The sequence below is a fragment of the Actinomadura sp. NPDC023710 genome (genome assembly GCF_040639875.1).
Lineage (GTDB): Bacteria > Actinomycetota > Actinomycetes > Streptosporangiales > Streptosporangiaceae > Spirillospora > Spirillospora citrea.
The window spans coordinates 1-55,923 of record NZ_JBFAGB010000004.1 but is presented as its reverse complement, the minus strand read 5'-3'; the positions used below and the strand labels follow the sequence as shown (position 1 = coordinate 55,923).

At 69.3% G+C, this 55,923-nt stretch carries 54 protein-coding genes, 2 tRNA genes and 1 pseudogene (1 of these 57 only partly in view); 33 read left to right on the top strand and 24 right to left on the bottom strand.

Features of this window, described 5'->3' with window-relative positions; translation table 11 throughout:
- The 3 genes from AB0H37_RS05910 to AB0H37_RS05900 all read right to left on the bottom strand — a co-directional run.
- A protein-coding gene (locus AB0H37_RS05910) for an MFS transporter (protein ID WP_360611691.1) crosses the window boundary here: on the bottom strand, positions 1 to 765 show its 5' portion. It extends 618 nt beyond the left edge of the window; 765 of the gene's 1,383 nt are visible here — the first part of the coding sequence; it begins with the start codon at positions 763 to 765; its stop codon lies off the left edge, out of view.
- A 27-nt stretch (positions 766 to 792) separates the two neighbouring features.
- Positions 793 to 1,221, bottom strand: coding sequence for a hypothetical protein (locus tag AB0H37_RS05905; protein WP_179831983.1), 429 nt, complete (start codon positions 1,219 to 1,221; stop codon positions 793 to 795).
- A gap of 147 nt (positions 1,222 to 1,368) precedes the next feature.
- Positions 1,369 to 2,463, bottom strand: a complete 1,095-nt coding sequence (locus AB0H37_RS05900) for a phospholipase D-like domain-containing protein (RefSeq protein ID WP_329096366.1) — start codon at positions 2,461 to 2,463, stop codon at positions 1,369 to 1,371.
- A 142-nt stretch (positions 2,464 to 2,605) separates the two neighbouring features.
- On the opposite strand from AB0H37_RS05900, the gene AB0H37_RS05895 reads away from it, so the two are divergent.
- Positions 2,606 to 3,181: a metalloregulator ArsR/SmtB family transcription factor gene (locus tag AB0H37_RS05895; protein WP_179831985.1), complete on the top strand. Its 576-nt coding sequence runs from the start codon at positions 2,606 to 2,608 to the stop codon at positions 3,179 to 3,181.
- 19 nt (positions 3,182 to 3,200) lie between these two features.
- On the top strand, positions 3,201 to 4,451 hold the full coding sequence (locus AB0H37_RS05890) for an MFS transporter (protein WP_360611690.1): 1,251 nt from the start codon (positions 3,201 to 3,203) through the stop codon (positions 4,449 to 4,451).
- 9 nt (positions 4,452 to 4,460) lie between these two features.
- Here AB0H37_RS05890 and AB0H37_RS05885 read toward each other — a convergent pair whose 3' ends face one another.
- From AB0H37_RS05885 to AB0H37_RS05875, 3 genes are all read right to left on the bottom strand, one after another.
- Positions 4,461 to 5,150, bottom strand: a complete 690-nt coding sequence (locus tag AB0H37_RS05885) for a class I SAM-dependent methyltransferase (RefSeq protein ID WP_329096360.1) — start codon at positions 5,148 to 5,150, stop codon at positions 4,461 to 4,463.
- A 201-nt stretch (positions 5,151 to 5,351) separates the two neighbouring features.
- Positions 5,352 to 5,975 (bottom strand): sugar transferase, encoded by a 624-nt coding sequence (locus AB0H37_RS05880; RefSeq protein WP_360611689.1) that lies wholly within the window; start codon positions 5,973 to 5,975, stop codon positions 5,352 to 5,354.
- A 237-nt stretch (positions 5,976 to 6,212) separates the two neighbouring features.
- Positions 6,213 to 7,715 (bottom strand): alpha/beta fold hydrolase, encoded by a 1,503-nt coding sequence (locus AB0H37_RS05875; protein ID WP_360611688.1) that lies wholly within the window; start codon positions 7,713 to 7,715, stop codon positions 6,213 to 6,215.
- Between the two features lie 259 nt (positions 7,716 to 7,974).
- Between AB0H37_RS05875 and AB0H37_RS05870 the strand changes: the two genes are divergently transcribed.
- Positions 7,975 to 9,243: a lipase gene (locus AB0H37_RS05870; protein ID WP_360611687.1), complete on the top strand. Its 1,269-nt coding sequence runs from the start codon at positions 7,975 to 7,977 to the stop codon at positions 9,241 to 9,243.
- Positions 9,244 to 9,323: 80 nt separating this feature from the next.
- Here AB0H37_RS05870 and AB0H37_RS05865 read toward each other — a convergent pair whose 3' ends face one another.
- Complete coding sequence (locus AB0H37_RS05865) at positions 9,324 to 10,067, bottom strand: class I SAM-dependent methyltransferase (protein WP_360611686.1); 744 nt, start codon at positions 10,065 to 10,067, stop codon at positions 9,324 to 9,326.
- Between the two features lie 118 nt (positions 10,068 to 10,185).
- On the opposite strand from AB0H37_RS05865, the gene AB0H37_RS05860 reads away from it, so the two are divergent.
- Entirely contained in the window at positions 10,186 to 11,121 is a 936-nt protein-coding gene (locus AB0H37_RS05860) for a helix-turn-helix domain-containing protein (protein ID WP_329096350.1), read from the top strand.
- A 15-nt stretch (positions 11,122 to 11,136) separates the two neighbouring features.
- On the opposite strand, the gene AB0H37_RS05855 is transcribed toward AB0H37_RS05860, so the two are convergent.
- Positions 11,137 to 11,877, bottom strand: a complete 741-nt coding sequence (locus AB0H37_RS05855; RefSeq protein WP_360611685.1) for an SDR family oxidoreductase — start codon at positions 11,875 to 11,877, stop codon at positions 11,137 to 11,139.
- Positions 11,878 to 11,904: 27 nt separating this feature from the next.
- Here AB0H37_RS05855 and AB0H37_RS05850 point away from each other — a divergent pair, with 27 nt between their 5' ends.
- The 4 genes from AB0H37_RS05850 (at position 11,905) to AB0H37_RS05835 (ending at position 15,208) form a co-directional block, all read left to right on the top strand.
- Positions 11,905 to 12,507 (top strand): TetR/AcrR family transcriptional regulator, encoded by a 603-nt coding sequence (locus AB0H37_RS05850; RefSeq protein WP_360611684.1) that lies wholly within the window; start codon positions 11,905 to 11,907, stop codon positions 12,505 to 12,507.
- Positions 12,508 to 12,618: 111 nt separating this feature from the next.
- Positions 12,619 to 13,152, top strand: coding sequence for a hypothetical protein (locus AB0H37_RS05845; protein ID WP_329096345.1), 534 nt, complete (start codon positions 12,619 to 12,621; stop codon positions 13,150 to 13,152).
- 148 nt (positions 13,153 to 13,300) lie between these two features.
- The gene (locus tag AB0H37_RS05840; protein WP_360611683.1) at positions 13,301 to 14,017 is read left to right on the top strand and encodes an AraC family transcriptional regulator; all 717 of its coding nucleotides are present in this window, start codon (positions 13,301 to 13,303) and stop codon (positions 14,015 to 14,017) included.
- Positions 14,018 to 14,029: 12 nt separating this feature from the next.
- A complete protein-coding gene (locus AB0H37_RS05835; RefSeq protein WP_360611682.1) occupies positions 14,030 to 15,208 on the top strand; it encodes a cytochrome P450 in 1,179 nt (392 codons plus the stop codon).
- Between the two features lie 42 nt (positions 15,209 to 15,250).
- Here AB0H37_RS05835 and AB0H37_RS05830 read toward each other — a convergent pair whose 3' ends face one another.
- A complete protein-coding gene (locus AB0H37_RS05830; protein WP_329096339.1) occupies positions 15,251 to 15,679 on the bottom strand; it encodes a hypothetical protein in 429 nt (142 codons plus the stop codon).
- Between the two features lie 235 nt (positions 15,680 to 15,914).
- Positions 15,915 to 16,505, bottom strand: coding sequence for a TetR/AcrR family transcriptional regulator (locus AB0H37_RS05825; protein ID WP_360611681.1), 591 nt, complete (start codon positions 16,503 to 16,505; stop codon positions 15,915 to 15,917).
- Between the two features lie 86 nt (positions 16,506 to 16,591).
- On the opposite strand from AB0H37_RS05825, the gene AB0H37_RS05820 reads away from it, so the two are divergent.
- The gene (locus AB0H37_RS05820) at positions 16,592 to 17,587 is read left to right on the top strand and encodes a hypothetical protein (protein WP_360611680.1); all 996 of its coding nucleotides are present in this window, start codon (positions 16,592 to 16,594) and stop codon (positions 17,585 to 17,587) included.
- Positions 17,588 to 18,630: 1,043 nt separating this feature from the next.
- On the opposite strand, the gene AB0H37_RS05815 is transcribed toward AB0H37_RS05820, so the two are convergent.
- From AB0H37_RS05815 to AB0H37_RS05805, 3 genes are all read right to left on the bottom strand, one after another.
- On the bottom strand, positions 18,631 to 19,839 hold the full coding sequence (locus AB0H37_RS05815) for a DUF4365 domain-containing protein (protein WP_360611679.1): 1,209 nt from the start codon (positions 19,837 to 19,839) through the stop codon (positions 18,631 to 18,633).
- A 1,972-nt stretch (positions 19,840 to 21,811) separates the two neighbouring features.
- Positions 21,812 to 22,141, bottom strand: a complete 330-nt coding sequence (locus AB0H37_RS05810) for an XRE family transcriptional regulator (protein ID WP_360611678.1) — start codon at positions 22,139 to 22,141, stop codon at positions 21,812 to 21,814.
- Complete coding sequence (locus AB0H37_RS05805; protein ID WP_360611830.1) at positions 22,138 to 22,461, bottom strand: type II toxin-antitoxin system RelE/ParE family toxin; 324 nt, start codon at positions 22,459 to 22,461, stop codon at positions 22,138 to 22,140. The genes AB0H37_RS05810 and AB0H37_RS05805 overlap by 4 nt, the downstream gene beginning before the upstream one ends.
- Positions 22,462 to 23,741: 1,280 nt before the next feature.
- Between AB0H37_RS05805 and AB0H37_RS05800 the strand changes: the two genes are divergently transcribed.
- Positions 23,742 to 24,695 carry a hypothetical protein gene (locus AB0H37_RS05800; RefSeq protein ID WP_360611677.1) on the top strand — a complete coding sequence of 318 codons (954 nt, stop codon included), beginning with the start codon at positions 23,742 to 23,744 and terminating at the stop codon, positions 24,693 to 24,695.
- A gap of 145 nt (positions 24,696 to 24,840) precedes the next feature.
- Here AB0H37_RS05800 and AB0H37_RS05795 read toward each other — a convergent pair whose 3' ends face one another.
- The 3 genes from AB0H37_RS05795 to AB0H37_RS05785 form a co-directional block, all read right to left on the bottom strand.
- Entirely contained in the window at positions 24,841 to 25,749 is a 909-nt protein-coding gene (locus tag AB0H37_RS05795) for a hypothetical protein (protein WP_360611676.1), read from the bottom strand.
- Between the two features lie 223 nt (positions 25,750 to 25,972).
- Entirely contained in the window at positions 25,973 to 27,133 is a 1,161-nt protein-coding gene (locus tag AB0H37_RS05790; protein WP_360611675.1) for a type III PLP-dependent enzyme, read from the bottom strand.
- A gap of 19 nt (positions 27,134 to 27,152) precedes the next feature.
- The gene (locus AB0H37_RS05785; RefSeq protein WP_360611674.1) at positions 27,153 to 27,920 is read right to left on the bottom strand and encodes a GntR family transcriptional regulator; all 768 of its coding nucleotides are present in this window, start codon (positions 27,918 to 27,920) and stop codon (positions 27,153 to 27,155) included.
- A 169-nt stretch (positions 27,921 to 28,089) separates the two neighbouring features.
- Between AB0H37_RS05785 and AB0H37_RS05780 the strand changes: the two genes are divergently transcribed.
- From AB0H37_RS05780 to AB0H37_RS05710, 15 genes and pseudogenes are all read left to right on the top strand, one after another.
- On the top strand, positions 28,090 to 28,236 hold the full coding sequence (locus AB0H37_RS05780; RefSeq protein WP_179279241.1) for a hypothetical protein: 147 nt from the start codon (positions 28,090 to 28,092) through the stop codon (positions 28,234 to 28,236).
- A 6-nt stretch (positions 28,237 to 28,242) separates the two neighbouring features.
- The gene (locus AB0H37_RS05775; RefSeq protein WP_360611673.1) at positions 28,243 to 28,680 is read left to right on the top strand and encodes a WhiB family transcriptional regulator; all 438 of its coding nucleotides are present in this window, start codon (positions 28,243 to 28,245) and stop codon (positions 28,678 to 28,680) included.
- 2 nt (positions 28,681 to 28,682) lie between these two features.
- Positions 28,683 to 29,648, top strand: coding sequence for a DUF4097 family beta strand repeat-containing protein (locus tag AB0H37_RS05770; RefSeq protein WP_360611672.1), 966 nt, complete (start codon positions 28,683 to 28,685; stop codon positions 29,646 to 29,648).
- Positions 29,648 to 29,911, top strand: coding sequence for a hypothetical protein (locus AB0H37_RS05765; protein WP_360611671.1), 264 nt, complete (start codon positions 29,648 to 29,650; stop codon positions 29,909 to 29,911). The genes AB0H37_RS05770 and AB0H37_RS05765 overlap by 1 nt, the downstream gene beginning before the upstream one ends.
- The gene (locus tag AB0H37_RS05760) at positions 29,908 to 30,330 is read left to right on the top strand and encodes an RRQRL motif-containing zinc-binding protein (RefSeq protein ID WP_360611670.1); all 423 of its coding nucleotides are present in this window, start codon (positions 29,908 to 29,910) and stop codon (positions 30,328 to 30,330) included. Before AB0H37_RS05765 ends, AB0H37_RS05760 begins: the two co-directional genes overlap by 4 nt.
- On the top strand, positions 30,327 to 31,595 hold the full coding sequence (locus tag AB0H37_RS05755; RefSeq protein ID WP_360611669.1) for a DUF2637 domain-containing protein: 1,269 nt from the start codon (positions 30,327 to 30,329) through the stop codon (positions 31,593 to 31,595). Before AB0H37_RS05760 ends, AB0H37_RS05755 begins: the two co-directional genes overlap by 4 nt.
- Complete coding sequence (locus tag AB0H37_RS05750) at positions 31,592 to 33,871, top strand: cell division protein FtsK (protein ID WP_360611667.1); 2,280 nt, start codon at positions 31,592 to 31,594, stop codon at positions 33,869 to 33,871. Before AB0H37_RS05755 ends, AB0H37_RS05750 begins: the two co-directional genes overlap by 4 nt.
- 157 nt (positions 33,872 to 34,028) lie before the next feature.
- Entirely contained in the window at positions 34,029 to 34,298 is a 270-nt protein-coding gene (locus tag AB0H37_RS05745; RefSeq protein WP_360611665.1) for a hypothetical protein, read from the top strand.
- A gap of 128 nt (positions 34,299 to 34,426) precedes the next feature.
- A pseudogene (locus AB0H37_RS05740) lies at positions 34,427 to 34,636 on the top strand (bifunctional DNA primase/polymerase); the annotation flags it as partial.
- 101 nt (positions 34,637 to 34,737) lie between these two features.
- Entirely contained in the window at positions 34,738 to 35,361 is a 624-nt protein-coding gene (locus AB0H37_RS05735) for a bifunctional DNA primase/polymerase (protein ID WP_360611664.1), read from the top strand.
- Positions 35,358 to 36,917, top strand: a complete 1,560-nt coding sequence (locus AB0H37_RS05730; RefSeq protein WP_360611662.1) for a YfjI family protein — start codon at positions 35,358 to 35,360, stop codon at positions 36,915 to 36,917. The genes AB0H37_RS05735 and AB0H37_RS05730 overlap by 4 nt, the downstream gene beginning before the upstream one ends.
- Before the next feature lie 66 nt (positions 36,918 to 36,983).
- Complete coding sequence (locus AB0H37_RS05725; protein WP_245920308.1) at positions 36,984 to 37,181, top strand: helix-turn-helix domain-containing protein; 198 nt, start codon at positions 36,984 to 36,986, stop codon at positions 37,179 to 37,181.
- Between the two features lies 1 nt (position 37,182).
- Positions 37,183 to 38,055 (top strand): hypothetical protein, encoded by an 873-nt coding sequence (locus tag AB0H37_RS05720; RefSeq protein ID WP_360611659.1) that lies wholly within the window; start codon positions 37,183 to 37,185, stop codon positions 38,053 to 38,055.
- Complete coding sequence (locus AB0H37_RS05715) at positions 38,022 to 38,582, top strand: tyrosine-type recombinase/integrase (RefSeq protein WP_360611657.1); 561 nt, start codon at positions 38,022 to 38,024, stop codon at positions 38,580 to 38,582. Before AB0H37_RS05720 ends, AB0H37_RS05715 begins: the two co-directional genes overlap by 34 nt.
- Before the next feature lie 164 nt (positions 38,583 to 38,746).
- Positions 38,747 to 39,499 carry a phage Gp37/Gp68 family protein gene (locus AB0H37_RS05710; protein WP_360611655.1) on the top strand — a complete coding sequence of 251 codons (753 nt, stop codon included), beginning with the start codon at positions 38,747 to 38,749 and terminating at the stop codon, positions 39,497 to 39,499.
- Here the strand turns inward: AB0H37_RS05710 and AB0H37_RS05705 are convergent.
- The 3 genes from AB0H37_RS05705 to AB0H37_RS05695 form a co-directional block, all read right to left on the bottom strand.
- On the bottom strand, positions 39,480 to 40,601 hold the full coding sequence (locus AB0H37_RS05705; protein WP_360611653.1) for a three-Cys-motif partner protein TcmP: 1,122 nt from the start codon (positions 40,599 to 40,601) through the stop codon (positions 39,480 to 39,482). The genes AB0H37_RS05710 and AB0H37_RS05705 overlap by 20 nt on opposite strands.
- Before the next feature lie 234 nt (positions 40,602 to 40,835).
- A tRNA-Phe gene (locus AB0H37_RS05700) sits at positions 40,836 to 40,909 on the bottom strand.
- Between the two features lie 20 nt (positions 40,910 to 40,929).
- Positions 40,930 to 41,007 (bottom strand) — tRNA-Asp (locus tag AB0H37_RS05695).
- A 271-nt stretch (positions 41,008 to 41,278) separates the two neighbouring features.
- On the opposite strand from AB0H37_RS05695, the gene AB0H37_RS05690 reads away from it, so the two are divergent.
- The 4 genes from AB0H37_RS05690 (at position 41,279) to AB0H37_RS05675 (ending at position 45,542) form a co-directional block, all read left to right on the top strand.
- Positions 41,279 to 42,700: an amino acid permease gene (locus AB0H37_RS05690; RefSeq protein WP_360611651.1), complete on the top strand. Its 1,422-nt coding sequence runs from the start codon at positions 41,279 to 41,281 to the stop codon at positions 42,698 to 42,700.
- A 78-nt stretch (positions 42,701 to 42,778) separates the two neighbouring features.
- On the top strand, positions 42,779 to 44,083 hold the full coding sequence (locus tag AB0H37_RS05685; protein WP_360611649.1) for an adenylate/guanylate cyclase domain-containing protein: 1,305 nt from the start codon (positions 42,779 to 42,781) through the stop codon (positions 44,081 to 44,083).
- Entirely contained in the window at positions 44,020 to 44,475 is a 456-nt protein-coding gene (locus AB0H37_RS05680; RefSeq protein ID WP_360611647.1) for an adenylate/guanylate cyclase domain-containing protein, read from the top strand. The genes AB0H37_RS05685 and AB0H37_RS05680 overlap by 64 nt, the downstream gene beginning before the upstream one ends.
- Positions 44,476 to 44,591: 116 nt before the next feature.
- Positions 44,592 to 45,542 (top strand): glycerophosphodiester phosphodiesterase family protein, encoded by a 951-nt coding sequence (locus AB0H37_RS05675; protein WP_360611645.1) that lies wholly within the window; start codon positions 44,592 to 44,594, stop codon positions 45,540 to 45,542.
- Here AB0H37_RS05675 and AB0H37_RS05670 read toward each other — a convergent pair whose 3' ends face one another.
- Positions 45,543 to 46,424 (bottom strand): LysR family transcriptional regulator, encoded by an 882-nt coding sequence (locus AB0H37_RS05670; protein WP_360611643.1) that lies wholly within the window; start codon positions 46,422 to 46,424, stop codon positions 45,543 to 45,545.
- A 237-nt stretch (positions 46,425 to 46,661) separates the two neighbouring features.
- Between AB0H37_RS05670 and AB0H37_RS05665 the strand changes: the two genes are divergently transcribed.
- Positions 46,662 to 47,942 (top strand): HAMP domain-containing sensor histidine kinase, encoded by a 1,281-nt coding sequence (locus tag AB0H37_RS05665; RefSeq protein ID WP_360611641.1) that lies wholly within the window; start codon positions 46,662 to 46,664, stop codon positions 47,940 to 47,942.
- 100 nt (positions 47,943 to 48,042) lie between these two features.
- Here AB0H37_RS05665 and AB0H37_RS05660 read toward each other — a convergent pair whose 3' ends face one another.
- Positions 48,043 to 49,524, bottom strand: a complete 1,482-nt coding sequence (locus tag AB0H37_RS05660; RefSeq protein ID WP_360611639.1) for a cyclic nucleotide-binding domain-containing protein — start codon at positions 49,522 to 49,524, stop codon at positions 48,043 to 48,045.
- An 862-nt stretch (positions 49,525 to 50,386) separates the two neighbouring features.
- Between AB0H37_RS05660 and AB0H37_RS05655 the strand changes: the two genes are divergently transcribed.
- The 3 genes from AB0H37_RS05655 to AB0H37_RS05645 all read left to right on the top strand — a co-directional run bounded on the left by AB0H37_RS05655 (position 50,387) and on the right by AB0H37_RS05645 (position 53,507).
- Positions 50,387 to 51,271 carry a helix-turn-helix transcriptional regulator gene (locus tag AB0H37_RS05655; protein ID WP_229810212.1) on the top strand — a complete coding sequence of 295 codons (885 nt, stop codon included), beginning with the start codon at positions 50,387 to 50,389 and terminating at the stop codon, positions 51,269 to 51,271.
- A 285-nt stretch (positions 51,272 to 51,556) separates the two neighbouring features.
- Entirely contained in the window at positions 51,557 to 51,739 is a 183-nt protein-coding gene (locus tag AB0H37_RS05650) for a DUF397 domain-containing protein (protein WP_329096319.1), read from the top strand.
- Positions 51,740 to 52,016: 277 nt separating this feature from the next.
- Positions 52,017 to 53,507, top strand: coding sequence for an alpha/beta hydrolase (locus AB0H37_RS05645; protein WP_360611636.1), 1,491 nt, complete (start codon positions 52,017 to 52,019; stop codon positions 53,505 to 53,507).
- A gap of 3 nt (positions 53,508 to 53,510) precedes the next feature.
- Here AB0H37_RS05645 and AB0H37_RS05640 read toward each other — a convergent pair whose 3' ends face one another.
- The 3 genes from AB0H37_RS05640 to AB0H37_RS05630 are packed head-to-tail and all read right to left on the bottom strand — an operon-like array spanning position 53,511 to position 55,696.
- On the bottom strand, positions 53,511 to 54,194 hold the full coding sequence (locus AB0H37_RS05640; protein WP_360611634.1) for a maleylpyruvate isomerase family mycothiol-dependent enzyme: 684 nt from the start codon (positions 54,192 to 54,194) through the stop codon (positions 53,511 to 53,513).
- Positions 54,191 to 55,009 carry an NAD(P)H-binding protein gene (locus AB0H37_RS05635; protein WP_360611632.1) on the bottom strand — a complete coding sequence of 273 codons (819 nt, stop codon included), beginning with the start codon at positions 55,007 to 55,009 and terminating at the stop codon, positions 54,191 to 54,193. Before AB0H37_RS05635 ends, AB0H37_RS05640 begins: the two co-directional genes overlap by 4 nt.
- Positions 55,010 to 55,030: 21 nt before the next feature.
- A complete protein-coding gene (locus AB0H37_RS05630; protein ID WP_360611630.1) occupies positions 55,031 to 55,696 on the bottom strand; it encodes an SDR family NAD(P)-dependent oxidoreductase in 666 nt (221 codons plus the stop codon).
- Positions 55,697 to 55,923 lie beyond the last annotated feature (227 nt).

The window sequence follows — 55,923 nt, the reverse complement described above, 5'->3', positions numbered from 1 at the left end:
CAGGATGATGATCACGTTCGTGCGGATGGCGAGCACGTACCGGGCGGCCTGCGGCAGCGTCATCCGCTCGGGGTCCTCGGTCAGGACGTTGCGCGGGTCCGGCCGCACGCCCGCCTCGCCCACCTGCCGCTGCGCGAGCTCCTCCCCGCCCCGTCCGCCGGAGGTCGCCCGCGCGCCGCGCGCCGGCTCGGGCAGCATCCTCCACAACAGCACGGCCAGCACGAACCCCAGCAGCGCGACGAACCAGAACGAGACCCGCCAGCTCGCGAAGGCGGCGATGTTGCCGCCCGCCAGCAGCCCGAACCCGACCCCGACCAGCTCCCCGGCGAGGATGCGCCCGTACGTCGCGGCCCGCTCCTCGGGCGGGAACAGGTCCCCGATCAGGGACGCCACCGTGGGCCCCGCCGTCGCCGTCACCGCGCCCAGCGCCACCCGGGAGGCCAGCAGCCATTCGTAGGACTCCGCCAGCCCCCCGACGGCCATCGCGACGCTCCACAGCACCACGCTGCCCGCGAGCAGCGGCACCCGCCGCACCCGGTCGGTGAGCTGCCCCACCGGCACCGTCGCGACCGCGCCGACCGCCGCCGGCGCGGCCGTCAGCACCCCGACCTGCGTGTTGCCGATGTGCAGTGAGCTGCGCAGCTCGTGGACGATCGCGCCGATGACCCCGGTGTCCGCCGCGTTCAGCGCGAGGACGCAGCCCATCAGCACCACGACGCGCGCCTGGCGCCTCACACCCAGCCGGTCCGCCGGTGCGGCGCCCACCCGCTGTCCGCGTCCCGCGCCCGGGCGTCAGTCTCCGCGTGCGCCCGGGGGCGGGGCGATGAGCGCGTACATCAGCAGGATGCACAGCGCGATGGTGAGCACCGACCAGAGGGGGAACGCGGCCAGGAACGCGAGGTGCCCGATGGCGGCGAGGAACGCGAACAACACGCCGACCACCCGCGCCCACATCTTCCCGGTGAGGATTCCGACACCGACGACGATCTGCAGGGCGCCGAGGACGAGCCAGTACCAGCCCCAGGCGGTGAAGTCGAAGACCAGGATCTGGTTGGAGTTCGCGACGTAGTAGCTGTCCTTGAACAGGGCCACCACCCCGTCGATGACGTTGAAAGCACCCACCACGATGGAGAGCACCCCCGCGAAGGTGAGCCATCCGGAGATTCGGTAGCCCTGGCTTGTCGAGGCCGATCGGCCCCCGTAGGACATCCTCGTCGTCATGAGACCTCCCGATCGAACTGCATGTTCATGTCGATAAGTCCCCTTTGACGCGTATTGGGCAAACCATGCCGCCTATGCATTTGACGTCCCGTTGAGGCAAATGTGGCAGCGCTGTGCCCGTGGCCGTCCGCCCTGCCGCCCACCCGCCTACGCGGGCTCCGCCAGTTCGGTGATGACGCGCTCGATCTCCTTGAGCGCGTAGGCGGCGATGGCCCGCTGGCCGGTCTCGGCGTCCTCGCGGGTCTCCTCCAGGTCGCCCAGCACGATGATGTTCTCGTCGTTCAGCGTCGTCGCGGGCGCGGTGTAGTTGAAGCTGCCGGCGATCACCAGCCGCTCGTCCACGACCATCAGCTTGTGGTGCACCTTCCGTACCCCGGTGCCCCGCCTGTTCGCGAACAGCTCCACCCCGGCGGCCTTCAGCGGCTCGGTCGCGGCCCAGGCCTGGACGCCCTGCCCGTGGTCCAGCACGCCGCGGATCCGCATCGACGGCGCGAGCCGGATCATGGTGTCGTCGATGCCGGACGAGCGGGCGAAGGTGAACATCGCGAAGTCCACGCTCGCCGACGCCTTCAGCATCTGCTTCATGATCTCCATCTCGGGCCCGTGCCGGGGCGCGAACAGCGGCTTCACCCGGACCCGGCCCAGCCGGAACTCCGCGGGACGCGCCTCGACCCGCTCGTGCAGCGCCCCGAACGTCCCCGACCGCATCCGCAGGAACTCCTCCAGGTAGAGGGACGCGGCCCGCTGGCCCCGCAGCACCACCACGTGGTTGAGGTTGTTGCCCGCCTTCTGCGTCCCCGCCGGGTTCTTGCCAGTGTCGGTGAGCGTGAAGTTCGCCGAGCCGGTCAGAACCGCCGCCGTCGACTCGCCGTCGTCCCGCACGACGAACTTCTGGTGGAAGATCGCCGGGTTCAGGTCGGTGATGAGATCCACCCCCGCGCGCAGCAGCGCCGCGTAGATGAGCCGGTTCTCCTCGTTGGACCCGGCCGCCGCCCACGGGTCCGCGGCGGGCCGCTCCTCCCGCAGGTAGTCCCCCTCCAGGATGATCTGCACCCGCACACCCGCCGCCCGCGCGGCGAGGATCGCGTCCGTGACCGCCCGGGAGTCCAGCTCCTGGACCGCGATCCGCAGCGTGTGCCGCGCCCCGCCGATGAACTCCCGGATCACCGCGTCCAGATCGTCGGGCCCGCCCAGCGCCGTCGGACCCGCGTGCAACTCGATTCCGCCCACCCGTACCGGCATGACGCCCCCCAACCCGCGACCGCCCTCGCTGCCAGCATTCCCCGGCCGCCCGGCTTCGACCAGCCCCGACATGGCCACCATCGGCTGGCGCACTATACAAGAGCTATTGCGCAATGGTTCTTGTGCATGTGACGATGGCCGCATGACCGACCCGAACGGCGCGCCCAAGGTGACCGACTCCCGAGTGCTGGCTGCGATGTCGCACCCGCTCCGCCGGCGCCTCCTGGACGTCCTCAAGGTCTACGGCCCGTCCACCGCGAGCGCCCTCGCCGACCGGACCGACCAGGCCGTGGCCAACATCAGCCACCACCTGAAGGTGCTCGCCGCCGCGGGTCTGATCACGGAGGCGCCGGAACTCGCCAGAGACCGCCGCGAACGCTGGTGGCGGCTCGCGGCACCGGAGCTGCGCTGGGTCACCGGCGACTTCGACGACGACCCGTCCCGCCAGGCGGTGGCCGGCGCGGCCGTCTCGCTCGGCCTCGATCGGCAGATCGGCCTGGTCCGCGCCTGGCATGCCGTCCGGGAGCAGCGGGAGGAATGGAACGGGGCGGCCTTCTCCGTCGACAGGTGGCTGCACCTGACGCCCGCCGAACTCGGCGAGCTGGAGCAGGAGATCCTCGCGCTGCTCGAACGGTGGGAGCGGCGGGACGTCCCGGACGACGGGCAGGCCCGCGAGCCCGTCTTCCTGTTCGCCCACGGCGTCCCGGCCGAACCGTGACCACCGCCCCGGCCGGACCGTGACCGTCACCGCCCCGGCGCGCGGCGGCCTGCGCCGGCACCGCGACTTCCGCCTGCTCTGGATCGGCCAGGCCACCGGCAGGCTGGGCAGCAGCGTCACCAGCGTGGCCCTCCCGCTGGTCGCGGTCTCCACCCTCGACGCGAGCACCCTCCAGGTGGCGCTGCTCTCGGCCGCGGCCTGGGCGCCCTGGCTGCTCGTCGGCCTTCCGGCGGGCGCCTGGGTGGACCGCCTGCCGCGCCGGCCGGTGATGCTCGCCTGCGACCTGCTGGCCCTGCTGCTCTTCCTCAGCGTCCCGGCCGCCGCCTGGCTCGACCGGCTGACCCTCGCCCACCTGGCGGCCGTCGCGCTGGGCGCCGGCGGCGCGAGCGTGTTCTTCCAGACCGCCTACCAGGTGTACCTGCCGTCCCTGCTGGACCGCGACGAACTGGCCGAGGGCAACGCCAGAGTGCAGGCGACCGAGGCCGCCGCCCAGGTCGGCGGCCCCGGTCTGGCAGGTCTGGTCACCCAGCTCGCGGGCGCGGTGAACGCGCTCCTCCTGGACGCGGCCGGTTATCTCGTCTCGGCCGCGTGCCTGCTGGCGATCCGGACACGCGAGCCTCACCCCGCGCGCGTCCGGCGCGGGACGCTGCGCCAGGAGATCGCCGAGGGCCTCCGCTTCGTGGCCCGCGACCCCTACCTGCGGGTGCTGACCCTGTTCTCGGCCGCCAGCAACATCTGCCTGTTCGGGTACCAGTCGATCCTGGTCGTGTTCCTCGTCCGCGAGGTCGGCGTCACCCCGGGCATGGTCGGCGCCCTCGCCGCCGCGACCAGCCTGGGCGCCGTGCTCGGCGCCGCCGCGGCGCCCGTCCCGTCCCGCCGCTTCGGCTCGGCCCGCACCCTGCTCGCCGCCGAGATCGGCGCCGCGCCGTTCGGCCTGCTGATCCCCCTCGCCGCACCGGGAGCGGGGCTCCTTCCGGCCTTCGCCGGCGGGTTCGTCATCGCCGCGGGTGTCGCGGCGGGCAACGTCCTCAAGGGAACCTTCCGGCAGACCTACAGCCCCCGCCCGCTGCTCGGCCGGATCACCGTGAGCATGCAACTGGTCGGCTACGGCACCATCCCCCTGGGCGCCCTGGCGGGCGGCACTCTGGGCACGGCGCTGGGCGTACGGCCCGCCATGTGGATCACCACGAGCGCGCTGGCCCTCACCGGCACGACCCTCCTGGCAGGCCCTTTCCGCCACAATCGGGACCTTCCGGCCCACCCCGGCTGAGCGCGGACCTCAGTCTTGCGACTCGGGCCTGCGCGCCAGCACGAGCCGCCCGCGCGGACTGCCGTCCTCACGCGTGCCCAGAGCCGCCAAAGGGACGGTCGTCACGGTGAATCCGGCAGCTGCCAGATCGCTCCTGAGCGCGTGCAGCGGACAGGTCCGGTAGTACATGACGAACGGAGGACGCCACACCGCGTTCCTGACCCGCATGACCGCGTCGAACCCGAGCAGTGCCCAGTACAGGCGGGACGCGATGGGCGGCGGCGCCCCGACCGGAAAAGCGAAGAGCCCGCCGGGGCGTAGCGAGCGGTGAACCCCGGCGAAGAGCGCGGGCCGCTCGCCGGGCAGCAGGTGCCCGAGTGCTCCGAAGGTGACCGCGAGGTCGAAGGCCCCGTCGAACGGCAGGGCCCGGACGTCCGCCCGGACCCACTCGGCCTCCGGGTGCGCCTGCCGCGCCTGCGCCAGCATCCCCGCGCTGAAGTCGACCCCCGTGACGCGCCCCTCGCACAGAGGACCGAGCACCCGCATGCCCGCGCCCGTTCCGCAGCACACGTCCAGCCCCCGACCGAACGGCCCGTACGGCCGCAGCGACTCCGCGGTCGCATCAAGAACCCGGTCGGGCGTCCGAAAGGGCGTGCCGTCGAACTTCGGAGCCAGCAGGTCGTACCCGCGCTCGACCGACGACAGCGCCTGAACCGCCAACTCCCGCAGAGAAGGCCCTTGCCCGGAGAACACGTCCCAACCCTACTTCCGGCCCGTCACCCGAGCGGGCCCTCGGCGGCGCCGTCCGGGGGAGGGAACCGGGCGATGCGGGTGTACCGGCGTCCCCGGCCGGCACGGGGGCGAACAGATGGGGGAGGGCCCGGCCGGCGGCCAGGCCCTCCCTTTCTGACGCCCGGCGACCTACGAAGCGCGGCTGACGAAGGACCAGCCGATCTTCGCCGTGTCACCGAGGATTCTCAGGTCCCGTTCCAGGCAGGCGCAGTGCGCGTCCTCGATGTCGCACTCCGACCGCCGGAGCAGGAACGCTTCGCTCTGCGGTTCCAGGCCGATGCTCTCGTTCCCGAACGTGCTGTACATGCCGGGCCGGCCGATGGTCGACGCCCAGTCCCACTCCCTGTACATGGAAGAGGGCAGGACTTCCCTCATCAGCTGCCGGTCGAACTGCAGCAGGGGACGCGGGTTGGCCATCGCCATGTGACCGCGGAGCACGTGGTACACCTCCAGGAACTGGTCGAAGGTGCCCTTGCGCAGGACTTTCCCAGGGCGGGTCGCCCGAGGGTCGTCGGAGCCGCGACTCGCGTCCATCCCTCGGCCGTCCTGCATCGTCCGGACGTGAAGGAGCCTGAACGGGACGCCGTCCCTGCCGATCCGCCACTGCCGGAAGACCGGCGCACGGCCGTCCGCCAGGAACATCAGCGATGCTCCGACGGCGGCCGTCGGCACGTACACCGGGGAGAGCGCTGTGGCGATCAGCAGATCCAGCGCCCTCTTCTCGGAGCTGAGAGTCCAGGCGGGTCCGGTCAACTTCGCTCCGGGGAGATCCGAGATCGCGTCCCGGATCGCCCCGAGCCTCTGCTGCTGGATATGCAGCGTTTCTTGTTCTTTCATTTCGTTTGTGGGCACAGGGTCAAGGTGCCCCCTCCTTGCCCCTTACCGTGTCGCTGGGCCGACGGAGAGCCACCATTCCGGTCCGTCAGTGCACGCGTTCCGGACGACCGAACACACCGAAGCCGCGCCGTCGGTTCACGGAATCCGAGCCCGTCAGGGCCGTACGGGGGCGGGAGGGATGCCGGCCAGGCAGGAGGTGCCGGGGACTCGCAGGCCGCGGATGAAGCCGGTCTGGATCGCGGCCACGCAGCCGCTGGGCTCCTGCTCGGCCACGTGACCGACGTTGGGCACCTCCACCACCGTGGCGCGGCGGAACTGACGTGCGGCCTGCCGTCCCATGGCGGTCGGGGTGTTGGCGTCCAGGTCACCGGAGACGACCAGCACCGGGACGTCGGGGAACGGCCCGCTGGTCCGCTGCACCGGGCCGCGGCGGTCGGGCCAGCGAACGCATGCGTCGCCCTGGTCGTAGCTCATGCTGGTCCAGGCCGTCTTTCCGAACGGCCAGTAGGTCCGCTCGGGCAGTGCCGCGCGCCCGGCGGAGAACTGCCGGAGCCGGGCGGCGACCGGTGCCCTGCGGTTCCACAGCGTCGGGTAGTCGTTGCACATCACGGCCGCGGCCAGTTCGGGATTGAAAGGCTGCTGCTCTTCCCGGCGGAGCGCCGACCCGTTCAGCGGTGCCACCTGCCGGGCGGCGTCGACCAGCGCCGTGGTGTCGCCTTGCAGAGCATCGCGGACCATCGCGGGAATGTCGCCGATCCCGGCGGGGGCCGACTTGGCCGAGGCGTAGACGATCGCGGCCAGGGCGGTGTCGTCCAGCAGGCGCTGCGGGCCGTCCAGCGTGTAGGGGATCGGCCTCGCGCGCAGCCGCTGGGCGAGCCGCGCGACATCCCGCAGGACCTGGTCACCGTCGCAGGCGCCCGCGCTGCGCCCGCACATCAGCCGCAGCGCTCGGCGGGCGGCGCTCGCGTTGGGACGTGCCCACATGTCGAAGTCGAGCGGGTAGGCGCTGGAGAGCACCACGGAGCGCACCCGGCCGGGATGCCGCTGCGCGTAGACGGTCATGAGGTAGGTGCCGTAGGACTCTCCGAGCAGGTCCAGCCGCCCGATCCGCAGCTTGGCGCGGACGGCGTCGATGTCGTCGGCGGTCTCGGCCGAGGTGTAGCCGCGCGCGCGAGCCCCCAGCGCCCGACCGCACTCGCCGATCGCCCGTACGAACCCGTCACGGGTCGCGGGCAGTGAACCGAGGGCTCCGCAGGTGACCGGACCGGAGCGGTTCACCCCGCGCGGATCGACCAGCAGCAGGTCGTGGTCCTCCAACAGGCCGCCGAACATCTTCGCGTACCGGGAGGCGGACGCGATCGCGGAATCGCCGGGGCCCCCGGGATTGATCGTCACCGTTCCCTCGGCAGGTCGGGACGTGTCGCGGTGCCCGACCAACACGTAGGCCACCGTGGTGCCGCCGAGCTCGGGACGAGCCCGCACCAGCGGCACCTGGACCGTTCCGCACACCGCACGGGCCACCGGCACGCAACCCGCGCCGCTCTGCGGCGTCGGCTGCGGAGTCCCGGCTCCCGCCGGGCCGGCGGCCATGCCGCCCGCCGCGACCACGGCGAGCGCGGCCGCCAGCATTCCCACCGTCCTGGAGATCAGTTGCATGCACGGAGCATGATCGACGGGTGATCGACCACGCATCGTCCTGCAAGGGGAACCCGCCGCCCCTACCCGAGAGGGATGCAACCGGCGCCAGGTCGCCGCCTGAGCGCCCGGCCAAGGCCTTCGCCGCGGCGGTCGTGCCGACCCGGAGACCGCTTCAGGGTTGTCCCGGGTCTTACCCTGAGCCAGTGCCGGCGGCCTGTCATCGGCGTTCCCGCGATGTCAGTCTCAGGCAATGATCTCCAACGCGGATTCCAGCCCAGTGAGGCACCGTTCGGTACGGCTCCGGGCGGCGGTGGCCGCCGCCGGGACCCTCGGGCTCGTGTTCGCCGCCGCGGGAGTGGCCGTCGCGAAAGGGGACGCTCCTGCGGGGAAGACCGCTCTCGCCTCGTCCGGGCAGCGGAACGGCCGCGTCCAGCTGGCCTTGCCGGAGCCGACCGGTCCGCACCGGATCGGAACGACGTCCCTGCACCTGGTCGACCGTTCCCGCAAGGACCCGTGGCTTTCACGTTCGTCACCGCGCGAGTTGATGATCAGTGTGTGGTATCCGGCCGCGAGAACCCGCGGAGAGCGCCGCGCCCCCTGGCTTCCGCCGAAGTCGGCGGCGCTCTACAAGAAGCAGACCAGCCAGAGCCTCGGAACATCGCTCGACAACGTCGACCTTCCGCTGACCCACGCCTACCAGGACGCGCCCGCCGCCGGTCCACGCCCGCGCAGCCATCCGGTGGTGCTCTTCTCCCCTGGATTCGCCGGGATGCGCCAGTTCAACACGGCGCTGGTCGAGGACCTGGCCAGCCGGGGCTACGTGGTCGTCACCATCGACCACACTTACGAGGCCTCGTTCGTGGAGTTCCCCGGTGGCCGGCTGGAGCTCGGGAAGCAGCCGCCCGAGCCGTCCGACGCCGAGCACGCCAAGTCGCTGAGGGTCCGCCAGGCCGACACGAGGTTCGTCCTCAACGCACTCGCGAAGCTGGACGCCGGAAAGAATCCCGACGCCGAACACCGCAGGCTGCCCCGCGGTTTGCGGAGGACTCTGGATCTGTCGAGGACCGGCATGTTCGGGCACTCGGTCGGCGGCGACACGGCGGCCGAGATCATGGCGGAGGACCGCCGTGTCCGCGCCGGCGTCGACCTGGACGGCAGCATCAACGGGCCCGCCGCCGCCACCGGACTCGACCGTCCGTTCATGCTGATGGGCAGCCCCACCCACGGCCGCTTCAACGACTCGACCTGGACGGAGTTCTGGTCGAACCTGCGGGGCTGGCGCCTCGACCTCCGGCTGAGCGGCGCCGCCCACCAGACCTACACCGACATGCCCCCGCTCGTGCGGCAACTCGAGAAGGCCGTGCCGCTCCCACCCGAGGTGATCGCGAGGCTGGACTCCACCTTCGGCACGATCCCCGCGGACCGGGCCATCGCCGCCCAGCGCGCCTACCTGACCGCGTTCTTCGACCTTCACCTGCGGCACCGTGACGGCCACCTGCTGTCCGGCCCGTCCCCGAGGTTCCCCGAGATCACCTTCGTCCCCTGACCCGGACCGCGAGCCCGGCGCCCCGGTTCGCCGACGTCTGAGGCGGTCCGCCCTCGTCCGAAACATCGAGGACGTGCGTGTCAGCTCAAAGGGCGGGTCGCCTGCACGAAGGTGACCCGGCCGAACCTTCGGAGGGCGTGCGCGACCTCCCGGACGTCGTCGAACCCGGCCGCGGCGAGCAGCGCGATGACGCCGTCGCCATGGTCGTGGGACATGACGTGGTCGTGCGCCGGCCGGGCCCGCCTGAGGCGGGGCAGGTGCCGGAGGACGTGGGCGAGGCCGCGGCCGTGGCCATGCGTGGAGTGGTCGGCGCCCCCGACATGGGACGAGGGGCCGCCGAAGTCGACGATGGTGACCGTTCCTCCAGGTCGAAGGGCACGCAGCGCGTCGCGCGCGAACGCGCTCCGACCGTCGTCATCGAGGTGGTGCAGGGCCAACGACGAGACCACATGGTCGAGCGAGGCGTCCTGGGCGGGGATCCGGTCGGCGTATCCCTGAACGAGGGTGAGATCGACGCCGCGGCGGCGCGCCTTGCGGGCGGCCCTGCGCAGGGCGTCCGCATCGGGGTCGAGGCCGGTCACCCGCGCGGCGGGCTGGGCCGCGAGCACGGCGAGCGACAGGTTCCCCGTGCCGCAGCCGACGTCGACCACCGCCTGGCGAGGCTCGATACCGGCGAGTCCGACCGCCCGCTCGTGCAGTGCCCGGACGCCGGCCACCCCGGAGAAGACGTCATAGAACGGGAGGAGCCAGGTCTTGCCCGCGCCGGGCAGGAACGGGCGGTCCCGCTCCTCCGGGGTGCGCTGGTCGAGGATGCGAACGTCCATGGGTGCCCCTCCAGAGATTCGGTGGCGGTCTGCCGTGAAGAGTCCTCACAGGCCTGCCGTCGTCACCTCCGAGTCTTGGACATTCCGCGGCTACCGAGCAGGACATACGTTGGGAGTCATGGGACATTCTTCGGTCAGCGCCTCGCCGGGCTCCCAGTCGAGGCTGCGCACGGTTCGGCTCGACGGGACGCCCGTCTACCGCTACCAGCAGCGCCCCGGCCTGCCTCCCATCTCGGTGACCCGCCTCGACACCGAAACCGCCCACGCCGACCTGCCGCCGGACCACCGGCACGCCCACGACTTCCTCGTCCTCGTCTACGTCGAGGAAGGCGCGGGCTCGGTCGTCATCGGCGGCGCCGAACGGCCGCTGCGCGCCGGAGAGGTCCACGCCGTGTCGCCCGGGCAGGTCATCGGCGTCGCGGACGTCACCGAACTCGCCCACAGCCGCGCGTGGTCGGTGGCGTTCACTCCGGACGCCGTCCCCGCCCTGGCCTCGGTCTCCCCGTTGACCTGGACGCACCACCCCCTCCTCGCTCTGTTCGCGCCCGGCGCCGGGCACGGCCGGGTCGCCGAACCCGACCGGGCGACCTGGTCGGCGCTGCTGACGGACCTGGCCGAGGAACTCGCCGACCCAGGCCGTCTCGGGGCCCGCGAGGCCATCGCCGCCACGCTCACCCGCCTCCTCGTCGCGGCCGCGCGACTGGCACCCTCCGCTCCCGGCGCGCCGGACCCGCTCGTCGAGCAGGTCTTCGCCGAGATCGAGGCGACGTTCCGCGAGCCGGTCTCCGCCGCGGACGTCGCCCGCACGCTCGGCTACACGCCCGGACACCTCACGACTGTGCTCCGCCGGCGCACCGGCCGTCCCCTCCTCGAATGGATCACCGAACGGCGCATGATCGAAGTCCGGCGGATGCTGCGCGAGACCGACCTGCCCCTCGACGCCGTGGCCGCCCGAACCGGACTGCGCGACGCCACCTATCTCGTCCGCCGCTTCCGCAACCGCTACGGCACCACCCCGCAGCGATGGCGCCGCGCCGAGCGAGCATGGCCATGACACGAACCGAACGGCTCAGCCCTGGCGGGTCGGTCGAATGGTCAGGTCCCCGATCTCGACGTCGTCCGGCTGGTCGATCGCGAAGGCGATCGCCCGAGCCACCGCCATGGGGTCGATACCGAGGTCGGCCATGTTCTGCCTGGCCTGCTCCCGCACGGCCGGATCGTCGACGGCGTTGTCGATGAGTTCGGTGCGGACGTAGCCGGGGGAGATCGACGTGGTCCGCAGGACCCCGTCGGTGCTCTCCTGGCGCAGGCCCTCAAGAAGGGTTCGTACCGCGTTCTTCGTCCCGGCGTACACCGCCTGGGTGGGGACGATCTTCAGGCCGGACGTCGAGACGACGGTGACCAGGTGGCCGCCGCCCTGGCGGCGGAACACCGGCAGGGCCGCGGCGATCCCGTGCAGGATCCCCTTGACGTTCACGTCGACCATCGCCGACCAGCCCTCGACGTCCAGGTCGGCCACGGAGCCGATCCGGCTGACCCCGGCGTTGCCCACCAGGACGTCCAGACGACCGAAGCGCTCGACGGCGAGGGCGACGAGCGACTGCAGGTCCTCGGGGCGGGTGACGTCCACCCGCGTGGCGGCCGCCGCGCCGCCGGCGGCCTCGATCTCGGCGACCAACCGGTCCAGCCGCTCGGTGCGGCGGGCGCCGAGCACGACGGCCGCACCGAGCGAGGCGAGGTGGCGAGCCGTCGCCTCACCGATTCCGCTGCTGGCGCCGGTGATGGCGATGACCTTGCCGTGAGTGGTCATGAGGAACCTCCGCCTAGAATGGGACACATGTCCGGTTATACCGACGACCTTAGCGGACACGTGTCCGCTTCCGTCCAGAGCGGCGGGACGCGGCGTGCGGACGCACAGCGCAACCGGGAGCGAATCCTTCAGGCCGCACGCGATCTCGTGCGCGGGCCGGGGGAGTTGAAGCTCAACGCCGTCGCGAAGGCCTGCGGCATCGGGCAGGGCACCCTCTACCGGCACTTCCCCACACGCGAGGACCTCCTCGCCGAGGTGTACCGCCATGAAGTGGAGGACCTCGTAGCCGCCGCTCCGCGTCTCCTGGCGACCCACCGGCCGCTGGAGGCGCTGGCGGCGTGGTTCGATCGGGTGGCCGCCTACGCCCGGGTCAAGCGCGACGTGTTCGCCGCCGTCGAGGCCGCGACGTGGCGTGACCTCGCCGCCCACAGCCTCGGCCCGATCGGTGAGGCGGTGGAGCAGCTGCTGGCCGCCGGCCGATCGGCCGGCACCGTCCGCGCCGACGCCGAAGCCCGCGACGTCATCGTGCTCATCAGCTGGTTGTCGCGGCTGGACGACGCCGAACTCGACGCACGAGGACCGCGCCTGCTGTCGATCCTCGTCGACGGTCTCCGAGCAGAGCACCCCTGAGCGTCATCTCGAAGAGGCGATGCCCAGGGAACAGCGGGCCGAGGTCTGCGATCCTGTCCGATCGCTCGACGCTCGCGTCCGTGTCCGACCGTTCCAAGATCAGGAGAGTTCATGGCGTACCCGTTCGATCCGGAGCAGCCGCTGCCCGACCCGCTGACCCCGGACGCGGCCGCCCGTGTCCGCGACGAGCGCCGGGAACTGCTGCCGACCTGGGCCGAAGCGAGTCGCGAACTGGTCGTCCACCTGGGCCAGCTCTCCCGTTGGAACCCGCCCGAGATCCTCCTCGAACACCCGAGCCACGGCCTCACGCACATGAGCACGATCTGCGCCTCCGAGGACCTCACCCCGTTCGAGATGATCGGCTACAAGCCCTTCGACCTGCTCCTGACCGCGTACTGCGCCGAGTACATGTTCAGCGACGTCGGCGGCGAATGGGTGCTCGACGAGGACCCGGAATCCCCCACCTTCGCCCGGTTTCTCATGGGTGAGCACGACGCAGCCCATCCGAACGCGACGGTGGACGTCTACGCCGCCGTGACCACATTCCTGAACGAGCCCAAGGGACGCGACCTGAAAAAGCTCCTGGAGTCACTCCAAGACGCCATGGGCGCTCCGGCAGGCGTCCACGACACCTCCTACCCCTGACGTAGGCACCGGCCCCCGGCGCATCCAAGCAGGACGCCGATACGCCGATCGGGGCGTCCCGCCAAGCCGACTGTCAGGGTCTTCTTCAAAAGGAGCCGCACTGCGTTAATCGTTGGCCTCTCGGGTGCCGGGCGGGTTGACTGCACCTGTGACCGAGCTGCCCGTCCCCGCCGACCTGGCCCGCCTCGTGGTCGGGTGCTGGATCGTGGGTGGCGCTGCGGCGCCCCGAGCACTACCGCAGCCCGCCGTCGACCTGCTGGTGATGCCGGACGGGCGGTGCCGGCTGGCCGGGCCGGAGAGACGTTGCCGGCAGGGGCCGCTGCCCAAGGGCGGAGCACTGGTCGGGGTGCGGTTGCGACCGGGCACCGTGACCGGGTTGTTCGGAGTGGCGGCCGACGAGGTGCCGCTGGCCGGGGCACCCATCGAGGTCGGGCGCCTGCCGGGGACGGCGCAGGCACGGCTTGCGGGCGCGCTGGCGCTGGTACGGGCGCGGGCGGGGCAGTGCCGCGTCGACGAACGGGTGCGCAAGGTGGTGGCGTTCATGCACGCGGCACCGGGCGCTCCTGTGGCCCGGCACGCGGCTGAGGTGGGATTGTCCGAACGGCAGTTGCGGCGCCGGTTCGTGGTCGCCGTCGGGCTCCGGCCCAAGGCCTACATCCGGGTGGTCCGACTGCACGAGGCACTGGCCGCCGCGCAGTCTGCACTGGCTCGGGGCGAACCTCCGCAGTGGGCCAATATCGCGGCAAGTAGTGGCTTTTACGACCAATCGCACCTGCTCGCCGAGTTCCGGGAAGCGGTGGGTGTGCCGCCGAACACGTTGCTGCGCGATGTCCGTTTTCTCCAAGCTTCGCCAGACCCAGGATGACACGCTCGCGGCATGGGCAATGAGGTCGTCGAGAAGATCCTCGACTGGCACCGAGAAACCGCGCGGCACGGTCTTGCCGGCGACGGCATGCGTTACCTGGAAGGTTTGGGCGCCTGGGCTGTACACGGCCACGCCGAAGTCAAGCAGGTACTGACCGACTATCAGGTGTTCTCCTCCGACGAACTGCGTTACAGCGCGCGACCCGTGCCGCACCGGAACAACCCGGTCCTGGGCAGCCTCGCCGCGATCGACCCACCGCGACACCACCTGCTGCGCAAGCTCGTCAGCCGGGCCTTCACTCCTCGCGCGGTTCAGACGCTGCTGCCCTGGATCACCGACACGGTGCGGGCCCAACTGACCGAAGTGGACGGTGAGCTGGACGTGATCGGCCGGCTCGGCCACCCACTGCCGGTGCGTACCATCGCCGCGCTGCTCGGCATCGAGCCCGCCCGGCAGCCGGACTTCGTGCGCTGGACCGAGGCGATCACCTCCTTCGCCGGCGCGTTCGCCCAGGACCCGGCACGGCAGGCGGCGTTCCGAACCGCTCGGACCGAGCTGACCGAGTACTTCCACGAGGCGTTCGCAGATCGTCGCACCCGCCCCCGGGACGACATCATCAGTGTCCTCCTGGCCGCCGAACCGGACGGCACCCGGCTCACCGACGACGAGCTGCTCAACTTCTGCACCCTGCTGCTCATCAACGGCCACGAGACCACCAGGACGCTGCTGGTCAACACCGTGCTGTGCCTGACGGCCCACCCGGACGCGCTGGCCGCACTGCGCGCGAACCCCGATCTGGTGCCCAGCGCCATCGAGGAGGTCCTGCGGTTTCTCCCGCCGACCGGTGGCACCGACCGGTTCACCACCGTCCCAACGAGCATCGCCGGACACGCGATCGAGTCCGGCCAGCGGGTGATCACCATGATCCTCTCCGCCAACCGAGACCCCAGAGTGTTCACCGAGCCGAACCGATTCCGGCCGGACCGCGCTCCAGGCCACCACCTGTCCTTCGGCCACGGCGTGCACTTCTGCCTTGGCGCGCACCTGGCCCGCCATCAGGTCGCGATCGCGATATGCGGGCTGCTGCACCGGCTGCCCGGTCCGTGGTCGGTGAGCCGGATCGACACCGCCCGCACACCGGTCGGCATCGACGTACTCGACCTCGCGCTGGCCGGCCCGAGCAACTCCTGAAACGGACTTGCCATCAGATCACGGCGAGAACAGAAGTAGTCGCTACCAACGCCGCTCGACGGTGCCCTCGGTCGCGACACGCGCCTTGGGGAGAGTGCGGAGCTTGACCCGCCGGCCACGCCGTCGAACTCGGGCAAGACGTCCCTCATCGGCCCGTGCGTCGTCCTCCAGTCGGAGACGCCGCTGCAATCTGCTCTCGACCCAATCTCCCAACGGCAGGCCGGGCTCCTTGCGCCATGTCTTCGGCCGCCGACGTGCCAGACGCTCCTCAACCTCGACCGCCTTCCCCATGTCGGGACTGCCCGCGGCTTCCTGAAGAAGCTGATGAAGGCGATGACGGTTGGCACGATTGGGAAATCGCTTGTTCAGCCGAACCGCGTTCCTGGAACTTTTATCGTTCTCCGCGTACGCGTTGCGACGGTCCTTGGCGTAACTGAGCTGCTTCTTCTCCTGGGGGCTCCTGCTCTTCATACCGCCTTACCTTCTCCTGCGACCTCCGGGGGGCTACTAGGAGCGCACTGTACGTGGACGAAAGGTGCCGCCCAAGCCAATTACGCACAAGGTCCCGGCAACCAGCGACACCGAACGGCCGGCCCCCCGCTGGGCTATGCGGCTGGCCTACGCGCTGCCGCTGCTGGTGCTGCCCAAACTCATCAACGAACGTTGCCGCTACACGCGGACGAAGCCATGCGAACGGCGAGTCGCGTTAGCGGCGGGGCGCGGCGGCCAGGCAGCTCATGATCAGGTCGGTTAGCGCGTCGGTTGCGTCGGCGGCGGTCGTGCGCCCGTGGTTGAGTTCGGCGGCGATCGCCTCGGCGGCGCCCAGTGCGCCGGCGCAGCGCAGCCGGAGCGCCTGGGCGCCGAGGCCGGAGTGGCGGGCCAGCGCGTCGGCCATCAGGTCGGTGTAGTCATCGAGCAGTTCGTGCTGGACCGCTTCCATCTCCGGGCTCCCCTTCAGCGCCGCCGAGATCGCGTTGAGCTCCGGCATGGCTGTGGCGCAGGTGAGGTAGGCCTGGCCCATCAGCCTTGCGACCCCGTATGCGTCAGGCCCTGCTTCCGTCAGTGCCTGCGTCAGCGCGGCCCGGTGTTGCTCGTCGAGCCGCCGGTAGAGCGCGATGAGAAGCCCCTGACGGGTGCCGAAGTGGTCGTACACGATCGGCCTGCTCACCTCGGCGGCCTCAGCCAGCGTGACCAGGGTCAGGCCGTCGGCCCCACGGTCGCGGACGATCGCCGTCGCCGAGTCGAGCAGTTGCTCTCGCCTGGCCTGTTTGGACAGGCGGGTCGTCGATGCCCTCATCGTCCTCCCTTGCGTCACGACACCAGCCTAAGCTACAAAATGTAGGCTACAAAATGTAGCTTGATGTGAGTGAGAGGACTCTGCAGATGAAGCAGCCGGTTTTGATCATGGGCGGATCAGGTCAGGCGGGTTCGGACACCGCTGCCGTCCTACGGGAGTGGCACCCGGACCTGCCCCTGGCCATCGCGGGCCGCAACCTCGACCGCGCCCGCAAGGTCGCCGACGAACTCGGCAACGCCATCGCCGTCACCCTCGACCTTCAGCGTCCCGACCTCGGCCTCCCTGCCGAGCAGGACTTCTCCGCCGTAATCGCAGCTGTGCGTGACTCCCGCCTGCACGGGCTCGGTTACGCCCAGGAGCGCGGCCTGCCCTACCTCAGCATCTCCAGCGGCCTGGTCGGCATCGCCCCGGAGGTCGTCGCCGCCGCCCAGCGGGCGAGTGCCGTTCCGGTGCTGCTGGCCAGCCACTATCTGGCCGGCCTCGTCGTCCTCGTGGCCATGGACCTGGCCCGGGAGTTCGGGCGGCTCGACGCCATCCGGATCGCCGCCGTCCTCGACGACCAGGACGCCGGCGGACCGGCAGCGCTCGACGACCTGGAGCGCCTGGCCGCCGTCACCTCCGCCGGCCTGGTGCGCCAGGACGGGGCCTTCACCTGGGTCTCCGGGGCCGAGGCGGAGGTGGGTGTGCCCAGCATCGACGGTGTCGTGCTGCCCGGCCAGCGGATCGCCATCCTCGACGTCCCGAGTCTCGCCCTGGCCACCGGGGCGGGCGAGGTCCACTTCGACTTCGCCGTCGGCGCTTCGGCAAGCCGCAGACGCGGCGAGCCGGCTTCCACCGAGGTCCTCATCGACCTGGAGGGAACCGGCCCGTCCGGCGACCCTCTCCGCACCCGCCGCCACCTCTTCCACCCCGCCGGCCAGCGCCCCCTCACGGCCCTCGGCATCGCCCTCGGCGTCGAGCGGCTCCTCGGCCTGCGCGGCGAACCTGCCGGCCCGGGCCTGCACACCCCCGAAGCCCTGCTCGACCCGGCCCTCACCGTCGAGCGGATGACGGCCATCGGAACCACTTTCGCCACCCTGTGACACTCTGTGGGTTGGAATTGCGGGTGCCGGGGCTGTGGCGGGGGAGCCGTACGGCTTTCTTCATGTGCGCCACGTAGGGGGTTGAGTGGTGTCGCGGACCGATTTCCGGGGGTTCGTCGTCATGCAGTTCATCTACGCCACGCCCCGCCCTGACCTAGGGCCGGCCGTAGCCGCCCCTGAGCAAACCTTGGAGACGGACGCAGCGACATGGGGTAGTGGCAGGAGGTTCCGTACCGTTCCTCGGTTCTACGTGACGAACATGGCGGACAACCGACCAAGCCCATAATCGGGGTCTGACAAGGGTTCCTAGAAATCAGCCCCGGATAACGACTGCGTCAGGTCTTCGAGGGAAGGGCTGACGCCTGCCCAGCCATGAAGCACCCCGGTCGTGGAAGGGCGTCTTCTTCGGCGCGTATTCGGCACAGATGCTCGGCGAGGGCCGGTGACACAGCCGGACGGGCGAGAGAAGCGCCCGGACCTGTTCTTGCAGGTCGGGCGCTTCTTGATGCTGCTCGGTGAGGTGGGCAGGGGCGGGGTCGAACCGCCGACCTTCCGCTTTTCAGAAGTAGCAACCCACCCTCCTCCCAGCTCGTCTGCTGAGGTTGGACGGTGTTCCATGTGTAGGTTGCGTCCACGGAGCGGGCCAAGGGTCGGCGCAGCCGATCGCGCAGCAACGCCGTAGGCGACCTTGATGCGCTCCGTGGACACCGGACACTGGCCGCGCAGAGGAAGACGACGACTCGCTAACCACCTCGATGCGAACTATCGGCGGCCCCGAGGTCGAGTGCTCGCCGCGCTGATGGAGGCGTGTGGTGACGTACGGGCCGGTGAGGCGATGTGCGGCGGTGTTGCTGTACTTCTTGCTGTACAGCTGTCGCTTCGATCTGCGACAGAACCCCGGCATTTCGAGCGCCACTCCAACCCCGTACCGCAGAGCCGGCCACGGCCCGAAGAACGGAAGGGGGCGGCAGCGAGAGTCCCCCACCCTGAAGCCTGTCCAGCTACTCGCGGCGATCGGCTTTCCGCTTGGAAGCTGCGGCGCTTTAGGCCTGACTGGCACTATCGGATACCGCTTTTTCGGGCTCGGGGATGCGCCAGACGATTTGTACCTGCTCGTCGAGAGGTAGCGAGGGGCCGAAGATGTAGACGCGTTGGATCAGGTAGAGGATAGCCAACCGAAAGGCCTCCGGCTCGGTGTCGTTCACCGTCGCCCGGCTTAGCTTGGTCACCTGTCGGACAATACGTGAATCAGCTTCGAGCGGGCTAAGCTCGGCGATGATCTCGGGTTCGAGCTCTCCTTCCTCACGCATGACCAGGATCGACCGCTGCAGCAGGTCTGGTTCGGCCTCGACCCGGTCGATGATGCGGGCTATGACATATGCGTCGGCTAGGTCCGCCGCGATGTTGGCGTGCTCCGCGGGTTCCTCACCTGTGCAGCTCGGGCACCCTTCACACTCGGTGGGCCCTTCAGTCCATTCGGCCTGCTCAGTGGAAATGAAGCACGAGGCTACCCACATAGTCTCGGACCGACTCAGCTCCAGGTCTTCGGCGGTCGCGAGGTCGGGGTCGCCCCGTTGGTCCTTCTGTCTGCCTTCTTCTCCGACATCTGGCACTGGAAGCTCCGAGCGGATCAGAGATTCCAGGCTGACGAGATACGGTTCCCAGTCATGGGCGCTGAGGAGCAATGTCGCAAACGCGTCCCCCGGGCGCTTCCAAAAGACGAGGTCTTCGTCGTCGCCGTTGACGAAGTGCAGAACGTGGTCCATCGGATCGAAGTCGACTCCGGACATCTCTCCCAGGTGGGTGAGGACGGCTTGTCGGCCTCGGTAACGGCCGACGTAGCGGCGGGCCTGGGTGACGAAGGAGTCCATGGTCGAGTCGTTCAGCACTGCGTTGGGGCTGACACCGATGACACTTGGGTGATTCAGGGGGCCGGACCGGCGGAGTTGTTGGGTGGCGTTCGCCCAGTACAACTTCTTGGTGTCGGGGTCGTACACCACGCAGTAGACGGGGATGTTCCCGTTCGCCCAGGTGTCGCCGTGCTGGTCGACAGGCACCGCATAGCCGTTGGCTCGGCGCCACGAGTTCCCACCCTTGACCTGAACCTTGATCACGTCGCTCGTCACACGACCGTTCTCGGCAAAGGTGACATAGAGGTCCTCGCCGAAGTCGTTCTGGCCGGATATCTCTTGAACGATGTGGTCGTGCTCTTCGAGCAGGGCGCGCACCGCGTTCACGGCGGCTTGTGCCACGCGCCGTCCCGTCGGGATTCTCGGCATGCCACCCTCTCCAGAGATTCCTCGCCTGCCCGGGCCGATCCAGCTCCGGGCCTCGTTGCGGCATAGCCTGGCACAGTTCGATAGCTCCCTTGGCCTATTTGCTGGCCTGGTCGCCTCGTGCAACAAAGCCGCCGAGCTGTTCGCAAAGGCGCCGACCGACACGTGGTAGCGTCCCATGCTGGCGGGCCTGTTGACAAAGGCTTTGCGGAGATCGAAAGGGGCGTCTGGCCTGGAGATGTCTGCCGGAATCGAACTGTCGACCTATTCATTACGAGTCTGAAGAACAAGATCCACACGCGTCCAGACTCGTCCGCTGACCTGCTCAGCAACCTCTCCTGAGCATCCTTAGGTTCCACCATCGTCCAGGCCCGTCGTTAGCATCCGCGTTAGCATTCCGGCCCCACGCAGCCCCGGAGGTCGCGCCTCCGCCTTGCGCCCGGTCAGGCAACCTTGGCTCTGCGACCGTCCGCTTTCAGAAGTGACAACGACCGTGATCACGCCGAAGCTGCCGAGATGGACGGTGCCTAGTGGCTGGCGCTGGTCCCCTGCGTATCGGGCTGTTGTCGTCAGCGTTGTCATCACCCTCGCTGGCGTCGGCCGTGGGCTTTCAACCGCTGTTGGCGTCGCTCGTAGTGCTCGGCTTTGCCCGCTGGGCATGGTCGGCGGTGGACCGACGCCGGACCTCCTCACGCCATGCTCGGCCGCTGGCCTCCGGCCTCTACCGAATCCACCCACTGGCCGTACCGGGCGGAGATCAGCAGGGTGTCTTCAACGGCGCTAACTCCAGGGGGCAACGTGCCGGTTAGAGCAAGATCCGGACGGTACGCGTGGGGGCACCCATCAGGGTGCCCACAACAACTGGAGGAAACCGATGAACGGATCCGGAAACTCGCAAGAAGGCTCGGAGCCGTCGAAGGACGAGTCGGAGTCGCCTTCGGGCGGCTCGGGCCAGTAACACCCGAGTGACACATCAGGAGCGGTCCCCGGCCTCGCCGGGGGCCGCTCCACCTGCGTCTTGTGATCATCCGGTCTCCAGGCTCTGACGGGTGACCGATCCATTACGAGTCATAAGAGCAAGATCCACACCTGTCCAGATTCTCCGCTGACCTGCTAGGCAGCGACCGGGCACGTGGCGGGCACGGCGACTGATGAACGAAAGGGGCCCAGCGTCAATGACTCGTCACTGGCCTAGGCCTTCACGCTGGGAGCGGATGACGGGGAATCAGACCCGTGCTGTCAGCTTGGGAATCAAACCGAACCGGGCCGTCAGGGCAGCTGACCTGGCCTCCGCTCGTACCGTGAGTGACCGTGGCTGCCCCCTGATGGCCGTGGCTAATTGCACGCTAATTGCACGACAGCCAGCCTTCGGTCGATGTTCTTAAGGTGGGTCCAGATACGGCGGCCGGCGCGTAGTTGCGCACCGGATGGGGCCTTGCTCGTCGTCCTCAGGTAGCCACCCATCGAAGTAGCCGGACTGCTCGCCCGCGGATGGGTCGGAGTAGATCAGGACGTTGAGGGTCGTCGCAGAGGGCACGATGCCGCACTGGGGGCCGCCGCCGAAGATCTTCTTCATCTCGGCGCGCGTGGTGACTTTGCCTAGCTCAACGATCCGTCATGGCTGGAACCTTAGGCATCGATGCTGACAGGGGGCGACTGAACTTCGGCACGTATTCGGCACAGACGCTCGCCGAGGGTCGGTGACGGTCAGACACGGTCGGACGGACGAGAGAAGCGCCCGGACCTGTTCTTGCAGGTCGGGCGCTTCTTGTTTCTGCTTGGTGAGGTGGGCAGGGGCGGGGTCGAACCGCCGACCTTCCGCTTTTCAGGAGTAGCAACCACCCTGCGGCCACCCCGTCGACCGAGGTCAGACGGTGCCCGACGTGCGCCCTTGATGCCGGTTGGTGGCTGTCGTTGCCGTCAGGGTTGCCGTCACCGGTCGGTGTTGTCAGGCGACCTTGATTGAGTGGGGGCCGACGCTGACGGTGATGTCGACGTGGCCGCCGAGTGCGGTGGCGTAGGCGCGGAGGGTCTCCAGCTCCATGGCTTCAAGGTTGCCGTTCTCGATCTGGGAGACGCGGGACTGGGAGACGCCCAGGATCTGGGCGACCTCGGCCTGCGTCTTGCCGATGGCCTTGCGGAGCTCCTTGAGGTGGTGGCCGGCGACGTAGGCGTCCAGTTCGGCGCGAGCCTGGGCCTGGCGCTCGGGGTCGGCCAGCTCGGGGTTGCGGCGGTGTGCTTCGGCCTTGATGTCCCGCCAGCGGCGTCCGGTGCTCATCGTCCGCCCTCCTTATCCTTCGCTGCCCGGTACTCGACGTAGCGGGCTTCGGCCAGCGGGATCGCCTCGTCGTACCAGCGTGACCACTGCCCGGCCTTGTCTCCGGCCACCAGGAAGATCGCGGCACGGTCCGGGTCGAAGACGAACAGCATGCGGATCTCCGATCGTCCTCGGCTGCCGGGCCGCAGCTCCTTGAGGTTGCGTAGCTCGCTGTGTTCCAGTGTGTCGACCAGCGGCCGTCCCAGCGTCGGCCCGACCTCGGCCAGCCGGTCGATGGCCTGCTCGATCAAGGCCGCAGTGTCCGTCTCTGATTCACACAGCTTGAGGAATCAGCTCTCGACCGGTTCGAGGAGGATGACGTCCCAGGGCACCCAACCAATATAACGTCTAGCTCATACTGTGGGGTTGACCGTCCGCTTCCTGATGACGTCCGTTGCCGTCAAACGCAACGCCCCGGGCCACATGGCTCCGGGGCGTTTGCGCTGGTCGACAGTGTGGGCAGGGGCGGGGTCGAACCGCCGACCTTCCGCTTTTCAGTGAACGACACTCCTTCCTGCCCACACCACGGCTTACCTGCACAAACACCACTCTCGGCCTACTCGCTGACGGCCACTTCGGCGCAAGTTCGGCACGATCAAGCCTGTCGTCTCTCTGGAGAGATCCGCAACGGCGCCCTTCTTCGCCCTGCGCGGAAGCGCAGGGCGGCGCTCTGCGAGCGACTCAGCGGGCCGGATCACGGCGGTTGATCGCTTGGGCCGAAGATGTCGGGGTCCTTCTGGCGGTCTCACGCCGCCCCGTGCCCCTGACGGGCGCAACGGAGCGCCGGCACCGCGACCACAAGGGGGAGCTCGCCGCACAATCCGCAGAATCCGCAGAAAGTCACCTAGGTCTCGCCAGCGGACGGACGCTCCAGGTCACGGGGTGGCCGCAGAACCAGGCACGGCCGCCGTAGAACCGCCGATGCCTCTGCCCGTGAACAGGAATCGTCTCAGGCCAGGGGATTATGCGGACTTCTGCGGCAATACGCGGTGCCCGGCATCGAGGGCAGGTAGCCAGAGGACCAGTACCGCTGAGGTTCTGTGGATTTTGTGGATTCTGCGGCGGTGATGACTCCCACCACCAGCGGTGGGCACACCGCTAGACATCTGCTTGGATCGAGGGCACGCCATGTACGGTATGTAGGTCTGCTGCTACTGGCTATCTAGCGAGGTCACCCGTGACTGGGCAAAGCTGTCGGTCGGCGCACTCGGCGCCCTCGTACCTTCGACCGGTCTACCGCCCCTCTGGGGAAGGGGGCGCCCGGATATATGCCGGCGACCTATCGGTTACTAATGCGAGCGCGACGCACCAGATCAAAGGTGATCTCGAGTTTCGCTTCGGTCCTCGGCCGGGCTTCTATGCTTATCTGGCTGGCGAAGATCAGTGGTTGTTCGACCTCGTACGCGATTGGCCCAAGGGCCACGCCAAAATACAGCCGTCGTCAGGGGCGTCACTGGAACCGCCGACAACGTCGGCGCTACCGACTCGGCCGGAAGGGGCCAAGTACTGGGCCGAAACGCCATTCCGAATTAGCAACCTGGTGACGGGTAACATTTCAGCAGTGGCACGCTTTGTCATTCATGGAACTACCTCAATAACTAGTCATGAACTGCCGATTTGCGAGACCGATGAAGGGCAACAGCAGGGCCAACTCCCCTTCGTATTGCCTGGCTGGCAACTCCGTTTGGCCATCGCAGATGAATGGGCAGATGATGATTTTCCTTTCTTTATAGAGGCGGTGCCCGATGCCCATCTGGCCACCGAGGAAGCTGTTGACCGTCTTCAGCGACAGTTGTTTCTAATGCTGAGTTTTGTCGCTGGCCGCGAGATTGGTCTGGCGGTCACTGCTGGTTTGAACGCCGCCGACCAAGTTGTTTGGGGACAGTGGTCTAGCCCTCGAACTGGGACAGGTCAATGGCGGTGGTGCCCGGATCACCTCGTCAATGACGCTCTTCCGGAGCTGGCGCAGGGCTTCTCGAAGCTTGCTACCGACACCACCATGGAGAAGGTTGTAGATCGGGCGATCAACCTCTACCTAGCTGCCAACGGTACTCAACCCCTAGATGTGCGCATCCCGGTTGCGGCCTCTGGCCTTGAATTGTTGGCATGGGCCGTTCTTCTTGCGCAGCGGTGGCTTACTACCGACGGGATGAGCCGTCTTAGCGTTGCGGCGTACAGGCAACGCCTGCTACTCCGTTGGGGCGACATTCCTATCGACGTGCCGGATACCTTCGCGGCTTTGGAGGGGCGACGGGCGAGTCTCCGTAGTCAGCCAGACCCAGCTGGGCCAGAAGTCATAGCCGCGATTCGCAATGGCCTCGTACATCCACCGAAGCAGCTGACTGACTTGGAGTGGCCGACCGTCGATGAGATGGCACAAGCTTGGCGACTCGGTATGAACTACCTGGAACTAGTTATCATGCGGCTCCTGGGATACGAGGGGCACTATCTGCCGCGGTTGCAGATTGTGGATAGATGGGTGACAGATACAGCGGTAGTTCCATGGGCAAGATAGGAACCATTCTCCGCTGACAATTCGAGACTCGCGCTGGGCCATGAGGTAGTAGGTGGGCGTGACAGGGGCAGCATCCGCGACGCGTCGCCCGAGCTCTCGACAGGGGGTTGGCTACGCTGCGAGGCTGAAGTCGGGGAAGTTCTTCTCAGGGGTTTATCTCCCCTTCTATCTGCTGCCCAAGAGTCAGTTGCCCTCGCTCCACCTCAGGGGGCGTGTCTCCGGGGACTAGATGCAAGACCATTAGGTAGTCTCTTAAGGTTTCGACCATCACCCATTCTTGGCCAGGGGCACGAATGGGTATCCAAAAGCGCTCAAATGCGCCCTGCCAGTGATGCCAGGCGGGATCAGCTTCAGGGTTTATGTTCCCTGCCTGGGTGTAAGCTTCAAGTAGAGCTTGCATGCTAATCAGCATGGCAGATGTGGCGCTTCTGATTGTACATACATGAGCGTCTTCAGGCGGCAGCCAACCATCATCGGCGTCAAATGGCTCGGTGTACACACTGAAGTCGCCGTGCGCCAGAAGATGGCGCAACTGTATCCCCACCTGAAGCCCGACGATAGTAGCTGAAGTCCCCTGGTAAGGAGTGAAAGTTCTTCTGACTTTTTCTTTCTCCCAGAGTGTTTGGTTGTCGCTAATATGTGACTCCAGATGTGAGACGACCGTGCTGTAATGCCAGGGCGTATCCAACGTAGCGGTTTGGAAGACCCTTCGGATCGCCGGCATGATGCTTCCGGAGTTGCCCACAGTCGGGTCGCAGGTGCGAACAATATTCTCCAGACCAGCATAGACATAAAGTAGTCGAGTGAGTTCCGTTTGCTGGGCGGAAGCTCCTTGAGATGACGCGTCAACATACTCCCAGGCATCGGCGCACATAGCTGCGTCGCCATTTGGGTCTAAATCTATTTGCACGCTCGAAAGACCACCAGCCATTCGAAGCCAGTCCACAGACATCTGCCATAGCTCTTCGCCAGGTGACGGAAAGGTGTGGACCTTGGTAAGGTCTTCTAGCCAGTCGGCTAGCTTCCAGGCGTGATGTGCTGGCTTCAGCGTCACGGGCGCGACCTGGTAGTTCGCTGGGCGGCAGGGCGGGCGCCGCGGCTCGGATAGGTCCTCCATGTTCCTAGTATGAACGGTCTGTGACCGCTCATCATCTGGTTATGTCATCTCGGTGCATTTTTTGCTTGAGTGGGCTGGGGGGACCCGTGATCTATTTGGTCTGTCTCTATCACATTAAAGGCCCTGGCTGGAGGCAGCCAGGGCCGGTACCGCGAGCTGGTTACGCACCTAGATAGTCGAACCTCGGCTTGGGGTGCATGAGGAAGTCGTGATGGGAGATGTTCCACGCGTAGGCGCCGGCCATGGAGAAGGCGACCAGGTCGCCGACTGCGATGCGGTCCGTGGGTACCTCGCGCGCGAAGACGTCCTTTGGTGTGCAGAGCTGCCCGACGAGCGTGACGGGCTCGTTGGCGACCGCTGGGCCGTTGCCCGTGCCGGTGAGGATGTCGAACGGCTGGTTGTGCTGCTTTGTGACCGGCGTCCGGATGTGCATGGTGCCACCGCTTAGGACGGCGTACCACTGGCCGTGGGCCTTCTTCACGTCCAGTACCTCGGTGACGTACCACCCGGTGTAGACGCTGATGGAGCGGCCCGGTTCGATGCGCAGTGTCTCGCCCGACTGGGCGAGGCCCGTGACCTCGGCCCCGTACTGCTTCCAGTCGAATCGGGCGCCGGGCGTGCTGTAGTCGACCGCCATGCCGCCGCCGAGGTTGAACTCACGCGGCCCGGTGTGGCCGATCCCGTCCAGCCATGCGCGACCCCATGCGAGGATCTCGGCGGACTGGGCCGCCATGGCGGACGCGTCCAGCCCGGACGCTAGGTGCGCGTGGATTCCGCGTAGGCGTAGATGCGGCGAGGCGGTCAAGGTGTCGGTGCAGGTGTCCATGAGTTCGGGGTCCATGCCGAACGGGCCGCTCATGGCCAGCGCTACGCCGCTGCGGTCGCCGGCGAGGTTGACCCGAAGCAGAACATCGACTTCACGGTCGGCCGCCTCGGCGATGCGCGCGAGGCGGGAGAGCTCGTACGGGCTCTCGACGTGAATGCGCTCGACTCCGAGGTTGAGCGCTAGTTCGAGTTCGTCATCGGTCTTGCCGGGACCGCCGAACGCCAACCGCGCGTCCGGGAGCGCCTCGCGCACGTGCGCCAGCTCGCCGCCGGACGCGACCTCGATGCCGTCGACGTACGGGGCGAGCGCGCGCAGGATCGGCGCGTCTGGGTTGGCCTTTGCGGCATAGAAGATCTCCGGCGCACCTGGCGCCGATAGTGCCGCCTTGACCTCGGCAGCGTGGTCCCGGAGCGCGGCGAGGTCGTAGACGAACGCGGGTAGGTGCGCGTCCGCGGCGAGCGTCCGGGCGTGGTCTTCGACGAGTCGCGTGATCATGGGGTGTGGTCTCCGGGTGTCAGGCGAGCGGGAACTCGTACTGGGCCGTGAGGTAGTGGGCGGGGGCGACAGAGATCGTGACCTCGACGGCGCGGCCCTCGGCGGTCATGCCCACGTGGGTTATCTCCACCACGGTACGTTCCGGGCTGATTTCCAGCGCGCGCGCTTCGGCGTCGGTGGGCAGCCGGCTGGGCGTGATCTCTTCGCGCGCCGTGGCCTGTGGGTAGCCGAGTTCGCCGAGGGCGCTCTTGACCCCACCCACGATGACCGGCCCCTCCTCCTCCAGGACCGTCCCGCCCGCGATCTCCAGCGGGAACCAACTGGCGTTGAGCCGGACAGGGATGTCGCTGGCCAGCAGACGACGGCGCCGGACGAGACAGTTCACCTCGCCGGCGGGGAGGTTGAGCAGCTCGGCGACGTGTGCCGGCGGCTCGGCGTGTTCGGTGGTGATCTCGTGCTGAGGCTCCAGGCCGCGCGCTCGCACCTCGGCGTCAAACGCGCCGCGGGCCCCGTTGTTCTCGCGCTTCGCCCGGTCGTACCGCGCCGGCGAGTGAAGCATGGGCGGTAGCCAGGTGACCATGGTTCCGCGTCCCTGGCGGGGGCGCACGATGCCCTCGGCCGCGAGCATCTGCATGGCCCGGTTGACCAGGCTGCGCGAGGCGCCGTAGCGCTCCGCCAGCTCTGGTTCGGCGGGGAGGACGGACCCCGTCGGGTACGCCCCCTCGATGATCTCTTCACGGATTTTTGCGGCGATCTCGCGGAACCCGTGGCGTTCTGAGTTGGGCATCTACCTGCCCCTTCCTGCTGTCTGCGTGCTGCTTAGGTCCACCTAACCAGACCAAACGCCAAACGCCAAACGACTGGCGCCTCTTGACAGGCGTGCCGCTCTGGGCGCAGTCTGACCTACGTCAAACGACAAACGTTTGGCGTGTTGAATCAACGTCAGGAGTCGTCTCGTGATTCCGCAGAAGTCCAGCAGCATCCCGCAGTGGCTCGCCGGCATCGCGGTCGCGATCTTCGCGATCAACAACCCCGAGAAGGCCGCCGAGCTGGTCAACCAGGTGATTCACGCGATCACCACGTTCTCCGGCTCGCTGGGTTAACCAGCGATGACCGCCTACCGCTCGCAGTCGCCCGCCCTCGGCGCACAAGCCACCAAGCCCGCCGCCGAGGGCCGCACCTACCGACCGATCACTGAACCGAACGAGGTGCCCGTGTCCCGTTCCTTGTCCCCGATCACTGCGCTGGCCGGTCTCGACCTGCGCGGAATGCCCGTCGCCGGCGCTCAGTGCCGCTTCGACCCCGAGTTGCACACCGGCCCGGACGCCGAGGAGACGCCCGACGAGCGCGCGGCCCGCGAATTGGTCGCCGCCGAGGTGTGCCAGTCCTGCCCGCTGCGCGGCGCGTGCTTCGAGCTGGCGATGCGGATCCGCCCCGAGTTCGGGGTGTGGGCCGGTTTCACCGCCGCCGAACTTGCCATCCTCGCCGACCTGGTCGACGCCACCGAATCCAGCCTGGCCGACCTCGACCTGAACGAGGTGGCCTGATCATGACGACCCGCACCCTGACCGCGACGTGTTCCGGCCCGGTGGCCCTGTCGATCTACCTGCCCGCGGGCGACATCCGCGTCATAGCCGACCCGTCCCGCACGCTCGCCGAGCTCACCGTGACCGCCCACGGCCAAGACGCCGCTGTTCACGACGCCGTCCGAGACGCCGATCTGCGGTCGGAGGACTCGACCGGCGCCCTGACCGTCGCGGTTCACCCGCCCGCTGGTGGCGTCACCGTCGTGGGCGGCACCCAGACCATCACCGGCAACACCGCGTCCACCATCGTCCAGTCGTTCGGAGACATCCCCGCCGGTGTCACCGTGACCGGTGCCGTGCTCAGCGGCGACGGCGTGGTCAGCATTGGTGGCGGGCGCATCACCGTCAACGGTGTGGAGGTCGCCGGCGGCACAGTGCCGGGTGGCCGTGTCCAGATCACCGCCCGCGTTCCCGAGGGGACCACGGTGGCCGCGCACACCCGCTCGGCGTCGCTGGAGTGCGCCGGCGAGGTCGCCGCGGTCGACTTCACCTCGACGTCCGGTGACCTGTACGCCGGTGGCGTCGGCGCGTTGCGCGCCACCACGACCTCCGGCGACATTCATGCCGCTGTTGTGGACGGCGCCGCGGTGGCGCGGTCGGTGTCAGGAGACGTCTACCTCGGCCGCGCGGACGACGTCACCGCCTCGACCACGTCCGGTGACGTGACGGTGAACGACTTCGCCGGCCGCGCCGAGGTGGCGACTGTGTCGGGTGACGTGCGGGTGCGCGCCGCCGAGGGCGGCGCTATCACCGCCCGGTCGGTGTCCGGCGACATCACGGTGACCGCGACAGGCACGGCGCTGGCCGAGGGACTGATTGTCAACGCCACCTCGCGCACCGGTCGCGTCACCACTCCCACCGACAACCCGCCCGATACCGCGCCCGCGGCCCGCGCCCGCCGGCCGCGCCGTACGAACGGGGGCGCGTGATGACCGTCGTATTTCTCATCCTGGCCGTACTCGCCGTGGCGGGATTGTTGTGCCTGTCCCCGGTCCGCCTCGCCAGCGCCGGCGCGGTGCTGCTGATCACACACCCCGTGCCGACGGTCGTCCTCACCGCGGTGGCGGTGCTTGGGGTGACGGTGGCTGGCGTGCGGCTGGCCTACCGGTCGCTGAGTGAGGGCGGTTGGTATCTGGTCACCGTGCAGCGACCCGCCTACGCCACGAGCCGTGCGGGGGGTGTGGCGTCATGACTCGCCGCCGTAGCTCCGCGCGGTTCTTCGACCCGACCGGCGCCCGGTTCGGAATCCCCACGTGGCCGTGGCGTATGGCGCCGCCGCACCTGCTGACCTTCCGCCAGCTCGCCGCGCGTGGGCTGCGTCCGGGCGGTCAGCCGGTCGTCGGACAAGTGCTGTGGAACTCGCGCCGCTACAACGCGCCCGGTGGGGTGCGCGCCGCCTACCTGTACGACGTGCGCCTGGCGCTGCCCAAGCGCGTCCCGTCCGAACGACAGCGCGCCGCCCTCAGCAAGGCACTGGCCGCCCGACGGCAGTGCCCCGATTGCGGACGCGACGCCGGTTACGTCCTGCCCCGCCACCTCAGCACCTGCCTGGACTGCGCGGACGGCGTGACCTCGACCCGTACCGCCCTGGAAGGGAGGCACGCAGCATGACCGCTCCGCCGCTCCACATCCCGGCGACCCTCGGCGCACAGGCCACCAACCCGCACGCCGCCGAGTCGACCGCCGTGCTCCGACCGATCACGAACCCCAACGACACCCCGCCCACCACGCCGACGACCGCGTCCGACCCTGCCGAGGGCGCCGAGGGCGGCGCGTCGCAGGGCCGTGCGCTCTCCAGCAACGAATTCACTGCGGTGAGCGTGGTTGCCGCGCTGGTGGGCGTGCTGGGGCTGCTGGGGTTCGTCAACAGCTTCGCCGCGGTCGCCGACGCCGCCCGCCCTTCGTTCGGGGGGTTGGCGTGGTCGGTGCCGCTTGGCATCGACCTGGGCATTGGGATCTTCGCCGCGCTCGACATCGTGCTTGCCCGGCTGGACATGCGGGTTCGGTGGCTGCGGTTCATCCCGTGGGCGCTGACCGCCGCCACCGTGTACCTGAACGTGGCCGAGGAGTCGACGGTGTTCGGCCGCATCGCGCACGCGGTGTTGCCGGCGCTGTGGGTGTGCGCGGTGGAGATCGCCGCGCACGTGATCCGGATCCGCGCCGGCATCGCCGCCGGAACCCGCATGGACGGGATCCGCGCCTCGCGGTGGATCCTCGCCCCCTGGCCCACCATGAAGCTGTGGCGCCGGATGGTGCTGTGGGAGATCCGCTCCTACCCCGACGCCCTGAGCCGTGAGCGCGCCCGCGTGCTCGCCCTGACCGACCTACAGGACACCTACGGCCGGTGGGCATGGCGCCGCCGCGCACCCCGCCGCGTCCGCGCCCTGTACCGACTCGGCGACCTCGCCCCCGCCCCCGAGACGGGTGGACCGGCCGCTGAGGTGACCGCCGCCCCGTCCGCTCGCCCGGTGGTGGACCGTCCGGGAGTCGCCGAGGTGGACCGTCCCGCGCTGGAGTCCGGACCGCGCACCCCGCCGACCACCGGACCGTCCAACGCACCGTCCACGCCGCGCAAGCGGACCGGCGCGGCCCGGTCCACCACCGGAAAGGGTGGACGGTCCCGCGCCCGTAAGGCCGCCAAGATCCCGCCGCCGGACGTGGACGACCTCATGCCGCTTGGCTGGCGCATCGCCGCCGACCTCGACGCCGTTGACGAACCCCTGACCCGCAACACCCTGGCCGCTCGACTGCGCGCCGCCGGACAGACCGCCGGCAATGCCCGCGTCGGCGCCCTGCTGGCCCGCCTCAAGACCGAAGCCCCCACCGACAGTCCGCCCGCCGCGGCGCCGTCCGCCGAGGGAGAGAACCCATCATGAGCTTCACCAAGGCCATGGGCGAGGTCGTGCGCCTGCCCGTCCAGCACGCCGACCACACCGCCGACCTGGCGCCCGCCCTCGACACCCCGCCCACCGCGCCCGGCGGCACCGGCGCCGGTGTCCCGCCGACCGACCCGCCGCGCCCCATGCCGTTCGGCGACCCCGGCGACGGGGACGGGGACGACGGCGAGGCGATTGAGGGCCTCGTCCTTGTCGACAGCCCAGACACCTACCGCCCGGACGCGCGCGCCCGCCGGCTGGCCGGTGAGAGCGCCAAGCGTCGCCCGATCATCGCGCCGTGGCTGCGCGACCGTGGCGAGGCTGAGGCGACGATCCGGTGGGCGGTCGGGTACGCCGGTCACATCACCGGCTACCACGCCGCCCGGATCCCGCTGTACTCGCTGCGGCTGGCGCTGCGGTCGCCGCGTGGGCTGTACCGGGTGGCCGCGGGCACGTGGCGGTGGACCTACGACATCGAGTCGCGCCCGCTGCGCACGCACGCCATCGACCGCAACAAGGACGAGATGTTCCTGAAGTTGATGAGCGAGCGCAACGACCGCGTCCGGTCCCGGCTGTTCGTCACCGGCGCTGGTCTGGCCGGTACGGGGCTGGCCGCCGCCGCGGTATCGGCCGCCGGTGGGCTGACGCAAACCGTGGTGCTGGCCGCGCTGGTGGCAGTGCTGGGTTGGATCGGTACCCCCAAGGACAAGCGCATCCTCGACACCGCGGTGGCCGCGAACAAGGCGCCCAAGCTCACGAGTGAGGTGGTCGTGCGGGCGCTGGCGTCGCTGGGCATCGCCGAGATCAACCGTGCGATCGGCAAGGGCGGTGAGGGCATCGCTTTCCCGGCCCCGATCACCCGCGACGGTCCCGGCTGGCGCTCTGACATCGACCTTCCGCACGGCGTCACCGCCGACGCCATCATGGAGAAGCGCAAGGAACTGGCGTCCGGGCTGCGGCGCCCGATCGGGTGCGTGTGGCCCGAAGCCGGCGAGGAGGAAGAGCACGCCGGCCGCCTGGTGCTGTGGGTCGGTGACCGACCCATGGCCAAGGCCAAGCAACCCGCCTGGCCGCTGGCCAAAGCCGGCAAGGTCGACTTGTTCGCCCCCGCCCCGTTCGGCACCGACCAGCGCGGCCGGTTCATGGACATCACCCTGATGTTCGTCTCGGTGATCATCGGTGCGATCCCGCGCATGGGCAAGACGTTCATCCTGCGTCTGCTGGCCCTGATTGCTGCCCTTGACGTACGCGCCGAACTGCACCTGTACGACCTGAAGGGCACCGGTGACCTGTCGGCGCTGGAACCGGTCGCGCACGCCTACCGCGCCGGCGACGACGACGAAGACATCGCCTATGCGCTGACCGACATGCGCGGGTTGCGCAAGGAGATGCGGCGCCGCACCAAGGTCATTCGGGAGCTGCCCAAGGACCGCTGCCCGGAAAACAAGGTCACCACCGAACTGGCGTCGGACAAGTCACTTGGGCTGCACCCGATCGTCATCGCGGTGGACGAGTGCCAAGTCTGGTTCGAGCACAAGAAACACGGCGCCGAGTTCGAGGAGATCTGCACCGACCTGGCCAAGCGCGGCCCAGCGACCGGCATCGTGCTGATCCTGGCCACCCAGCGGCCCGACAAGGCCGCCATCCCCACCCCCATTTCCGGCGTCGCTGGCATGCGGATCTGCCTGAAGGTCATGGACCACACCGCCAACGACCTGATCCTGGGCACCTCGGCGCACAAGACGGGTTTGAAGGCCACCATGTTCAGCCTCAACGACAAGGGCATCTGCTACCTACGCGGCGAGGGCGACGCCGCCCGCATCGTCCGGTCGATGTACATCGACGCGCCCGCCGCCGAGACCATCGCGCTTCGCGCCCGCGCGATGCGCGCCGCGACCGGCTACCTGACCGGCTACGCCGCCGGCGTCGACCTCGACACCGCCGACACTACCGACGACGGCGCCACCCTGCTGACCGACATCGCCAGTGTCACCACCGACGCCGAAGACAAGATCTGGTCCCACATCATCGTGGATCGCCTCGCCGAGCTGCGTCCCGCGGCGTACGGCCCGTGGGCCGCCCGGCCCGAGGGCGCCAGCGACGCCGAACACAAGACCGCCAAGGCCACCACGCTGGCCGCCGCACTCAAGCCGCACGGCATCCGCACCGTCCAAGTGAATCGGACGGCACCAAACGGCGAGCGCGAGAACAGCCGCGGCATCGTCCGCGCACACATCCTCGACGCCCTCGACAACGCCGCCGACCCCGGCCGCTGACCGCCCGCCGGCGCCGCCGAACCCGGTCTACGGGTAGCCGGTCACCCCGCTACCCGTAGACCCCCCTTGTAGACCCTCAAACCGATCATGACCAGCGCCGTAGCGCGTAGACCCCGCACGCCCCGAACCCCCAGCACAGTGCCCTAGGAGGGCTGTCGTGCCCCTGCTGACCGCTGCCGCTACCCACACCGCCAACCCGTCCGGCATGTGGCTGCTGCTCGCCATCCTCGCCGCCGTCGGCTACCTGCTCCACTGCGTGATCTGGCCGTATCGGGCGTGCCGCAAATGCGACGGCGCCGGCCGGTTCCGCTCCCCGTCCGGCCGCGCCTGGCGCTACTGCAACCGCTGCGGAGGCCGCGGTGCGCAACTGCGCGCCGGTCGCCGTATCTGGACCCACCTCAAGAACATCGACCGCAACCGCCGATAGTCAGCCAGCTCATCAGGAGGGCGCAAAAGCGGCCCCCGGCGCACAAGCCACCAAGCACGCCGCCGAGGGCCGCCCCCTCCGACCGATCACGGACCTCAACGAGGTCACTAGAAGGAGGTACACCCATCATGACGCAGCCCGCCCGCGGTGTCCCGGTCCGGCCGAACGTGGTCGACACCGGCGACGGCCCCGGACTCATGGTGACCGCGCTCGCCCACGCTGGGCGCGGCTGGCACGTGTTCCCGCTACGGCCCGGCGACAAGCGGCCCGCGCTCCGCAACGACTGGGAAGGTCGCGCCACCTCGACCGACCACGCACGCATCTGGCAGTGCTGGCACCACGCCCCCTACAACATCGGGATTGCGTGCGGCCCATCGAATCTGGTCGTGGTCGACTCGACCAGCCCAAGCCCGGCGAGACCCCGCCGCCCGATTGGGACATGCCAGGGATCAACGACGGCGCCGATGTGCTCGCCGCGCTCTGCGAGCGGCACGGCCAACCCTTCCCATGGGAGACCCACACCGTGCGTACGGCGTCGGGCGGGATGCATCTGTACTTCACCGCCCCGCCCGGTGTCCGGCTGCGCAACACCGCCGGCCGGTTGGGATGGCTGGTCGACACCCGCGCGCACGGTGGTTACGTGGTGGCCGCGGGCAGCGCCCTTGCCGCCGGCGGCGCCTACGTGACGGTGTACGACACGGCGCCGGCGCCGTTGCCCGGATGGCTGGTCGACGTGCTCACCGTGCCCGAACGCACTGCCGCGCCGGTGCCGAAGATGCCCGACCTCGACCAGCGGCACGCCGCCGGATACGTCGGCGCCGCTCTGCGCGCCGAGGTGCAACACGTCCTCGACTCCCGCCCCGGTGCCCGCAACCACACACTCAACGCCGCCGCGTTCGCCCTCGGCCAGCTTGCCGCCGGCGGGATGCTGCCCTCCACGCTTGTGGTCGACTGCCTGACCGCCGCGGGACTCACGGTCGGACTGACCGCGCACGAGTGCGAGGCGACCATTGCCAGCGGGATGCGCGCCGGCGCCCGCACACCCCGCGGGAGGGCCGCGTGACCGCCGCTGACAGCATCCTCGCCGCCGCAGGCGCCGGCGCCCGGCTGGCCGAACTCCACGGCCAGCCCGCCACGCCCACGTGGGAAGCGCCCGTGCCACTCGGCGCCCGGCAACGCCTGCCCACCTTCCCCGCAGACGCGCTCCCCGACTGGGTCGGTGCACAGGCGACCGCGGTCGCCGAGTTCACCCAAACCCCCAAGGACCTAGCCGGCTGTCTCGCGCTGGCCGCGCTGTCGACCGCCGCCGGTGGCCGCGCCATCGTCAACGTCCGCGGCACCTGGGTCGAGCCGGTGAACATCTTCACCGTGGTGGCGATGCCGCCCGGATCCCGCAAATCCGCTGTCTTTCGCGCCATGACCCAACCCCTACTCAACGCCGAACGCCACCTAGCCGAACGCACCCAACCTCGCATCGTTGAGGCCGAGTTGGCGCGACGCGTGGCCAAGGCCGCCGCGGAGAAGGCCGCCGGCGTCGCCGCCGGATCGGGCACGCCCGGCGGCGACCCTGACAAGCTCGCCGACGCCACCGACGCCGCCATGGCGGTAGAGGCCATCAAGGTGCCGGTCCTGCCGCGGCTCGTCGCCGACGACATCACCCCGGAAAAGGCCGCGTCCCTGCTGGCTGAACAAGGCGGCCGGCTGGCCGTGCTGTCCGCCGAGGGCGGCATCTTCGCCACCGTCGCCGGCCGCTACTCCTCGACCCCCAACATGGAGGTTTTCCTTAAGGGCCACGCCGGCGACATGCTGCGAGTCGACCGGCAAGGCCGCCCGACCGAACACGTTGAACACGCTGCCCTCACCCTCGGACTCGCCATCCAGCCCGAGGTCATCACCGACATCGCCAAGATGCCGGGATTCCGCGGCAAGGGTCTGCTCGGACGGCTGCTGTACGCGCTCCCAGAAAGCAACATCGGCCGCCGCCGCATCAACCCGCCCGCCCCGTCCGCCGAGGTCGTCTCCCGCTACGACACCCAGCTGCAGAACCTCGTTAACGCCTTGTACGACTGGGACGACCCCGCCCGGCTGCAACTCACCCCGGACGCGCACGCCGAGTTCCTCGCCCTCGAAACTCGCACTGAACCCCGGCTGCATCCCGAAACCGGCGACCTCGGCCACCTCGGCGACTGGGCCGGCAAGTACGTCGGCGCGGTCGCCCGCATCGCTGGACTCCTCCACCTCGCCGCGCACGTTGACGACGGATGGCGGACCCCGATCGAGGCCGACACCATGCACGCCGCCATCCGACTGGGGGAGTACTTCACCGCCCACGCCGTCGCCACATTCGACGCCATGGGGAGCGACCCCGACCAGCACGCCGCCCGCGACGTTCACGCGTGGATCGAACGCACCAAGCCCGAACGATTCACCGTCCGCCAACTGTTCAGCAAACTGCCCCGCACCAAGTTCCCCAAAGTCGCCGACCTGGAGACACCCCTAGACCTCCTGGAACAACACGGCTGGATTCGCCGCCTACCCGACCCCGAACGCACCGGCCCCGGCCGCCGCCCCTCACCCACCTACCTCGTGCACCCCGACCTTTGTGGGACCGGCGCATAGCCACCATGCACGCCGCTGGATACCCGCTGACTGTCCGACCGATCGCATCGTGAAACGAGGTCGCCTGTGAAAACGGCAATCCGTTCCAAGGAAATGCTTACCCTCCCCGAGGTGTGCGCCGAAATCAAGGTCTCGCGTTCGACCTTCTACGAATGGCGCGCCAAGGGAACGGCCCCGAAGTGCTACAAAATCGACAACGGCGAGATTCGTGTCAGCCGCGAAGATCTTGACGAGTGGTGGAGCGAGCGAAGGGACGTCGCCTGAGATGGAGAACATCACCTACGACGTCCGTATCTACAAGATGGAGGTCTACAAGGGCAAGAAGGTCACCACGTACACCGTTCGTTGGAAGACCGGTCGTGAACAGTGGAAGGAACCGTTTCGTAAGCGTCCGCAGGCTGTCAGTTTCGAGTCCGAGTTGCGTGCGGCGGCAAACAAGGGTGAGGCGTTTGACGTCACGACCGGACGACCAGTCGCGTGGGGACGGGCCGCCGCTGACATGTCTTGGTACGACTTCTGCGTGTCCTACGTGGATATGAAATGGAAGGGCGCATCCGGCAAGCATCGAGCGAACACCGCGTGGGCGCTCGTTACCGTCATGCCGGCCATGCTTGCCAGCGACAAGGGCAAGCCCGCCGACAAGAAGATCCGTACGGCGCTCCGGCGGTGGGCATTCAACACCAAGAACCGCGCGGACTGCCCGGAAGACGCCGCCCAGATCCTCAAGTGGCTGGCCCGCAACACCAAGCCCGTATCGGCGCTGTCCGACCCCAAGGTCATGCGGGCCGCTCTCGACAGCGCGGCGACGCTCCTTGACGGGTCACTCGCTGCGCCCTCGACCGTCCAACGCAACCGCGCGATTCTCCACAACGCGTGTGAATACGCGGTGGAGTTGAACATGCTCGCGCGCAACCCCGTCAAGGCCATCAAGTGGAAGGCCCCGAAAGCCTCGCCCGAGATCGACCGCCGATCGGTCGTTAACCACGGCCAGGCCCGGCGCCTACTCCAAGCTGTTCGGGAACAGCAGCCGAGCGGCCCGCGCCTCGCCGCATTCTTCGCCGTGCTCTACTACGCGGGCCCCTGCGTCCGGAGGAGGCCGTCAACTTGCGTCGCGAGAACATCGCCCTTCCGCGGCTGATCTGGGACGAGCAAACTGAGAGCTGGCACGAGCCGGCGGACGACTGGGGAGAGTTGCGGTTCTGCACCGCCTCCCCCGAGGTCGGAGCGGAGTGGACCGACAACGGCGCCCGCCGTGAGGTGCGCCGTCTCAAGGGCCGCGGCGAGGGGGAATGGCGACGCGTCCCGGTGGCGCCGCCGCTCACCCGGATTTTGCGGCGCCACCTGGAGACAACCGGCGCCGGCCCCGGTGGGCGTGTGTTCTGCGGTGTCCGCGGCGGCGAGCTGGCTACCGTCACTTACCGCCGCGTGTGGGACCGTGCGCGTCTCTCCGCGTTGTCTGACGCCGAGTACGCCTCGCCGCTCGCCAAACGCCCGTACGACCTGCGCCATGCATGCGTGTCCACTTGGCTCAACGGTGGCGTACCGGCTACCCAGGTCGCCGAGTGGGCCGGCCACAGTGTCGAGGTGCTGCTACGCGTCTACGCGAAGTGCGTCGAAGGTCAGGACGAAACGGCTAAACGCCGCATCGAGGAAGCCTTGAGGTAGAGGGCCGGCCGTGGTGCTCGTGAACAGCGGCCACCACGGCCACCTTTGGGCTTCTGTCTGCACGGACGCCCCACATGCACCAAGATGGAATCAACTAGTAGCCCGCTGTAGTCGATATTATGTTCGAAAACCTGTAGGTTGATGGGTAGTCGAAGGAGGCTGGCATGGGTGATCGCAGCGCGATCGAATGGACTGAGACCACGTGGAATCCAACCACGGGCTGTGACCAAGTTACACGAGGCTGCGATAACTGCTATGCATTGGCGCTCGCGAAGCGTCTGAAGGCTATGGGCCAGCAGCGCTATCAGAATGATGGGGACCCGAGGACGAGTGGACCGGGTTTTGGTGTGACATGCCATCCTGACCTACTCGCGGTTCCGTACTCTTGGAAAAAGCCGAGACTTGTCTTCGTGAACTCGATGAGCGACTTGTTTCATGCTCGCGTGCCGTTGAAGTTTGTCCAGCAAGTATTTGAGGTAATGGCAGGAACGCCTCAACATACTTATCAGATTCTAACCAAGCGTGCGCTGCGACTGAAGCGCGTTGCTGCAGAACTTCCTTGGCCGCCGAATGTCTGGGTAGGCGTCTCTGTGGAAGATGCAGATGTCGTGCACCGAGTTGAATCTCTACGTGCGGTCCCCGCTGCAGTTCGGTTCCTGTCTTGTGAGCCGCTGTTGGGGCCGCTCGATGATCTGTCCCTAGAGGGTATTCACTGGGTGATCGCGGGCGGCGAGAGTGGCAGGAACGCTCGCCCGGTAAATCCTGCTTGGGTGCAGGGCTTGCGTGATCAGTGCTTTGATGCAGGGGTCTCGTTCTTCTTTAAGCAATGGGGAGGGCGTACTCCCAAGGCCGGCGGACGAGAGTTGGATGGCCGGACGTGGGACCAGATGCCGGCCGTTAGCTCGGTGGCGAGCTAGGAAAGTCGATAGTTACGCCCTTTGTAAACTGTTTCTTGCCCATGGGCCGATTGACCTTGATGGCTCCTTCGCGCTCCAGATCGCGAAGGACAGGGCGAACGTGAGTCTCGCGATAGGGCGTATGGAGAAGGGTATGCCATTCCATCTCTTCTGCCGAAATGTTGCGCTTGCCAGCGTAATGAAGCAGGAACTCGCGGCGAAGGGGCTTTAGGTCCGGTTCCGGTGTGAAGAGAACGTCTTGACCAGCGAGACGATCGGAGAACGTGTAACCCCCACCGGGGTCTACCTTCCACATCGCATTTTTCATCAGCTTGACACCCTTGCGGTGTCGTGTGCCGTGGAAGAGGTAGTACCCGATGTTGCCGGTGCTGTTGATCATCGCGAAGGACTGCACGTGATCGAGGCCAATACGGTCTTGCAGTTGTTTTCCGTACACGGCGCGTAGGTGCTCCACGCGGTCGGCTTTGCGCGAGTGTCCGCTTAGTACCTCTCGCACATCCATGCCGAAGAGACTTCTCATCGCTGCCTCTTGGCCATCTCGCTCAATGAAGCGTTGGACGTGACCCACCATAAAGTTCACGAAGACTTCTGTGCGTGGGTAAGAGAGCAGGTCGGCAAGCAGATCCATAGGAAGCCCGCTGTAGCCGAACGGGTCAACAAACGCAAAGGTCGGCGCGAGGTTGGCTTTCTGCTCGCGTAGGTGGTTGAGGATGGTGTTGGCTGTGGCGTCGAACTTGTCGTTAATTACGCTGACTTTTACGCTGGCCGGCCATGGTGCGTGGGAGGCTTTGAAGTCATCAATCTCCCGCTTAAGTGATATCGCGTTGTCCTCGTTGGCCTCGATGAACATGAAGACGAACTCTCGATGTCTCATCTGAGGGAAGTAGTGGTGATCGACAAGCCGGCGAAGGGCAACGAGGGGGGAGCCTTCTGTCCCGTCGTTGTAGCGGCCCCGTCCGGCGAAGCCGTCCAGGAAGAGGACGCGCCCGTTCCAGGATGAGAGGATCGGGTACCAGCCGTCGAGATAGGACGCAAGCATGTCGTGCTTGGCCTTGGTGTGCGGTGGGCAATCCCACTTCGTCGGATCGGCGTCGCTCACCATGGTCACTCCTCCCCGCGTCCTGCTTGGGTGAGTATCCCACGATGTGCATGGTCATGACAGCGAATAGTGACCGGAGTCGGACGCTCTGATGTCGGACGCGTCTCTTGCCTTCGGCGCGTATTCGGCACAGACGCTCGGCGAGGGCCGGTGACGGTCGGACACAGCCGGACAGACGAGAGAAGCGCCCGGACCTGTTCTTGCAGGTCGGGCGCTTCTTGTTGCTGCTTGGTGAGGTGGGCAGGGGCGGGGTCGAACCGCCGACCTTCCGCTTTTCAGGCGGACGCTCGTACCGACTGAGCTACCTGCCCAGGACGCGCGTCGGCGCGTCTGGCGGTCCTGACGGGATTTGAACCCGCGGCCTCCACCTTGACAGGGTGGCGAGCACTCCTAGCTGCTCCACAGGACCTTGCGTCTCCGAGCCTAGCGGCTCTGGAGGGGTGTCTTGGCCGGTGTGTCCGGCGCTTGGCGACGTCCGAGAGCATACGCGATGGCCGAGGGGGTCGCCAACTCGATTACCCCGGGCGGGTGAGGGGACGATCCGGGCGGGGAGAAACCGGGCGGACAAGAGTGTTTCGTGTTTGTGCTTGGGGCTCCTACTCTGTCCGGGTTGCGCAACGGTGCGTGATCGGAGGGTGGCGCTGCCGCCCCTTGCGGGGCGGCTGTAGAGAGGAGGCCGTGTGGTCGCGAAGCTCCCAGACCAGAGCGCGGAGGACTACCAACGCGGGCTTGGGACCCGCCAGATGCAGATGCTGGCCATCGGCGGGACGATCGGCACCGGGCTGTTCCTGGGCGCCGGGGAGAACATCGCCAAGGCCGGGCCCAGCCTGATCCTGACGTACGCCGTGGCGGGGCTGGCGCTGTTCTTCGTCATGCGGGCGCTCGGCGAGCTGCTGACGTACCGGCGGGCCGAGGGCGGGTTCGCCGGGTATGCCCGGGAGTTCCTCGGGCCGTTCTGGGGCTACGCCACGACCTGGACGTACTGGATCATCTGGGTGACGACCGGGATGGCGGAGCTGACCGCGGCCGGCAAGTACATCCAGAAGTGGTGGCCGGGCGTCGAGCAGTGGCAGACGGCGCTGGTGGCGCTGGTGGTCCTGTTCGTGGTGAACCTGATCTCGGTGAAGCTCTTCGGCGAGCTGGAGTTCTGGTTCGCGATGATCAAGGTCGCGGCGATCGTGATGATGATCCTGGTCGGGCTCGGGGTGCTGGTCTTCGGGCTCAGCGACGCGGGGGACACCGCGGGGGTCGGGAACCTGTGGGACCACGGGGGCGTGTTCCCCGAGGGGGCCGGGGCCACGATCATGACGCTGCAGATGGTGATGTTCGCCTACCTGGGCGTCGAGCTGGTGGGCGTGACGGCGAGCGAGGCCAAGGATCCGGAGAAGAACATCCCGCGGGCGATCAACGCGCTGCCGGTGCGGTTCGCGCTGTTCTACCTGGGGTCGCTGCTGGTGATCCTCGCGGTGGTGCCGTGGACGGCGTTCAAGGGCGGGGCGAGCCCGTTCGTGCTGGCGTTCGACCAGATCGGCATTCCGGGCGGCGCGGACATCGTCAACTTCGTGGTGCTGACGGCGGCGCTGTCGTCCTGCAACGCGGGCGGGCTCTACTCGACGTCCCGCATGCTGCGGACGGCCGGCGTCAACGGGGACGGTCCGAAGGTGCTCGGACGGCTCAACGGGCGCGGTGTGCCTGTTCTGACGGTCGTCATCTCCACGCTGGTCATGGGCATCGGTGTGGTCGTCAACGCGGTCGTGCCGGAGAAGGCGTTCGAGTACATCACGTCGGTGTCCACCGGTGGGGCCCTGCTGGTGTGGACGGTCATCCTGGTCGCGCACATGGTCTACCGGCGGCGGTCGGCGGCCGGGGAGCTGCCGAGGGCGCCGTACCGGATGCCGTGGGCGCCGTACACGAGCTGGGCCGTGCTGGCGTTCTTCGCGTTCGTCACGGTGACGATCGCGTGGGAGGCCGATACGCGGATCGCGCTCTACGTGATGGCCGCCTGGGCAGCGCTGGTCGTGGTCGGCTGGCTGTTCGTCCGGCGCAGCTCGCAGGAGGCGCGGGTCCCCGTTCCGCTGGCCGAGGAGAGTACGAGCGCCTGAGTGAGGACATCCCACGGCGGGACGGCGCCCGCCGTGGGATGATCCCTCATGGGCGGTTCCTTCCCTCCGGAGGCGCGCGTGACCAGCAGGCTCGAGATCCGGGTGCGGTGGGTCCTGCTGGTCGTGGTGGGCGTCGCGAACATCATCGGCTCGCTGGTGGTGCTGCTGTTCGCGACGTTCGTGGTGCCCGATCCGCCCTTGGACGACCGCGACTACGTTCATCTGGTCAACGCGGTGGCGTTCTTCAGCTATCCGGTGGTCGCGGCTCCGGCGGCGCTGTTGTGCGGGCTGTGGCTGTGGCGTCCCGTGGTCACGTTCGTCCGGGACGGGGGAGAGCCCGACCGGCGGCAGCGCCGGGCCGTGCTGCTCGGGCCGCTGCGGCTGACGCTGCTCGTCGGGGCGCTGTGGGGGGTCGGCGCGCTCGGCTGGGCGGCGCTCGACATGATGCTGTTCACCGGGCGGCTGGCGGTGAAGACGGGGCTGACGTGCCTGCTCGGCGCGGGCACGACCTGCACGATCGTCTACCTGCTGTCGGAGCGGCTGCTGCGGCCGGCGGCGGCGCTGGTGCTGGGCGCGGAGCGTCCGAAGAGGCTGCGGCTGCCCGGGGTGACGACGCGGGTGATGCTCGCCTGGGCGCTCGGGACGGCGATCCCGGTGTTCGGCCTGATCTGCGTCGCGATCGCCGCGCTGGCCGCGCCGGACATCAACGTCACCCAGCTCGCGATCACGATCCTCGGCCTCGGCGGCGCCGCGCTGCTCGCGGGGGTCTGCGTGATCTACATGGCGACGCGCGCGATCGCCGATCCGATCAAGGCGGTGCGCAGCGGGATGGCGCAGGTCGAGCGGGGGGACCTCGGCGCCGAGGTGGACGTGTACGACGCGAGCGAGGTCGGGCAGCTGCAGGCCGGGTTCAACCACATGGTCGCGGGGCTGCGGGAGATCGAGTGGCTGCGCGACCTGTTCGGGCGGCATGTCGGCGAGGAGGTCGCCGACCTGGCGCTGGAGCGCGGCGTCGTCACGCTCGGCGGTGAGACGCGCGAGGTGGCCGTGCTGTTCGTGGACCTGACCGGGTCCACCCGGCTGGCCGACACGCGCAGCCCGGACGAGGTGGTGGGGCTGCTCAACCGGTTCTTCGGCGTCGTGGTGTCGGCGGTGGCCAAGCACGGCGGCTGGATCAACAAGTTCGAGGGGGACGCGGCGCTGGCGATCTTCGGGGCGCCGACCCAGGTGGAGGACTCGGCCGGCGGGGCGCTCGGCGCGGCCCGCGAGCTGGCGGTGCGGCTGCGCGCCGAGGTGCCGATGCTGGACGCGGGGATCGGGTGTCCGCGGGCCCGGTCGTCGCCGGGTACATCGGCGCGGAGGAGCGGTTCGAGTACACGGTGATCGGCGATCCGGTGAACGAGGCGGCGCGGCTCAGCGACCTCGCCAAGGACGAGGAGGGGCGGGTGCTCGCCTCGGCGACCGTTCTGGAGCTGGCGCACCTCGCCGAGTCCGACGAGTGGGACCTCGGACGGTCGGTGATGCTGCGCGGGCGTAGCCGTCCGACACGGCTGGGCACGCCCCGCCGCCCGGCGCGTCCCGTGATCCCCGCTCCACGGGCCGAGCCGGGGACGGGACGGGCGAGGTTCCCGCGTCCGCTGAGGCGCAGCAGGAGGCTGCTGTTCGGGGCGCTGGTGCTGGCGAAAGCGGCCAAGAGCGCAAAAGCCGCGGGGCAGGGCAGTCCCGAAGAGCCCGGAGGCCATTCCGGCGGTCCGGCCGTGTCTGACTCGTCCTGACGGGACCCGATGCGTATCGTCACCTTCGATACACAGTCTGCTACCGATCTGTAACTCCGGTGTCACCGGACGGGCCGAGGGTTGGGGCGGACAGCCCGGCTCCCGAGAGGTGACTGATGCACCGGCGGAATCGTCTCGCGCTCCTCGCCGTCCTGGCCACCGCGGCCGTCGCCGTCCCGGCGGCGCCCGCCGACGCCCGTCCAGGCCCCGACCCGACCCTGTCCCTGCTGCCGGGCGCCCCGGAACCGCGCCCGCGCACCGCCCCCGCCCGGGCCCCGGATCCGGACACCGGCGTCCTGAACGTCGCGCACCGGGGCGCGTCCGCGTACGCGCCGGAGAACACGCTGGCGGCGTTCCGGCTCGCCCAGCCCAAGAAGGCGGACGTGTTCGAGCTGGACGTCCAGGAGACCAGGGACCACCAGCTCGTGATCATGCACGACGCCACCCTCGCCCGGACGACGAACGCGGAGGAGGTCTACCCCGGCCGCAAGCCCTGGAAGGTCGCCGACTTCACCCTCGCCGAGATCGGGAGGCTGGACGCCGGCGGCTGGTTCGCGAGGAAGTACGCGGGCGAGCGCGTCCCGACGCTCGGCCAGGTGCTGGCCGGGATGCGCGGCAGGGGCCTCGGGCTGCTGCTGGAGATCAAGAACCCCGGGCTGTACCCCGGCATCGAGCGACGCATCGCGGCGGAGCTGAAGCGGTTCCCGTCCTGGCTCCGGTACGACCCGCGGGAGCGGCGCCTCGTCGTCCAGTCGTTCGACTGGGAGTCGGTGCGGCGGTTCCACGCCGTCCTGCCGAAGGTGCCGACCGGCCTCCTCGGTACCCCGAAGGCCGCGGATCTGCCGAAACTCGCGAAGTACGCGGATCAGGTCAATCCCACCTTCGGCGGCCTGACCGAGTCCTACGTCGAGGAGGTTCACGACGCCGGGATGGACCTGCTCACCTGGACGATCGACGCTCCCGGCGACATGGAGCGGGCGATCGACCTCGACGTGGACGGGATCATCACCAACAGGCCGGACGTCCTGCACCGCGTCGTGGACGACTCCGCGGAGCGGGCGGCCTGATCAGGCGGGCCACCGGCGCGCGCGGGCGATCAGCGCCCGCGCCGCCGGGCTGCGCGGCCCCTCGGTGCGCCAGGCCAGGGCGATCCGCCCGGTCAGCCGCGGCCGGACGACCGGGAGCGCGCGCAGGTCGTCCGGGCGGCCGCGGGCGGCGGACTCGGGCAGCACGGCGACGCCGAGGCCGTGCGCGGCGATCTCGGCGAGGACCGGCGGCTCGCCCGCCTCGAACGCGACGCGCGGGCGCAGGCCGGCGTCGGCGAAGGCCCCGTCCAGGACGGCGCGCAGCCCGGTGCCCTTCGGCAGGCAGATCAGGTTCTCCTCGGCGAGGGCCCGCAGGCTGATCGTGGACCTGCGTGCCAGCGGGTGGCCGCGGGCGACGGCGGCGACGAGGTCCTGCTCGATGACGACCCGCGTCGCGATGCCTTCGGGCGGGTCGCCGCCGAGGCTGAGGAACGCCAGGTCGATCCGTCCGGTGCGGAGTCCTTCGGTCAGCGTCGCGGAGTCCTGCTGGAGGACGGTGATCTCGACGTCCGGGTGGTCGCGGTGGAATCCGGCCAGCATGCCGGGAAGGTCCAGCGACCGGATCCAGTCGATCGTGCCGATCGTGACGTGCCCGCGGAGCAGGCCCGTCAGCTCGTCCACCGCCAGCCGGGCGCCCTCGACCGCGGCGAGCGCGGCGCGCGCGTAGGGCAGGACGGCGGCGCCGACCTCGGTCAGCCGGACGGTCCGACCGGAGCGGTCGAGCAGCGGCTGGCCCAGTTCCCGCTCCAGCTGCCGGATCTGGGCGCTCACGCCGGGCTGGGCGACGTGCAACCGGGCCGCGGCCCTGGTGAAGCCGGCCTCTTCCGTGACCGCCACGAAGTACTCAAGCTGGCGCAGCTCCATAACGGGACATGCTAGTCGCGTGCCCTCCCAGCGCCCGGGCTTCTGCATGCCCGGTCGGTCCGGCAACCAATTCTTTTGCCGGTCTTGGCTGCATCGCTGCTGTTCAGAGGACTGATCCGGGCGTGTGCGGTGATTACCTCACCTGCGGGAGGTCGGGTGTACGGACGGCGCACATGGTCCATACGGGTGCGGATGACCGTTATTGCCGGGGCGGTCACCGCCGTTATCTGTGCCATCGTGACGACGCTGATCCTCGTGGAGGCGCGGGGATCGGAGACCGACTCCTCCCGCGGGGAGGCGAACGCGGCCGCGCTCCGGCTGTCGTACGAGCTGCGGCGCGGGTCGGCGCCCGACCGGTTCGACGGGGTGCCGGGCGTCATGCTGCAGGTCGTGGACGTGAAGCGGACGGTGATCGCGGGGACCTCGGGTCGGGCGCCGGCCGACCGTCCGCTCGCCCGCTTCGTCCCGTCGCAGACGCGCGTGTACGCCACCCGGAAGGTGTGCTCGCCGGTGGGGCGCCACCGGTGCCTGTGGGTGATCGGCTTCCGCATCTTCAGGCCGGGCGGCGACTGGCTGATCTACGCCGCCGTCCCGATCATCCCCTGGTACGTGAGCCCAGGCTTGATCATTTTCCTGGCCGGCGTCTCGCTGCTGGTGATCCTGCTGGGCTGCCTGCGCGCCTGGACGACGGTGGACCAGACCCTCGCCCCCGTAGACGCGATCAGGGCCGAGCTGGCGGAGATCACCGCGCACCGGTCGGGCCGCCGGGTGACGGTGCCGGAGAACCGGGACGAGATCAGGCGGCTCGCGGAGGCCGCGAACGCGACCCTGGACCGGCTGGACAGCGCCCTCGAACGGCAGCGCAGCTTCACCTCCGACGCGTCCCACGACCTGCGCAGCCCCATCGCGGCCGCGCGCGCCCAGATCGAGGAGGCGCTGCTGTTCCCCGACGACGTCGACTGGCCGCAGACCGCACGGAACGTCCTACAGAGCCTGGAACGGCTCCAGGCGATCGTGACGGACCTGCTGCAGCTCGCCCGGCTGGACGCCGCCGCCTGGCAGGACGTCGAGACGGTCGACCTCGGCGCGCTGGTCACCATCGAGTTGGCGAGGTCGGACCGGACGAAGCGGATCGTCCCGCATCTCCAGGAGGGCGTGACGGTGCGCGGGGACCGGCTCAGGCTCGTCCGCCTGCTGACGAACCTGCTGGACAACGCCGAGCGGCATGCCGAGTCGCGTGTCGACGTCACGGTGTCGCGGGAGGACGGCACCGCCGTGCTGGAGGTCGTCGACGACGGCCTGGGCGTCGCCGAGGAGAACCGGGACCTCGTGTTCCAGCGCTTCGCCCGCCTGCAGGACAGCAAGGCCCGCGACCCCGGGGGTACCGGCCTGGGCCTGCCGATCGCCAGGGAGATCGCACGGCTGCACGGCGGCAGCCTCACCATCGAGGACAGCGAGCGCGGCGCCCGGTTCGTCCTGCGGATACCGCCCGACCATGACGGCAGGCCGCCCCGCTAGCCGCACGGCGGGCGTGAAAGCGGAGAACCCCGCGGCGACGGCGCGGGGTCGTGGTCGTCTGGGGGCGGCCCGCGCGGGGGACGGGCCGGCGGGCGGCCGGTCAGACCGCCGGATGGGCGGCCAGGCCGCGCAGGTGGATCCAGCCTTCGAGGTGGGACTCCTTCACCCGGCAGGTGATCCGCTCGTACTCGGCGGCGGTCACGTGGCCGGGGCTGGGGACGATCACCGAGTCGTAGACGAACCTGGACGCGATGACGCCGAGGTCGGCGCCCGTCGCGGCGAGCCGCTCCTTGAGCGGGCCGGCGTCGAGGAGCCGGGCCGTCGTGATGATGGACGAGCCGGATACTCCGGGCGGGTCGGGCATCACGGGCCCGACGTTCACCGCGACCCTGAGCTGGACGCGGACGGCCCCGGTCGCGCGGTGGTTGTGGCGGCGCAGACGCAGGCCCAGCGAGACCAGCATGGGGTCGATCACGGTGGCCGTCGGCACCTGCGGCGGGATGACGATGAGCGCGCCGTCGCCGCGGTCCTCGACGTGGCAGGCGTCCCAGGGGACGCCCGACTCCTCGAACGCCTCGCGGAGGGCCCGGTACATGGCGCGGCGCACGCCGATCCGGTCGGCGTCGTTGCGCTCGGGCGAGCTGAAACCGGCGACGTCGGTGTACACGATGGTGCAGTTCTGGCCGGCCCAGGACGGGGCGTCGCCGTCCGGGAGGACCATGGGCTGCGTCGGCCGTTCGCTGGGTGCCTCGACGACCGCCTCCAGGGCCGGCTGGAGGGAGCGGGCGGGCGGCAGCGAGTTGGCGGGCGGCAGCGAGTTGGCGGGCACGGTGCGGCACGGGACGGTCGGGGTCGCCCCGGACGCGGCGCCCGCGCCGTTGATCGCGGCGGCGGGCTCCACGATGTAGGTCGCGCCTCCGGCCCGCGGGTCGGGCGCGGCGTACGGGGCGGCCACCACGAACGGCCCGGCCATCGCGTACGGATAGTTCGGGACCACCGGCAGCTGCGCCATGGCGTACGGCTGCGGCGATCCGTACTGCGCCGCGGGTCCGTACGGGTGCGCCGCGCCGCCGGGGTGGGCGCGCCGCGGCGGCCGGCCCGGGCCCTGCTCGGTCATCCGGTCGTACATCTCGCGTTCGAGGACGGCGACCACGTGCGGATGGTCGCTCAGGTAGGCGACGAACTCCTGCGTGGTCAGGCGCAGGACGTGGAGGGAGTCCATGGCGACGACGGTCGCCGAGCGGCGGCGCAGCAGCAGGGCGGCGCGCTCGCCGATGATGTCGCCTGGCCCGCGGAAGGCGACGAAGCGCTCGCGTCCGTCCCGCTCCACGGAGATCCGCACCGAGCCGGACTTGATCACGAAGGTGTGGTCGGCGTCCTGGCCCTCGGTCCACAGCACGGCGCCGACCGGGTGGACGACCTCCCGCGCCTGCGCGAGGAACGCGGCGCGCTCGACGGTGGTGAGCCCGTGCCAGAACCCGGGCCGCCGGACGGTCTCGGTCCGCCGGACGGACCGGGAACGCGGGACGATCTCGGTGGGGACGATCTTGTCCGGGTCGTGGTGGCGGGCGTGCTCGTTCATCGGTCCACCCGTCCGTCGCCCCGCCGGGCGGGCGGCGACGAGCCCGCCGGACTCGTGGGGTGGACGGCGGAGGTGGGGGACGGTACGTGCTGTCTGGACATGTCAGGGACCCCATGCCTCGAATGGCGACTCCGTCGTCCGCCGGGGCACCGGGTAGGTCCGGTGTGGCCCGCGGGTGACCGGAGTCACATCACCTATGGTCCGCACCGCGTGGTCGCGGTTAGACTAGATGAGTCCGCAGAGACATTTTGGCAGGTCAGCCCGGATCTTTCTGCGTCCTGGCAGAGGATGCGGGCGGATCGGCCCGGCTGTCTCGTGCGGCCCCGGGAGTCGCTCTCCGCTCTCCTGCCGATCGTCGTGGCTGCCAAACCGTTGATCGGCGGGAAGCGGCGGGCGACTCTGTTGCCTTCGCTGGCATCGCTTTCTTCTGGTGTTCCTCCTCCGGTGCCGCCTCCTGGCGTCGCCGGAATCCTGTCTCCCCTTTCGGCCTCCCCGTGTGGCGCGTGCGGTCCTCCTCGTTCCCGCCTGCGGCCGGCCCGTCTCCGCCTGCGGTCCGTCTTGGCCGTGGTGCGCCGTCCCCGGCCGAGACCTCACCCTGTGTTCAACCCCATCCGCCCTCGGATGTGGCATCGCGTCTCGTTGCATGACGTCGTCTGCTAATCTGCTATGTAGCACATTACAACAGAGTCCGACGGTATGCAGCACTCTGGAAGCTACCGACGCGAGTTTTGGGCGATATGGCGGGGTCTGGTGGGCGGAGCGAAGATCAGATGTCCGGGACATGTAGCGTCGTGTCGGGGAGTGGGATGCCAGGTCCCCGTCTGCCATGTAGCATCCAGTGGGGTGGCATGCATTACTCAGAGTGAGCGAACCAATGGTCAGTGACCAGGGCCCCATAGTCCAGAGTGCGCTGCTGCGCACCGAGCTCGTCCGCCTGCGCAAAGAGAAGAAGCTGACGCAGGAGCAGGTGGCACGGCAGCTTGAGTGGTCTCCGTCCAAGCTCATCCGGGTGGAAGGCGGCAAGAACGCCATCACCCGCACCGATCTGCAGGCATTGCTCGCGGTGTACGACGTCACCTCGGAGGGACGCCAGGAGCGGTTGCAGGCGCTCGCCCGCGGTGCGCGGGAACCCGCCTGGTGGAACGCCTACCGCGGAGACCTGGACCCGAGCTTTCTCTCCTATGTCGGGTATTCCGCCGGCGCGGCGTTCATCCGGCAGTTCCACGGAACCGTCATCCCGGGGCTGATCCAGACCGCCGAGTACGCCGAGGTCCTGTCCACCGGCAAGATCTCTGAGCAGGCGAGAGTGCTGGCGGCCAAGTTGCGCATCCAGCGCCAGCTGGAGTTCGCCAAACGGCAGAACCCGCCGCGCCAGCACTACATCATCGACGAGGCCGTCATCCGGCGGCATGTCGGCATCAAGAGCGATCCGGCGATCATGCCCGCCCAGCTGAACCACATCGCGGACGCGTGCGAACGGGACGACCTGCTGACCGTCAGGATCATCCCGTTCAAGGCGGGTGCGCACCTCGGGCTGGACGGGCCGTTCAGCCTTCTGGAGTTCGACGGCGACCTCGACGACGTCCTCTGGCTGGAGGCGCGGCCGGGAGCCAGCGTGATGATCACTGGTGAGGACGAGCGGATCACCGAGTACCGCGACACCTTCGAGCTGCTGCTGGAGCAGGCGCTGCCGGCGGACGAGTCGATCGCGCTGCTGCGGCAGGCCGCCGAGGACCTCATGGCCTGACTCCCGTTTGGAACCCGACCATGCGACGGAGGTGACTGCCGCATCGGACACCGACAAGGCGAGTGGCCGTCATAACACGCAGGGTGATCTTGTGTTCCCTTGTAGGCGGGATAACTAGAACCGTTTACACTCGTGATCGGGAAATTTTCCACAAGGTCGTGGTTTGTCGTGCCCTGCTGGTGCTCGCCTGGCGGGTGTTCTTGTCCGATCGGTTGGCGAGACGGCACCCGCCGGCAATGGATGGAGGGTTGCTGGATGGTGTACCGGTCGAATCGGGGAGCGGCGGTGAGCTGGCGGAAGAGCAGCGCCAGCGGCGGCGGTCAGGAATGCGTCGAGGTGGCGGCGGCCGGCCCGGCCGTGCTGGTCCGCGACTCGCGCGCCGCCTCCGCGGGCTTCCTCACGCTCGACCCCGCCGAGTGGAAAGCCCTCCTGACCGCCATCAGGAACGGAGAGCTCGAGTGGCGTTGAGTCACGGGACTCATTTTCTGCCTCCCGAATTGTCGATTAGTACGGCTTTCGTTGGTATTTACGGGCGATTTCTGACAAGGGCCGGATAACTTCGGTCGGGTCGGATCGAACCCTGAGTGGACCCTGAAACCACCCTGAATCGCCCCTGATCACCCTGTTCCGGTGCGCGGACCGCACCTAGCTTGATCGTCAGCGTTCCCCGGCCACGGCCGGGCCGGGGACCGTCGCCCGCTTCGGAGGACGCGGGCTCTGACGTCCCCGCACCGGAAGGACTTCCATGCTGCGAAGGAACAGGCTCGCTCTCGTGGGCGCGGCCGCGGCCGGGACCGTGGCGCTGGCCGGCGTCGCGCTCCCCGCCACCGCCTCGCCCACGCCGCCCGCGCCGCGCTCCCCGTCCGCCATCGGCTGGCGCGCATGCGGCGACGACGGCAAGGCCGAGTGCGCGACCCTGCGGCTGCCGATCGACTGGTCCCGGCCGGACGGCCCCACGTTCGGCCTCGCCATCGCGCGCCGCCAGGCCCTCGACCGGGACGCCCGCGTCGGCACCCTCGTGTTCGGCCCCGGTGGTCCCGGCGACTCCGGCGTCCAGCGCGTCACCAGGCTCAAGGGTGGGATCGACCGGTTCAGCGACGAGCTGCGCCGACGCTTCGACATCGTCAGCTTCGACCCGCGGGGCATCGGCGCCAGCCACCCGGTGACGTGCTCGGCCGACCTGCTCAGGGCCGCCCCCTCGCCGATGATCAAGAGTGCGGCGCAGTTCCGGGCGACCCTCGACCACAACGCGCGCCTGCGGGCCGACTGCCGCGCCCGCACCGGCCCGCTCTACGACCACGCCGACACGCTCAGCACCGTCCGGGACGTGGACGCGATCCGCGCCGCCCTGGGCGAGCCGAAGCTGACCTTCCACGGCAGTTCGTACGGCACGTTGCTGGGCGAGATGTACGCCGAGACGTTCCCGCGACGCGTCCGGGCGATGGTGCTGGAGAGCGTGGACGACCACAGCATCCCCGACGCCCGGCGCTTCCTGACGTCCGAACTGGCCGCCGCCCAGGACTCGTTCGACCAGTTCGCCGCCTGGTGCGGGCGCACCCGGGAGTGCGCCCTGCACGGCAAGGACGTCCGGGCCATCTGGCGTGACCTGCGCGCCCGCGCCGACCGCGGAGAACTGCCCGACCCTTCATCGCCGGGCACCGCGCTGCCGGAGTTCGGCCTCGTGCTGATGGCCTACAAGAGCTTCTACGGCCCCGACTGGGCCGAGCTCGCGTCGAAACTGGCCGCACTGGACGCGGCCCCGCCCCTGAGGGCCGGCGCGCGTCCGGCAGCCGCCCAGGCGGCAGGGGAGACCGCCACCGACCCCTTCACCGCGCAGTTCTGCTCCGACTGGAGCCTGCCCGTCCGCGACTACGGCGAGTACGCGAGGCTCATGCGGCGCACGGAGAAGGTCGCGCCCGACATGACGTTCGCGCGTCCCGTCATGGCGATCTCCGCCTGCCTCGGCCGTCCGCAGCCCGTCCGCAACCCGCAGCACCGCCTGGACGTCCGCGGCAGCGCGCCGATCCTGCTGTCCAACGCCGTCCACGACCCCGCCACGCCCTACGCCTGGGCACGGAACGTCGCGCGGCAACTCGGCCCCACAGGACGCCTGCTCACCTACGAAGGCGCAGGCCACGGCAGCTACGACCGCGGCCCCTGCATGCAGAACACCATCGACGCCTACCTGACGTCCCTCACCCTCCCTCCGCCCGGCACCACCTGCCCGGCGCAGTAGGCGTCAGTAGAGGAAGGGGAGTTCGACGCCTTCGGGGCCGGTGAGCTCGGTGCCGGGGGAGCGGCCCAGTAGCCAGGCGAGGAGGGCGGGTGCGGGACCGGTGACGAGCACGCCTCCATGTCCGTGTTCCTCGCCGGTGTCGGTGGCGCGGAGCCGCAGGGACGGGGCGTCGTCGCGGCGGGCGTATGAGGCGGTGACACTGTCGAGCATCCGGGTGGTGAACGTGGCGGGCCAGTCGGCGGGTGTGAAGCCGGCGTCGAGGTCGACGTGGTGGACGAGTACCTCGGTGAGGCGGGCGTCGGCGGCGCGGGCGGCCGGGTGGCGGGCGCCCGCGGTCCACTGGACGACCCGGCCCCAGGCCTCGTCCGGCATGAGTGCGAAGGCGTCGGCGAACCGCCGCGCGCTCTGCCGGACGTCCTCCGCGAGGACGCGCGCCGGACGGTCCGCACCCTCCTCGATCTCGGCGGCGCGGGCGTCCAGGCTGGGGTACTCGCGGGTCTCGACACCGGTGCGCGCCCAGGTCAGCAGGCGGGTCCCGCCGTCGGCGTTGCGTGCGAGATGGGTCAGGACGTGGCCGCGCGTCCACCCGGGGAGCAAGGAGGGCGCGCGGACGCGGTCGTCGTCCAGCCGGTCGGCGGTGGCCTGCAGGGCGCGCGTCGCGGCGGTGATCTCGGCGAGCGGGATCACGCGAAGGCGGGGGCGTGCGCCTCGGCCCACTGGCGGAAGGTCCGGGGCGGCCCGCCCGTGACGTCCTGGACGGTGGAGCGGACGACCGACTCGTCCAACGAGCCGTTCACGTAGAAGTCGAAGAACGCGTCGACGTACTCCACCGGCATCTGCGCGCTCATCTCGGCGCGGGCCTCGTCGTCCGGCTGGGGCTCGAAGCGCAGGTCGCGGCCGAGGACCTCGCCGAGGACGGCGACCTGCTCGGCGGGCAGGAGGGACTCCGGGCCGGTGGGGTGGTAGATCTGTCCCGCGTGACCGTCACGCAGCAGGGCCCTCGCGGCGACGGCGGCGATGTCGCGCGGGTCCACCGCGGCGGCGCGGACGTTCGCGAACGGCAGCCGCAGCGTGTCGCCCGCCCGGAGCTGCGGGAGCCAGCGGAACGCGTTGGACATGAACGCGGCCGGGCGCAGGATCGTCCACGGGAGGCCGGAGTCGCGCACGGCGCGCTCGGTGATGATCATGTAGCGGCTGACGGCGTTGGTCATGTCTCCGCTGCCCGCCGAACCGCCCGAAAGCTGGACGACCCGGCTGACCCCGGCGCGGCGGGCCTCGGCGAGGATGCCCGGCATGTCGCGATAGCCGGGCAGCAGGAAGACGCCGGCGGCCCCGTCCAGCGCGGGCGCGAGGGACGCGGGGTCGTCGAGGTCGCCGGTGACGTACTCGACGCCGTCGCGCCGGGACGCCGGAGGCTTGCGCACGAGGGCGCGCACCGGTTCACCGGACGAGGCGAGGGCGTCGACCAGTTCGGAGCCGATGTTTCCGGTGGAACCCGTCACCAAGATCATCAAAGGGGCCTTTCACCAGGGGAGGGGGCGGCCGTCGCGGAAGAAGCCTCCGGTCGGTCCGTCGTCGGGCAGGGTCGCGGCCCACACCACGCCGGCCGCGCCTTCGGCGACGGGGCGGCCGCCCGGGCCGCCCATGTCGGTGGCGACCCAACCGGGGCAGACCGCGTTGACGAGGATGCCGTCGGCGCGCAGTTCGGCGGCGAGCATGCAGGTCAGGGCGTTGAGAGTGACTTTGGAGGCGGTGTAGGCCGGAGTGCCGCCGCCCATGTTGGTCAGCGAGGCGGCCTCGCTGGAGACGTTGACGATCCGCCCGTGCCGGCTGCGCCGCAGGACGGGGAGGAGGGCCTGCGTCAGCCGCCACGGCCCGTACAGGTTGGTCTCGGCGGCCGCGCGGACGACGGACAGGTCCGCGCTCGACGCCCGCTGCCAGGTGTCGTAGGTGATCGCGGCATTGTTGACCAGGACGTCCAGCTCGCCGATCTCGGCCGCGACGCGCTCGACGTCCGCCGCGGAGGTGACGTCCAGCCGGACGGGCGTCGCGCCGGTCTCGGCCGCCGCGCGCTCGCCCGCCTCCGCCGAGCGCGCCCCGAGCAGCACCCGGTGGCCGCGTGCGGCGAGTTGCGCGCACACGTCGCGGCCGATGCCCCGGTTCGCCCCGGTGACCAGCGAGACCGTCATGCCGTTCCCTCCCGTCGGATGCTGGAACGATCATCATGCGGCCCGGGGGCGCGTCGCCGGGCAGGCTCGCCTTGGCGTGGCGGACCGGCGATCACCGGACCGCCATCCGCGACCTGCTGCACACCGCTACGGGGTGATGTCTTCGGGGAGGAGGGTGGCGAGTTGTTCGGTGGTGAGCTGGGCGCCGGTGTTGGCGAGTTGTTCGGTGCGGCGTGCGTGGGCGGTCA

What these genes read in the sequence shown, in the direction of transcription:
- AB0H37_RS05810 (WP_360611678.1), bottom strand. Translation starts at nt 22,141, where the DNA reads ATGAGCACCGGACGCCGCTGGCGGGACATCAAGGCCGAAGCACACCGC.
- AB0H37_RS05845 (WP_329096345.1), top strand. Translation starts at nt 12,619, where the DNA reads ATGGCGTACCCGTTCGATCCGGAGCAGCCGCTGCCCGACCCGCTGACC.
- AB0H37_RS05905 (WP_179831983.1), bottom strand. Translation starts at nt 1,221, where the DNA reads ATGACGACGAGGATGTCCTACGGGGGCCGATCGGCCTCGACAAGCCAG.
- AB0H37_RS05775 (WP_360611673.1), top strand. Translation starts at nt 28,243, where the DNA reads ATGACCGCCTACCGCTCGCAGTCGCCCGCCCTCGGCGCACAAGCCACC.
- AB0H37_RS05855 (WP_360611685.1), bottom strand. Translation starts at nt 11,877, where the DNA reads ATGACCACTCACGGCAAGGTCATCGCCATCACCGGCGCCAGCAGCGGA.
- AB0H37_RS05825 (WP_360611681.1), bottom strand. Translation starts at nt 16,505, where the DNA reads ATGAGGGCATCGACGACCCGCCTGTCCAAACAGGCCAGGCGAGAGCAA.
- AB0H37_RS05835 (WP_360611682.1), top strand. Translation starts at nt 14,030, where the DNA reads ATGGGCAATGAGGTCGTCGAGAAGATCCTCGACTGGCACCGAGAAACC.
- AB0H37_RS05785 (WP_360611674.1), bottom strand. Translation starts at nt 27,920, where the DNA reads ATGCCCAACTCAGAACGCCACGGGTTCCGCGAGATCGCCGCAAAAATC.
- AB0H37_RS05820 (WP_360611680.1), top strand. Translation starts at nt 16,592, where the DNA reads ATGAAGCAGCCGGTTTTGATCATGGGCGGATCAGGTCAGGCGGGTTCG.
- AB0H37_RS05675 (WP_360611645.1), top strand. Translation starts at nt 44,592, where the DNA reads ATGCACCGGCGGAATCGTCTCGCGCTCCTCGCCGTCCTGGCCACCGCG.
- AB0H37_RS05630 (WP_360611630.1), bottom strand. Translation starts at nt 55,696, where the DNA reads ATGACGGTCTCGCTGGTCACCGGGGCGAACCGGGGCATCGGCCGCGAC.
- AB0H37_RS05710 (WP_360611655.1), top strand. Translation starts at nt 38,747, where the DNA reads ATGGGTGATCGCAGCGCGATCGAATGGACTGAGACCACGTGGAATCCA.
- AB0H37_RS05830 (WP_329096339.1), bottom strand. Translation starts at nt 15,679, where the DNA reads ATGAAGAGCAGGAGCCCCCAGGAGAAGAAGCAGCTCAGTTACGCCAAG.
- AB0H37_RS05765 (WP_360611671.1), top strand. Translation starts at nt 29,648, where the DNA reads ATGACCGTCGTATTTCTCATCCTGGCCGTACTCGCCGTGGCGGGATTG.
- AB0H37_RS05770 (WP_360611672.1), top strand. Translation starts at nt 28,683, where the DNA reads ATGACGACCCGCACCCTGACCGCGACGTGTTCCGGCCCGGTGGCCCTG.
- AB0H37_RS05645 (WP_360611636.1), top strand. Translation starts at nt 52,017, where the DNA reads ATGCTGCGAAGGAACAGGCTCGCTCTCGTGGGCGCGGCCGCGGCCGGG.
- AB0H37_RS05860 (WP_329096350.1), top strand. Translation starts at nt 10,186, where the DNA reads ATGGGACATTCTTCGGTCAGCGCCTCGCCGGGCTCCCAGTCGAGGCTG.
- AB0H37_RS05760 (WP_360611670.1), top strand. Translation starts at nt 29,908, where the DNA reads ATGACTCGCCGCCGTAGCTCCGCGCGGTTCTTCGACCCGACCGGCGCC.
- AB0H37_RS05790 (WP_360611675.1), bottom strand. Translation starts at nt 27,133, where the DNA reads ATGATCACGCGACTCGTCGAAGACCACGCCCGGACGCTCGCCGCGGAC.
- AB0H37_RS05895 (WP_179831985.1), top strand. Translation starts at nt 2,606, where the DNA reads ATGACCGACCCGAACGGCGCGCCCAAGGTGACCGACTCCCGAGTGCTG.
- AB0H37_RS05720 (WP_360611659.1), top strand. Translation starts at nt 37,183, where the DNA reads ATGGAGAACATCACCTACGACGTCCGTATCTACAAGATGGAGGTCTAC.
- AB0H37_RS05850 (WP_360611684.1), top strand. Translation starts at nt 11,905, where the DNA reads ATGTCCGGTTATACCGACGACCTTAGCGGACACGTGTCCGCTTCCGTC.
- AB0H37_RS05705 (WP_360611653.1), bottom strand. Translation starts at nt 40,601, where the DNA reads ATGGTGAGCGACGCCGATCCGACGAAGTGGGATTGCCCACCGCACACC.
- AB0H37_RS05755 (WP_360611669.1), top strand. Translation starts at nt 30,327, where the DNA reads ATGACCGCTCCGCCGCTCCACATCCCGGCGACCCTCGGCGCACAGGCC.
- AB0H37_RS05660 (WP_360611639.1), bottom strand. Translation starts at nt 49,524, where the DNA reads ATGAACGAGCACGCCCGCCACCACGACCCGGACAAGATCGTCCCCACC.
- AB0H37_RS05900 (WP_329096366.1), bottom strand. Translation starts at nt 2,463, where the DNA reads ATGCCGGTACGGGTGGGCGGAATCGAGTTGCACGCGGGTCCGACGGCG.
- AB0H37_RS05750 (WP_360611667.1), top strand. Translation starts at nt 31,592, where the DNA reads ATGAGCTTCACCAAGGCCATGGGCGAGGTCGTGCGCCTGCCCGTCCAG.
- AB0H37_RS05875 (WP_360611688.1), bottom strand. Translation starts at nt 7,715, where the DNA reads ATGCAACTGATCTCCAGGACGGTGGGAATGCTGGCGGCCGCGCTCGCC.
- AB0H37_RS05865 (WP_360611686.1), bottom strand. Translation starts at nt 10,067, where the DNA reads ATGGACGTTCGCATCCTCGACCAGCGCACCCCGGAGGAGCGGGACCGC.
- AB0H37_RS05670 (WP_360611643.1), bottom strand. Translation starts at nt 46,424, where the DNA reads ATGGAGCTGCGCCAGCTTGAGTACTTCGTGGCGGTCACGGAAGAGGCC.
- AB0H37_RS05735 (WP_360611664.1), top strand. Translation starts at nt 34,738, where the DNA reads ATGCCAGGGATCAACGACGGCGCCGATGTGCTCGCCGCGCTCTGCGAG.